A 54838-nucleotide genomic window follows, 5' to 3' on the forward strand; every position below is an offset into this window, starting at 1 on the left:
ATCATATTTATTGTCCGAGGCGATTTTCAACTCAATATCCGCGCCCGGCTTCCAGACCGCCTGCTGCATCCAGATCTTGCCCTGCTTGCGCAAGTCGCCGATCTCCGTCGTTGTAGTCGCCGCATCGCTGTTGATGTAGCCCTTCTCGTAATAACTGCGGTTCAGCTCATACTCCGCTTGGGCAATGGATGAAATCTCCGGATCAACGACTGACTTAATCTGGATGTTATCTGTATTTGTGTAGTCATAGAGGAATAAAGGAATCTTGTTCGGCGTCGGCCCGATGGCGCGGAAGTTCGAACGGGTCTCATACATCATCCCTTCGCCCGACTCCTTAATGAAGTCCAGGATCAGCCCCGGCTCCTTCTCCTTCAGCAGCTTGAACCAGGGTTCAAAGTCTGACATTGTCTTAATATCCTCAATCGGAATATTATATTTGTCGATGATATCCTTGCGGTACGTGTAGGCCTTGCCTTGGGTAATCTCTTTGTTGGTTGGAATGCCGTACAGCTTGCCTTTGTAGCGCGGAGCCTCCAGATAGATCGGATTCAGGTTCTCCGTAATCCCCTGCCCGTATTTGGCCAGCAGGTCATCGAGATCCAGGAACGCACCCTTGGCCACGTTGCCGAAGAAATTAAGCCAGGACGCGGTGAATACCAGGTCCATCGGTTCTCCGGCATTGAGCATCAGCTCGGTCTTCTGCTTGTATTCGCTGGAGGCAATCGGCTGCAGATCCACGGTGGCATTGAATTTCTCTTTGAAATATTCACTCAGCTTAGCTTCGACCAGTGCGTCATCCCGCTGCGGCGCACCGAAGTAGATGATCGAGACCTCGTAAGGCTTCAGTGCTTCCGCACCACCCGCAGGCTCCGCACTGCTCGTGCTGTTCGTAGCGGCCGCGCCGCTTGAAGCTGAAGGTTCGGCAGAACCCCCGTTGTTACCGCCTGAGCACGCTTGCAAGGATAACGCCAGAACCAGAAGAATCGCCGTGAATAGCGGTCTGCGCCCTTTTAACTTTGTCATATTAACCCTCCCCTAGATGATTATGCTTCTATATAGAACGGCAGGCAGCCTGTGCTGATGCCGGTTCCACCACGCTTTAGCCTTTTACTGCCCCGACCGTCAGGCCTTTGACAAAATACTTCTGAAAGAACGGATACGCAATCAGAATGGGTCCCATCCCGATCACCGCCATCGCCATCTGCAGGGATTCGTTCGGAAGATTCTTCATCATATTGGGATTCTGGGCAGCCAGCTCCACATTATTGCGCAGGTACTGCACATCGTTGAGGACACGCATCATCAGATACTGCAGCGGATACTTATCCTCGCTGGTTATATACAGCAGTGCATTGAACCAGTCGTTCCAATAGCCGATGGTGCTGAACAAGGCCATGGTCGCCAGGACCGGCAACGAGAGCGGCAGCACGATCCGCAGGAAGATTCTCAGCTCCCCCGCACCGTCAATTCTGGCCGATTCGATCACCGCCGGATGAATGGTCGTCTGGAAGAAGGTCCGCATAATAATGACGTTGAACGGCACAATCAGCATGGGCAGAATCAGCGCCATATACGAATCCTTGATATGCAGCGCTTGTGTATAGATCAGATATCTGCTGACCATTCCTCCATTGAACAGCATCGTGAAGAACAGGAAGAAGGTAAACACATTACGGAACGGATAATCCGCACGCGAGATGGGATAAGCATACATTGCCATGAGCAGCACGCTAAGCGCTGTACCTGTAATAGTGATGGTGAAACTCACGCGATATCCCGACACAATCGTCATCCAGTCCTTGAAGATCGACTCATAGGCAATGAAAGACCACTTATTCGGAATGAAGCTGTACCCCTGAGTCAGAATGGACTGCCCGTCTGTGAAGGAGACAATGATCACAAGCAGAACAGGCAAAAAGCAAAGGAGTGAGAGGATCACAAAGGCCAGATTTAAAAGTACATTTGACAATGCGGAGTTTCCGCCGATCGGGCTGCTGGTGTCATTCGCCATGATGATTCTCCTTTGATTAGAATAGTGCCTGTTCCCGGTCAATCCGTCTGACCATACTGTTGGTGGCAATGACCATAATGAAGCCCACCACCGATTGGACCAGCGCCGTTGCCGAGGACATCCCGATATCATTCAATTGCATCAGGGCGCGGTAGACATACGTATCCACGGTATCCGTTACAGGATACAAAGCCCCTGAATTCATGGGCACCTGGAAGAACAGTCCGAAGTCGGAGCTGAAGATGCTGCCCATGGACAGAATCGTCATAATAATGATGACCGGCCGGATAAAAGGGAGCGTGATATGCGTAATCTGCTTCCACTTGGAAGCCCCGTCAATCAGCGCCGCCTCGTAATATTCCGGATCGATTCCGGCAATCGCCGCGATATAGATCACTGCGCCGAAGCCCGCATGCTTCCAGGCGTTGACAAACACCAGAATGTAAGGCCAATATTCCTTCTCCGAGTACCAGAAGACAGGGTCTTGCCCGAAGGCCTTAAGCACTGTGGCATTGATGAAGCCGTGATCCGGCTGCAGGAAAGCGTATACGAGATAACTCACCACCACCATGGACAGGAAGTGCGGCAGGATGATGAAGCTCTGATACACCTTCGCCAGCAGCCGCCGCCGGATCTCATTGATGGCTACCGCAATCGATACCGACAGCACCAGGTTCATAATCATGAAGGTCAAGCTGTACAGAAGTGTGTTTCTTACAATTCTCCACATATCCCCCGAGGAGAACAGGAACTGGAAATTATCGAAGCCTACCCAGGGACTGCCCCAAATCCCGTCCAGATAATTCACATTCTTGAAGGCAATAAAGATGCCGAACATCGGCAGATAGCTGTGCGCCAGCAGGACAAGCACCGCTGGCAGCAGCATCAGCGTCAGCGCCTTGTACTTCCACATGGCATGGATAAAGCTTGAGAATCCGGTGGTTCTACTCATGTCCATTACTCCTTTCATGGACTCATTATAGAACCATCCTGCCACCGCTTCGATGATGGATTCCTGTAAAAACGTGATCTTTTATCACTCAGTTGCCGGCAGGTTCGGTCTTCGTCCGGCGCAGCGGCAAGGTAATGATCGCCCGTGTCCACCCCACCCCGGTTCGCTCATAGGTTAATCCGTAGGCCTCGCCGTAATGGAGCTGGATCCGCTGGTGCACGTTGCGGATGCCGTAGCCTCTTGCACTATGCTCTTCCCTCAGGATGGCGGCAAGCTCCTCCAGATCTACCGGCAGATGCCCGTTGTCCTCGACGATGAAGCGGAGTGTTCCTTCCGCTTGAACAGCAGATACCCGGATTTCTCCTTCTCCGTCCATCCCGCGTACGCCGTGAAGAATGGCATTCTCGATCAGCGGCTGGATAATGACCTTGGGCGTCTCATAGTCCCTCAAGGTATCATCAATCTGCCAACAGACCTCAAAGGTACCCGGATAACGTTTGGTTTGCAGCCGGGTGTACGCCTGGGCATGCTCCAGTTCTTCCCCGGCCGTAATCATGGTCCGGCCCCGGCTAAGTCCGATGCGCAGCAGCATGGACAAGTCCCTGACCATCTCTCCCACCTCGCCGTTTCCGCTATCCAGCGCATACCAGTAAATCGAGTCCAGGGTATTGTACAGATAATGGGGGGTAATCTGGGATTGGAGCATCAGCAGCTCATATTCCTTCTGCTTCAGCTTCATCCCGTAATTTTCTTCAATCGAATGATCCAGCCTGCGGGTCATTTTCACGAATGATCCCTGCAGAATGCCGAATTCATCATGCCGGAGCGGCTCCTCGGATAATGGCAGCTTGATGCCGGGCTCATAAATTTTCATCACAGAGACGAGCTTCACGACCGGCTTGACGACAAGTCTTACCAGATAGAGAACAAACATCAGGACAAAAGCCAGAAAAACAAAGGAGATGAGCACCAGCAGCTTTTGAAACCAGACTTGCTTGCCGGTAATGGATGCCAGCGGGATTTTGTACAGTAACCGGGTGTGGAATCTGGAGCTGTCCGAATACGCATAGAGCCACTCCTCCCCGCCTTCCTGGGCGAAGGTATAGCCGTAAGCGGCGTCCGGTTCGGTGCTCTTGCCGATCTCGGCCGCAGAAATGCTGCCTGACCCGGTGGACATCAGCAGCTCCCCGTTATCATTGAATAAGAAGGCGCCGGCCGCAGCAGGCAGCTCCACCGAGACCATATCCCGGGTCAGCATCACCTCAACCTTATGGACGACCAGCAGCCCGATCACCTCGTTATAATTCCGGGGGTTCAGAATACTGCGCATGAAGGAGACCGTCCGCTCGCCCGTCGCTGAAGGAATGACGCGCAGCGCCCCTGCCCCGCTGACATCCATCTGCTTGACCATCACGTCCGGCAATCCGCTGTTCACCTGGTCCAGATATTTGAACCCTTTGGTCTTGTGAGACAGATCGAACGGCGTATCCCTGCGCTCAATGTTCTTCATATATATCGCATATTCCGTGCCGCCGGTAGACCAGCTCTCCAGAATGTTGTCGGCCTGCTGGATTTCATTCAGGGTATCAATTCCCGTCCAGAAGCTGTACCCTGCCGGATTGCTGAAAAAATGATTATCCAGCAGCGTGATCGTCCGGTCATTGATCGCCGATATCGTTTTGTCCAGCGTGACATGATTCTGCTTCACCAGTTGCAGGGTTGTACTGCCGACCTCTTCCTTGATCGTGTGAAGCGCCACATACGCTGAAATCCAGCCCACCACCAGGAACGGGAGCACAATGCAGAGCAGGAAGGCAAGGATGACTTTATGTTTGAGCTTGAGTTTAAGTTTCAGCTTCAGCCCGGTCCCCTCCTCTGGCCTGTTTGCGGAATTCTGCCGGAGTGAGGCCCAGCACCCGCTTGAACATCCGGCTGAAGTGCTCCGGCGATTCATACCCTACCGCATAGGCGATTTCATACCGCTTCTTGTCCGTGGCAATCATAAGGCGCTTGGCCTCCTCCATTCGCAGTGCAGTCACATAGTCCCAGAGGTTGGTTTTCATATCACGCTTGAAAATGTAACCCAGATGGGCGGCGCTGAAATGCACCTCCTCGGAAATATCCTGGATCTTCAGCGCCGGATTCCGGTAATGGTTCTGGATGTAGCTTGTAATCCGTGAGATTACACTCGGATCCCCGGTCGGGTCCTGCGGCGGCGGCTGTTGCGCGGAATCCGGCGGCTGCTGCCCTCTGCTGAGATGCTCCTGCATGGCGATATCGCCATAATAGAACACCTTTTGCCCGGGATGAATGCTGCTCCGCCCGGCAGCCGTATCCGCTTCTTCCAGCAGTCCCGGAAGCGTAGAGACACCCCCGCCAAGTGTGCTGAGTCCGATGATCGCCTCCGCATTCAAATGCTGCTTCAGGTTCATGGCGATCATCTGCCCGATCATCTGGATCTGCGAGTGCACTCTAACCTGGGGGTCACCCATATCTTCAGCGGACAACTGGATGATACTGATGATAGAATGGCCGAAGCCGTTGAAGGTGATGCCATCCCATTCGGCTAACGTTTCGTTCATAATATTGAGAGCCGCATATTTCAGCAGCTTGCGGTCATGCAGCGTAACCTGCTGGCGGCTGAATCCGGCCTGGCTGTAATCTATACGGATGGAGATCACTCCGAAATAGGGTCCTTGCAGCAGGCCGCCCATTTCACCGGTGATCTCTTCAATATCCTGCTGCGACAGATTCCGCTCGGTGACCAGCTCCATCAGCCACTCCTCGCGCCGGGAATGCTCCTGGATGTGCTTGTGCTCCCCCTGCGCGCTTTTCCCCGGAAGCTCCTTCTGGGTTAATGCTTTGCGGACTACCCGCAGGAGTTCCGTCCGCTCCACCGGCTTCACCAGATAATCCTTGGCTCCCAGCCGGAGCGATTTTTTGGCGAAATCAAACTTCTCATGGGCCGAAATGACAATCACCGGAACATTCCACTGCTCCATATAGATATTCTCCATTAATTCAATTCCACTCATCCGGCCCATCTGGATATCGGTCAGCACCAGATCGAAATGGTCCATCCGCAAGTAGTCAATCGCTTCAAAGCCATTGATGGCCGTCTCCACCTCCGTGATGTTCAACTCCGAAGTCAGCAGGAAGTTTCGGATCCCTGCACTCACTCTCGGCTCATCATCCACAACGAGAATTTTATACATGATGTCCCCCTCTTTCGATTGCCAATTCATCGCCAGGCAGCTTCAGGTTCTTCTGTGTACCACAGTACACTTGCAATAAATAAGCGTAGATGATCTATTTCCGCTTTTCTGTGATCTATTTCCGCATGTTGTGCCGCCAGCTTCTATTCGTCCCCCGTTTCATAGATATAGCCCCTCTACACCCCTAGTATAGATCACATATTTCCTGTAATTCATCATGGATTAGTGATAGTAACTCTTTTATGCTACTTTTGCAAGCGTTTTCATATAAAGGAAAGGAGAGCCGGGTTAACGATATTCCATTATGAGGAGGTTCTACGATGTTCATCCGAAGTCCATTCTCCCAGAGATTCAACAAGTTCGTATCTGTAAGCCTCAGTCTGTTGTTAATTCTATGCAGTGTTGCTCTGTCCCCACGGCCTGCCGCCGCTGCTGTGACCCCCTTGCCGGGTCCCTCTCACCCTCTCTTGTATGATAATTTCGCCGGCGGAGGCGTCTTCAAGCAGAACTGGACCAACTGGTTCAATCAGAGCGGCGGCAGCGGAACCTTCACCAAGACCACCCAAGGCACCCGCACCATTGGAAAATTCACACAAACCCCAAGCTCCTCCTCCTCCTGGGCCAAGTTTCAGCCAATGAACGAGACCTTCGACCTCTCAGGCTACCGTTATATGAATCTGTCGCTGAACAATGCAGGGTATGCCCAGTCCCTCATTCGTGTCGTGATCAGCGATGGCATCACCAATTACAATCTGACCGGGGGTTATGTTCCCGCCACGGCTGCCTGGACCGATCTGCAGTTCGATCTGGATGCCTTATCGCCCAAGATTCAGAAGAAGAAGGTTAAGCTGGAGCTCTGGCTCAGACAGGCGGGCGGCACGTACGGGGAAATGTGGGTGGATGACATCATGTTCACCACGGCGTCCAGCGGAACTGCTCCCCAGTTAAGCCCGGCAGGGATGACAGCCAATACGGACGGCAGCTACAACCAGAATACGGATTTTACCTTTGAAGCCATCTATACCGATGCAGATAATGAAGCCCCCTTCGCTGTTCAGGTCATTATCGATGATACCGCCTATGTAATGCGTGAATCCGACCCAGCAGATGTAACCTATACGGACGGCAAAAAATACAGCTTCCTAACGAAGCTGCCGGCAGGCGCTCATACCTACTATTTTCGCACCACCGATACAACCTCCGATGAAGTCGCTACCAGTGTCCAGGCGCTGAGTGTTGTCCAGGCCTCCTCCGTAATTGATATTGCTGTGAGTCAGGCCGGATATAGCGCAGGTGATATCAAGAACGCGAAATTCATCTCGGACACCACGGTCACAGATGCCACTTATGAAATAGTCGACGGAACTAACGTAGTCTACTCAGGCACGATGACCTATGAGGGTCTGCATTGGAACAAGCATGTCTACTCGATCGGCTTCACCCCGCTCACAGATTCCGGGAACAACTATAGAGTGCGGAGTAATCAGGTGTATTCTTACGCTTTTGAGATTGCTCCGAATCTGTGGGATCAATATAAGGATGAAATGACCGCCTTCTACCGGCTGCTACGCGCCTCGGTCGCGACCAGCGATGCTTATCCTGCGGGGTACAGCAGTGTAGCGCCTTCAGCCAAGCTCTACCACGGGGCAGGCCATCTGGATGATGCGCAATCTGCGGACGGCCTGACCCATTATGATCTGACCGGCAGCTGGTATGACGCCGGAGATTACGGCAAATACGGCGGCAACCAGTGGGTCGGCGCGGAGATTGCCCTGGCCTACATCCGTTATGCTGACCATGACAGCGTAAAGTACGATAATGACAGCAACGGGATTCCCGACCTGGTGGACGAAGCCGTCTTCGGCAGCGAATACCTGATTAAGTTCGCGGATCAGCTCGGCGGGGAGATGTACAATCTCCGCAACAACGCCTCATTCGTCCATCCGGAGAAATCCACCGACAATGTCTCCGGCACCGCCGATGACCGCAAGCTGACGGATCTGAGTGTCGGCGGCTCGGCCAAGTCAGCAGGCACACTCGCCGCCACCGCACGCGCGATCCGTACAGCGATTGACGAAGGGGATGTCCCGTCCGCGCAGATCGCGGAGCTTACGGATTTCGCCAATCAATGCGAGAGTGCTGCGGTCACCTTTTATGAATATGTGGTTGCCCATCCTGACGGTCCAATCGGCTCTTATTCCACGAGGGGCGGAATTCCCAATTCCAAGCTGCTGGCGGATGTTGAGCTCTACCTGCTGACCGGCGAAGCCAAATACAAGAATGCTGCCACCGCTACAATTAGCGCACTGACCCTGGGCGACATCTCCTCCACTAACTACTGGGATATGAGTCCGATGTCCATGGCTGAGTTCTATCCAGTTGCCGATGCCGCCACACAATCTCATATTCATAGCCTGCTGAAGGGGCAAGCGGATTACTTCCTCTCCATGGCCGATGATACCCCGTACGGGGTGCTGAACCAGTTCAAGAATTTCGGGGTGAACGAGCCCCATGCCTCTTACCTGGGCGATCTGCTGCGGTACTATGAATTATTCGGTGATCCGGCAGCGCTGCAAGGGGTGCTGAAGGGGATGTACTGGGTGTTCGGAGAGAATCCGTGGAATATCAGCTGGGTCTCCGGCATCGGCACCCATCATGTGATGTTCCCGCATACCCGATACAATGAGGAATCCAATACGCCGGGGGACACCGGCATTATCCTTCCGGGAGCCATGGTCAGTGGACCCAATATGAAGGACCCCAAGAACAAGAGCAGCGTAAGTCCGTGGTATCAGGACCGTTCGCTCTATCTGGATGATACCAACCAGTGGCGGTACAACGAGTTCAGTATTAGCATTCAAGCCGGATTGCTCTATACCGTTATGGGCTTGAGCGCTACTCCGGGAACAGGTGCCGATGCCGCAGCGGTGCCGCCCGCCTTGCCGATCCTCTCGCCTGTGATTGGGGAATGGGTGCGGGGCAATGTAACGGTATTCGCGCGTGCGGGGGAGGAGCTGAGTCAGGTCGAATATGCGGCTACCGGCTTGCCCTATCAGCCGATGACGGTCTCCGGTAACGTGTATTCCACAGTGAGTGGCGCGGTCTACGCTGCGGTCATTGATGAGAGCCAATCCTTGCCTTACACGAATAAAAGAGTCGATGTCCGCGCCAAAGATCCTTCCGGCGGGTACACCTACAGCTCCACGCATTACACCGTGGCCCCGGCTCTCCCGGACCCTTCGACTCCGCTAATCTATGATGATTTCGGAGGCGGCGGCTTCTGGGGAGGTTCGGCGGCCAATACTACCTGGGTCAACTGGTATAATCAGAACGGCGGCACGGGAACATTCACCAAGCTTACCGCAGACGGGCGCACGGCCGGACAATTCGCCCAGACACCGGCAAGCGTAAATTCAGCGGCCAAGTTTCAGCCGTGGAACGATGTCGTCGATCTCAGCGGCTATCAATATCTGAATATCAGCCTGAAGAATCCGGCCTCGCCTGATCTCAGGACCCGGATTGAACTTAATGACGGCAAACGAACGTACAACCTGACTGGAGGATGGATCGAGGTTCCGTCCGACTGGACAGACCTGCAATTCAATCTCAATGCCCTAACGCCTGCCATCGATAAACGGACGCTCAAGATGTCCATCTGGCTGAAACAAAACACCGTCACTCCAGGCCAAATGCTGGTTGACGAGATTAAAGCGACCAACAAAATCAGCGGAAGCGCACCCACTCTGACCGCAGGCGGTGTAAATCACACTACCGGCACCACACAGACGGATTATACCTTCACTGTAACTTATAAGGATGCGGACAATCAGGCACCGTTCGCTATGGAGCTGATTCTGGATGGCGTCGTCCGCACCATGCAGCCTGCCAATCCGAATGACAATAATTATGTGGACGGCCGAATCTACCAATATACCACCAAGCTGCCCCCGGGCCAGCATTCCTACTATTTCCACACCACCGACACCTTCACCGATGCAGTAAGCACCGGGGTGCAGAGTGGTCCTGAGATTAGTGAAGGACAGTAGGAGTTGCGGGGTTCCGCGGAATTAGCGGAGAGCTGTAGGATTAGCGATGAGTACAGATTTAGCGAAGAGCCATAAGGATATCCCACGCTTCAGCGGGAGAAAATATGCGAGTTTGAAGGCAGAATAGAGAACGGGTATACTACTGTCATGCACAGCGGTACAGTCTGATAGCATAATTACCAGAGTGCACCGCTGTAACATCAGGGCTGTCGCAGCTATGAACCCGCAGACTGCTGGCAGGATGTCGGAGATTGGGACGACAGCGGATGAATGGAGGGAGTTCTACGATGGGCGATGAAGATATCATGTGGCTGACTGTTGATGATCCGCTGGCGAAGTCTGTTGTGCAGGCAATTCGTACAGGCGATGTGCCGGGGTTGACTCAATTACTTGCCGGAAACCCGGGGCTGGCTACAGCCCGAATTGCCGGGACTGAAGAGGGACGTGCAAGTAATGAAGGGACCGGCAGCGGGGAGACTAGCGATGCAGGAACCAGCAGCGTGGATCCTGACAATGCTAATAGCGGAGACGCTGGGGCAAACAGTGAGAACACTGGCGGCGGCACTGATCGCGGGATGTCCCGCACGCTCCTGCATATTGCTACCGACTGGCCGGGGCATTATCCCAACAATGCAGCGGTGGTTACCGCGCTGATTGAGGCAGGCGCTGAAGTGAATGCGCAGTTCAGCGGGGCGCACCGCGAGACGCCGCTGCACTGGGCGGCAAGCTGCGATGACATCGAGGTGCTCGACCTCCTGCTTGATGCCGGGGCCGACATCGAGGCCTCCGGCGCAGTCATCGCGGGCGGCACACCGCTGGACGATGCGGTGGCGTTCTCCCAGTGGAAGGCAGCGCACCGGCTGGTAGAGCGCGGGGCTATGCCAGCGCTATGGCATGCGGCTGCACTGGGGCTGCTTGGCCTGATGGAGGCCCATTTCGCCGGTGAGTTGCTCTCCCGGCGTTATCCCTGGGGAGCTAGTGCTGCTTCAGCACCGGACGAGGTAACCGTTGCTTTCTGGTGTGCCTGCCACGGCGGGCAGCGCGCCGCTGCCGAATACCTGCTCGCCCGGGGAGCCGATCTGACCTGGCGCTCAGCATGGGATGGCCTCACTCCCCTGGACGCCGCTCTGCGCAGCAACGCCGCTGAACTGTTGGAGTGGCTGCAAAGTCTGGGGGCCTAATCGGCACAACACTAGGTAACCTGGAATGAACTGATGGCCCCGGCCTTGTCTGAGAAGATAGGGCCGGGGCTATTTTGGGTGCACTTTTGCTCCTCATTTCCGCTCGCCGCCCACTTTCAGCCGATTCAAGTGCACTTCTGCGCCGACTTCCGCAGGATCAGAGGGATTCGTGGATATTACAATCTCTTTAACAACGAAACAGGACCGGCCCATTAGCCGGTCCCATTAATATGCAAGCTTCCCGCAGTTAAGCTTCATCCCAAGATTCCAGCCTACTAATGCTGTAGCCTGCTGCTATCCGCAGCGATTATTTGCCCGCTTCCGCAGGCTTCTCCTTCAGTCCGGCGACGATCTGATCGATCGGGTTCGTGAACAACGCATACAAGATCGCTGCGTTCTCCTTCTTGCTCAGCGCGGCTCTGGACTTGTAATCCATAGCGCCCTTGGCATCCGGCTTGAAGTCTGGTCCGTACAGGCCCAGGGCCACGGCCATCTTCACGGCCGGAACGGCCCATTTGTCCGTAGTGCCGGACAGCTTCACCTTCTCGAACAGCTTATCCGGGTATTGCTTATTGTATGCTCTCCATATCATAACCGCGGCCTCCTGGCGGGAGATGACCCGGTCCGGCTGGAACTCTCCGCTGGCCGTTCCTTCAATCATTCCAATCTCAACAGCCTGCTGAATGTAAGCGGCATCGGGATGGCCCTGCAGATCCGGGAAGGCCAGCTTCTCAGTAGTGCTTCCTTTGAGCCCGCTGCTCTCCATCATCAGTCGCACATACTGGGCGCGCGTAACGCCTGCCTCAGGCTGAAAGCTCAGCGTGGCATCATTCGTCAGATACCCCAGCGACTGGAGCATCTGCACCGGAGTGGCATAAGGATGGCTCGCGGGAACGTCGGCATAACCAACGCCGTCCGGCCCCTTCTGGGCATAACTGAACGGATTGAGGTAAGGCTCCTTCATATACGCGCTTTGTCCGTCTGCTTTCATGGCGAAGCCCGTTAATTTGCCGGTCAGCTCATCCTTGAACAGATTATCATCTATCTGGATCAGCTTGCGGGAACCCAGGAAAGCATCATTAATCGTTAGCGCACCATTCTGCACAGACACTGTAGACACCAGACTCTTGATACGGAGATCCGCATAGTAGCCGGTAAATGCCTTCAGTGTATCAGCGCTCATCGGCTTGTAAGCATCCAGCTTCACCGGTGCGGCATATTGCGGGAAGAATGTCTGGATAAAGGCCGGGTAGAACAGCTCACGCAGTGTACTTTGCTGATTATAACCAATGAACACCCCGGTATTCTGCTCGGGAATAAGAAACATATAAGAGCTGAATCCAATCAAATCACCGGCCTTGGTGATAATCTTGGGGCTGCTGCCGGCTCCGGGAAGCTGTATAGGCGCCTCGAAACCATAGGTAGTATTCGGCAGCAAGGGATGGATAGCAGAACGGTATTCCTCCATCGATTGTACAGTGTCCGCCTTCAGAATGCGGTTATTGTCAACCGCTCCCCCGTTCAGAAAAGCCGTCATGAACTTGGCAACATCATCGCCGGTGGACAACATGCCGCCATGCGGCATCACGGTTGGCGTCACGTTGTAGAGATCAACCTCTTTGCCCGTGGCGTCATAGGCTGTAGCAAGATTGTCCTTCAGCTTGCCTTCCAGCAGGAAGCCGCTTGAACCCATCTTCAGCGGGGCGAAGACATGCTGCTGCATATAATCCTCGTAAGGCATGCCGCTTGCCTTCTCCACTACCAGACCGAGCAGCAGTGAAGCGAAGTTGTCATACATGTAGGAAGTACCCGGCTCACGCACCACCGGCGGCATATGCTTCACCACATAATCCTCAATCGACACCTTGGTGGTGAAATCCTGGTTGATATCCTCCGGCAGCGGGTCCTGGATACGGAAGCCGGTGGTGTGGCTCAGCAGATCCCCCACAGTTACCGGAACCCCGAAGGGGTTGTCGAAGGCCATCGGACCGGTATAAGTCTGGAAATCCGCTTTCAAATCCAGCTTGCCTTGCTCAACGAGCTGCATGGCGGCAGTCGCAGTGAAGGTTTTGGATACCGAGGCCAGACGGAAGACGGTTTTGTCAGGGTCTACCTTACTTTTGGCAGCCTTATCCGCAAATCCGAAGCCTTCTTCGATAACCGTCTTGCCATCCTTCACCATTACCACAACCGCACCGGATAGCTGCGCTTTCACCGCATCCGAACTGAAGAATTGCTTGAGGAAGGCCGCAGCATTCTCTGTTGTCAGCGGCTTGGCCGCTGCAGTGGCAGCTGCCGGAGCGGTAGAAGCAGGGGGAACGGCGGCGGCCTGAACAGCCGGAGCCGTAAGTGTCAGAACCAGTGCAGCCGAAAGCATGGTCCTCGTCCAAAAGGCAGAGCGGCGGCGCAACAATGATAATTTCATTCAATTCACTCCATTTCCATAGAATAACACGCACAGTGATAATACGTCTTATCCTGGAAATAGGTTCATTTAAATCGCAGCACCTCTTCCATCTTCTTCAGCTTTCTGTAGATTACCGACCGGTCAACGTTTAGGCGCTTGGCCGCCTCCGTCCCGTTCCCGGCACAATCCTGCAGCACTTTTTTGATATAATGGCCCTCCGCGACAGCAGTGAAATCCTTCAGACTTGCGAGCTGATGCTTATTCTTCTCAATGAAGTGGTCGAGAGAGAACCAGTCGCCAATCTGCTCCTCTTCCTGTATGCTCTGGCCCACATGCTCGGTCACCACCAGCCGCTCGATGTAATTCCTTAATTCTCTAACATTCCCATGCCAGGGCTGGTTCAGCATCTTATCGAATTCTTCGGCACTCAGCACATATTTCTTGCCGTACATCTCATTGAAGCTGGTGATGAAGCTGGAGATTAACCCTACCAGGTCCAGCTTCCGGTTGCGCAGCGGCGGAATATGAATCGGAATCACATTAATCCGGTAATACAGATCTTCGCGGAACAGCCCTTTTTTGACCAGGCTCCAGAGATCCCGGTTGGTAGCTGCAATCACGCGGCAATGGACCGCAATATTGGTAATGCCGCCCACGCGTCTCACTTCATTATTCTCAAGCACCCGCAATAATTTGGCCTGCATCTCCATCGGCAGATCTGCAATCTCATCCAGGAACAGCACTCCGCCGCTCGCAATTTCGATCATACCGGCCTTGACCTCCGTCTGCCCCTCAAGCACGCCCTTCTCGTACCCGAACAATTCGTATTCAAAAAGAGCCGGAGCAATTGCAGCGCAGTTAATCGGAATGAACGGCCCCTTCCACTTCTCGCTCTTCATATGAATGTACTTGGCGATCACCTCTTTGCCCGTGCCGGATTCGCCGTAGATTAGCACCTTGCTGTCGTAAGAGGCAATCTGGTTGCAGACCTTGATAATCTGCTTCATCGCCAGACTCTCGGCCACGATGCCTTTCTTCTTCTCCGCCGCCGTACCGCCTAGCTGCTTATGGATCTGCTGGGCCACAGGCACATTCGCTTCATAATAGTTATGCTCCTGGCTGAATTCATTGGAGGTGGTGACGACCAGTTGTACCTCCCCGTCCTTGTCCAGAATGGGAATGGCCGACGAGAACACATGGAAGCCTCTGGAGGTATTGACGGTCCTGGAGACCTTCTGCTTGGTCGCAATCGCCTCCATTGTGATGGAATTGTTGTAATAACCCGCCTTCACCAGATCCTGGACGTTCGCCTTGAGCAGCTCCTCCAGATGGATGCCGATGGTTAGAGCAGTAAATTCATTGGAGATTAAGATATTCCCGTTCTGATCGGTAACAAATAACGTAGACGGATATTCTTCCACGAGTTCTTCGAAAGCGGGTTTACCTGTATTTTTATTTTTTTTGGTCACCTTCATCAGTCCTAACCCATGAGATTAACGCTTACATTCCACCTAGACAAAAAGCCAAACCGCATCATTATATAAATGATACCATTTGGCTAATGGTTAGCAAAACCTTAATTAGGCATGTGCTACAGCTTCAAAGGTTACTTTGCCCATCTTGTCCATGACTTCCTGCGCCTCAGCGAACATGGTGGTGATCATCTCTTCCACGGTGGTAATTTTGTTAACCATCCCGCAGATCTGTCCGGCCATCACGGAGCCGGTATCGGTATCCCCTTCAAATACGGCTCTGCGCAGCGAGCCCAGGCTTAAGCTCTCCAGCTCCTCACGCGATGCCTTCTCATTCTCCATTCTGAGGAATTCGGCAATCATGCTGTTCTTGATGCTTCTTACCGGACCGCCGAGGCTGCGGCCAGTTACGGTTGTGCTGGTATCATCGGCGTTGATGACTGCCAGCTTGAAGTTCTCATGTGTCGGGCATTCCACGGTCGCGAGGAACCGGGTTCCAACCTGAACACCTTGGGCTCCGAGTGCAAAAGCAGCGGCAATCCCGCGTCCATCGGCGATCCCGCCGGCGCCAATTACCGGAATCGATACCGCGCTGGCGACTTGCGGCAGTAGGGCCATCGTCGTAGTTTCACCTACATGTCCGCCTGCTTCAGTACCTTCAGCAACAATGGCGTCAACTCCGAGTGCTTCCATCTTTTTGGCGATTTTGACGGAAGGGACTACCGGAATCACGATAATACCATGTTCCTTCAGAATCGGCATATAAGGAGCTGGTGTGCCTGCGCCTGTAGTTACGATCTTCACGCCTTCTTCAATAATAACCTGGATCAGCTCAGGGATATTGTTCATCATCAGCATCAGGTTGACGGCAAAAGGCTTGTCAGTGCTTGCTTTGGCCTTGCGGATCTCGTCACGGAGCCGGTCGGCGGTGAATCCGCCGGAGCCGATAATGCCCAGCCCGCCCGCGTTGGACACAGCACCTACCAGTGGAGACACAGCAATCTGAGCCATACCGCCCTGGAAAATCGGATATTTAATTCCTAACAGTTGTGTAATCGACATTATAATGACCTCCATATATTAATTAATGTTGTTTATTTGAACTTCCGGACTTCCTTAAGCCGCCTTAGCCACTTCCGGCTCGGGCTTCTGCTTCTCCATAGCTTTGTAGACGAAGGTTAAGGCGAAGCCGACCAGGGAGATGACCAGCGCGATGTAAAAGGCATTCGTGAAGTTGCCGTCATTGGCTGCCGCTACACTGCCGGCAATTCTCGGTCCGAAGAATGCGGCTCCCGAGTAGCCGATGAAGGTGACCCCGTAGTTCACACCGTAATATTTCATTCCGAATTTCTCACCGACAATGGACGGGAAGATGCCCATTGTTCCGCCGAAGCATAAGCCGATCCCGGCAATCGCGACAGCGAATCCGGCCACGGAAGTCGTTAGAGCAATTGTGAGCATCATAGCCGAAATGACGAGATAAATCATCAGCAGGCAGTTCACCCGGCCGATTCTATCGGACACTGCGCCCCAGAACACCCGGCCCAGGCAGTTGCTCAGTGAGTACAAGCTGACGTAGAGCGCTGCGGCGGCTGCGGTTAAGCCGAACATTTTTTGACCGATTACCGATGCATTCGCGGTTACCATCATACCAGACAGGGCACCGATCAGGAACAGGCAGGCAATCACATAGAATAGCGGCTTCTTGATCATCTCGTTCCATGGTACATTCACTCCCGCCTTGGCGGCTCCGGTTACCGGAGGGGTCCATCCTTCAGGAGCATAACCGGCCGGGGCAGGTTTGACGAGCAAGCCAAGCCCTAGAATAATCACCAGGAATGCAACACCGAGTGTAATTAAGGCAGACTGTACACCATTGCTGGTGATCAGCGCATTAGCGATAGGAGCGATAGCGATGGTGCCGCCGCCATATCCGGCGGTAACGATCCCCGCTGCTAGACCTCTTTTATCCGGAAAGAGCTTCACGCTGTTGCCAATGGTCGAGGAATACACAATTCCCTGGCCAATCCCGGTAATGACACCATAGGTGATATACAGCATCCAAGGTGCAGTAGCCAGGCCCGAGAGAATGAACCCAATCCCGAACATCGCACCGCCGATAAAGACTGCCTTCTTGGCTCCCCCTTTATCCACCAGCTTACCGCCTAGGATCATCGGAATCGGGGAAATCGCTGCATTAATGGTAAAAGCAATCATAATATCCGGCATGCTCACGCTGAAAACCTTCGTTAATGGCAGTGCGAAAATACTGAAAGCATAAATGGCGCCTACACAGATATTAATGATCGTTGATGCAATCAAGATCCTCCAGCGGTTCAACTGTACGTTCATGGTATCATCCCTCTTTTAGTTGGTTTATAAGTTCAGCTTACGGTATTTACATTAACTACACTTCCTGCAGCACCCGGTTCTTATCGGCGATAATCGACTTCAGCATGCCCCAGTTCTCTTGGAACATAGCCGCGTCCATTTCCTTCAGGTCCGGTGAAATGACGGGCTTGAAGTCCATCTGATCCAGAATCTCTGTCTGCAGGTCGATGCCTGGCGCGATTTCGGTTAAGGTCATTTTACCGTTCAGCAGTTCAAAGACGGCGCGTTCCGTAACATACACAACCGGCTGCTTTACCTTGGCGGCATAGGATCCGCTGAAGGTGATCTGCTGTACCTTTGAGATGAATTTCTTGGCTTTGCCCTCTTGAATGATGTGCAGCTTGCCGTTCTCTACCTTAATCTGCAGCCCGCCCGCTGTAAAAGTACCCGCGAACACCAGCTTTTTCGCCGCCTGAGAGATATTGATGAATCCGCCGCAGCCCGCTACGCGTGTACCGAATTTGCTGACATTTACGTTCCCGTATTCGTCGGTCTGCGCCAGGCCAAGCACAGAGAGGTCAATACCACCGCCGTCATAGAAGTCAAACTGGGCATCATGATCTACAATCGCCTCGGAGTTGTACGCATGACCGAAGTCCTTCAGCCCTGCGGGAACCCCGCCGATCGAGCCTGCCTCTGTGGTCAGAATCAGCTGGTCGTCCACGCCCTCTTCAGCAGCAATGTTCGCTACATTCACCGGGATGCCGACTCCGAGATTCAGGATGGTATTCGGCTGAAGCTCTACGGCTGTGCGGCGGGAGATGATTTTGCGTTCATCCAGCGGCAAGACTTCAATCGAATCCACAGGCACTTTGACATGACCGGAGAACGCCGGATTATACTGCGTATTCTCGGTCTGATAATGATTCTCTGGGGTGGACACGACGAGGTAATCTACCAGAATGCCCGGAACCTTCACATCCTTGGGATTCAAGGTGCCGTTCTTAGCCACCGTCTCTACCTGGGCGATCACTATACCGCCGGAATTGCGGACGGCCTGGGCGATCGGCAGAACCTCCATGTGCAGGCCTTCTTTTTCCAGCGTCAGGTTGCCGTTCTCGTCCGCTACGGTTCCACGGATCAGGGCGATCTGAATCGGGAAGGTCTTGTAGAACAGCCACTCTTCACCTTCAAGTTCAATCACCTTCACAATGTCCTCCTTGGTAGACGGGGACATCTTGCCGCCCTCCACGCGGGGATCGACGAAGGTCTCCATACCCACCTTGGTAATCACACCCGGGCGCTTGGCGGCAATCTCGCGGTAGAGCTGGGTAATCACACCCTGAGGCAAGTTGTAGGCTTCGCATTTATCCTCTTCAATCAGCTTGGCCAATCCCGGGGAAGCGATCGCGATACCGCCAATCCAGCGTTTGATGAGGCCTTCATGGCCCAGGTGGCTCATGCCCTTGTCGCGGCGGTTGCCGACGGCACTGGCGTGCATCACCGTCAGATTCTTTGGGTGTCCGTTCTGTACGAAGCGCTCTTCAATGGCGATCCCCATCTCTTCTGCCCAGCAGGATAATCCAAATCCGCTTGCCGCTACCGTGTCTCCGTCCTTGATGAGTTCCGCTGCTTTGGCGGCTGAAATTACTTTTGTCATTTCATCTGCTCCTCTTTATGTGAATTATTTCACTACAGTTGTTAAAAAAAATAATGGCCCTTTTGTGTGTCTCCTAATTGCTGCTCTATGCGTCTCGTTTTACTTGTGAAAGTTTTCTCAAGGTCATCGTAATACAGAAAAAAGGACCGGTCAATAGCTCCAAAAAGCCTTGAATTCAAGGTATTTTTCTGTTGTTTTTTTGCGACTAGCTTGTTTGAACTCAAAGCTTGGTCGTCGCTGCGGTGAACATTTGGACTTCCGGCCGCTGTTGTCACCAGATTTCTTGATTTTTACCGCTAATAGCGGTTGAAATCCGGTGACAAAGGCGGACGCTACCGCTCCTCCAGTTCCAAATTTCCCCTCCGCTTCTTTTTGCTTTTCGTTAATTTCTTTAGTGCTTCATCTGTATTCCCGCGGGGCCTGCGAGTCGCAAAAAAACCACACTTTTTTTCTCCAGCCGGGTTGGCTGGGTATGAAATCAAGCGTTCCATGACATATCCTGCCCGGCGGATCAGACAAAGTGTTGGAGATGAGACTTCAAGACATTTTAGCGCGGCCAAAAAAAATAAAATATTTTTGTTACGGGGGGTGCATTGCAGATTTGCAACAGCGGATTAGGGCAAAACCGGTTCAAAAAAGAGTGGAGAGGTTGTACTCTATCGCTTATATATGTTATATTCTGGACAATTTTAGTTAGAGGGGGAACGCTGTCATGACGCATTCCGTCAAACAGGCGATTGTTCAGGGAGAAACGTCGCTCGGGATTGAGTTCGGGTCCACGCGAATCAAGGCTGTGCTGATCGATCACCATTTTGAAACGATCGCCTCCGGCACCTATGAATGGGAGAATCAATTCACTAAGGGTTATTGGACTTACGATCTCAGGGAAGTAGTTCAAGGTCTGCAAGCAGCCTACCAGCAATTACAGCAAGCGGTTCAGCAGACCTATGGCGTCACTCTGCAAACCGTCGGCTCCATCGGCTGCTCGGCCATGATGCAGGGTTATATTGCGCTGGATCGGGCGGGAGAGCTGCTCGTTCCATTCCGTACCTGGCGCAATGCTACCACAAGCGCTGCTGCTGCGGAGCTAAGCGGGACATTCCAGTTCAAAATTCCAGAGCGCTGGAGTATCGCCCACTTGTATCAGGCTATTTTGAACGGTGAAGAGCATGTGGCCAGAATAGATTATCTTACGACGCTATCGGGTTACGTTCACTTGCTGCTGACGGGCCGCAGGGCTATCGGGATCGGGGATGCCTCCGGGATGTTCCCCATCGATGAAGCAACGAAGCAGTACAATGAAGATATGGTGAAGCAGTTCACCACTCTAACTGCCGGCAGGGGTTATCCTTGGAAGCTGCAAGATATCCTGCCTACAGTATATACGGCCGGTATGAACGCAGGAAATCTCAGTGAAGCAGGTGCCCGGCTGATCGACCCGTCAGGCCGTTTGCAGGCCGGTATTCCGCTATGCCCGCCGGAGGGCGATGCCGGAACAGGTATGGTGGCTACAGGTAGTGTTAGGAAACGAACTGGCAATATTTCCGTAGGGACGTCGGTCTTTGCTATGTTTGTGCTGGAGCAGAATCTAAGTGCGGTCCACCCTGAGATTGATATCGTGAATACACCGGAAGGCAGCCCGGTTGCTATGGTTCTTGCCAACAACTGCTCCAGCGATCTGAATGCCTGGATCGGCTTGTTCCGTGAATTTCATGAAGCCATGGGGCTGAAGCCCGACATGAACCAGTTGTTCAGCGTCCTGCTGAGCCAGGCGCTGGAAGCGGATGCGGATGGCGGCGGCTTGTTGAGCTACGGCTACTATTCAGGCGAGAATATCACCGGCTTTGCCCAAGGGCGTCCGCTGTTCGTCCGTTCGCCGCAGAGCCGCTTCACGCTGGCTAACTTCATGAGAGTTCATCTGTATAGCGCTTTCGCTGCGTTAAGACTCGGAATGGAGATTCTGACCGGGCAGGAACGGGTAACGATTGACCGTATTTCAGCGCACGGCGGATTGTTCCGCACCCCGCAGGTCGGCCAGCGGATCTGTGCCGCTGCACTGAATGTTCCGGTCTCAGTCTTGTCTACGGCTGGTGAAGGCGGAGCATGGGGAATAGCCATTCTGGCCTCTTATATGATACATAAGGAGCCGAACGAGAGCCTGGCGGATTACTTGAGCTCTAAGGTGTTCTGTAACATGGAAGGACAGGAGGTAGCACCTGACCCTACTGATGTGGACGGCTTTGCTCTCTATATGGAGCGTTACACCAAGGGGCTGCCCATCGAGCAGGCGGCGATAGATCATTTACTGGAGAACCGGAAGAGAGGAGAACTCGGATGAAAATAGATATGGGCAGGCTTACGGTATTGCTTACCTCCCTGCTGCTGATAGCTTCCGCCCCTTCCGCCTATGCTGAAGCGCCAGATGCCAAGCTACTCCTGAAGCAGAAGTTCCCGGGAGAAACGGTACGTATGCTGAAGACCGCAGACCTGAATAACGATCAGAAGCCGGAGAGCTTCCTGCTCACGGAGTCGGGCAATTTGTATCTGGTGAACTCCAAAGGTGTAGTAGTCCTAATTGATAAGAAGCTTGTGGAGTATGAAGAAGATGAAGCGGATATGCAGATTTTCGCCGTCTCTCCCACGGAGAAGCAGCTGGCGGTTACCGTAGATTATCTGCCCTCGAATACCCAGGTCTCCGTCTACCGTCTGAACTATGGAACCCTCACCAAGAAGCTTCAATTCATGGGGGATCAGGGGGCCGAGATTGATAAGAAAGGACGCCTGCATCAATATTGGAAGGACTTCAAGGATGAGGGTGGCGGCTGGGACCTGGCCGAGGGGATCTTCACCTGGGATGCCCAGGCAGGTAAGTACAGAGCTACGGGCAATTACGTCTTGCAGTAGTATAAAAGACAGCCATCCTCCCATAGCGGGGGATGGCTGCCTTGATTTATGCCAGGCTTGCGGCATAACAGGCCCAGGCCGAGCATCATTTGCATTTGACTCTGCGGGATCTGCCCAGCGGACTGAGAGGCGCTTATTCTGCCCAAAAGCCGCTTTTTACGCAGGTTACGGACTCCATGGCCCTTATTGGTGGTAATACCACCGATTAATATCAATTAGTGGGCCGATAAGTGCATCTCAGTCCGGCAGTCGGCGCAAAGTGGGCTTTTATCGAGAAATAAGGGCCCTACAGTCCATCAACAAGCAGCAGACCAGAGGAACGGAACGCTCGTGGAACAACGGCCCGTTCACTCAGCTCCGCCAATGTCTCACAAATACACAAACGGCTCCCTCGCATCCACGAATGTAACCGGAACCCCGTCCACCAGCGGCGCCAGCCACTCAGCCATATACTTCATGCCCCATTCCTCGGAGCGCTCGTGACCGATCACGATCATCGCCTTGTTCATGCCCAGCATGGCGGCGTCATTGATGTAAGCACATAAGGTCCACTCGGTAATGTCGCCGCAGACCATCACATCCAGACCCTTCTCCTGCATCAGCTCCATCGGCATCTGCTCCCGGCCGAGGCCCAGACTGCCGCCGCCGACAAGGATGCCGATACGGGAGCAGGGCGCTTCCGCGTTGCCGACGATCTGAATCACCTTCATCCCCAGCCGCTGCTTCAGGAAGCCGGCCAGCTCACCCACGGTAGTCTCCTCGATCAGATATCCCCAGGCGTCCTTGTCGTCCAGCTTCTTATCTGCCCAATCCAGCTCCTTCAGCAGTCCGTCATAGATCCGGTCCGTATCCGCCAGATGCATATGGTCATGGAAGCGCCAGATCGTAAGGCCGTGCTCCTCGATCAGCTTTTTTTTCGCCAGATATACCGGGTCCTGCTGCAGCCAGTCCAGCGTATCATTGCCGGTATAGTAGGTCGGCTCATGGGTAATGATCAGGTTGGCCCCAATCGCAATGGCTTCCTTGATGACATCTACTGTAGCCATGAACGTAGTGACGATCCCTGTGACCTCCATCTCTTCACTGCCGCTCGCCAGCACATCACAGGTCTGCTCCAGCCTCCGTCCCCCGCAGCAATCGAGCAGAATCCGGTCAATGACCTCTTGCACTTTCATACGCTCATCTCCTATCATATTTAGCCTTTGACAGCTCCGATAACCACGCCGCGGGTCAAGTACTTCTGCATGAACGGCAGGACGAACAGCACCGGCACAATGCCCAGCACCGCCATCGCCATCCGCACCGCTGTACTTGGCAGCGATACCGTGTCGGCTCCGAGTACATTCCCGGCTTGGCCGGAATTGAGGAACTGGATGTTGCTCATGAGCTGCATCAGCAGATTCTGAATACCGTACAATTGCGGCTTAGATACAAAATATAACGCATTGATCCAGTCATTCCAATAGGCCAGGCCCATAAACATCCCGACGGTTGCCATGACCGGCATGGACAGCGGAAGCATGATGCGGAAGAAGGTCCGCAGCTCCGAGGCACCGTCGATCTGAGCGGCTTCGATAATCTCCAGCGGCACATTATTCTTGAAGTAGTTACGGACCAGCAGGACGTTGAACCCGTTCGCCAGCAGATTGGGCAGGATCAGCGCCCACAGCGTGTTTTTGATATGGAAGTACTGGGTCCACATGATGTATGAAGGCACAATCCCCCCGCTGAACAGGATGGTGAAGAAGACGACAAACGCCAGCGTATTATGATACTTGAAATCAGACCGGGACATCGGATAAGCAAGCATGCTTGTTATCAGCAGTCCAATCGCGGTTCCAAGAATCGTCACTAGAAAGGAAACGCCATAGGCTCTAATGAAAATGTACGCCGAGGACTTAATATACCGGTACGCGTCTAGACTTAGATGCTCCGGGAAAAAGCTGTACCCGTTGCGGATCAGCGTCGTCTCGTTGGTGAACGAAGCAATCACAATCAGCAGGAAGGGCAAAAAAGCAAAAACCGTCAGCAGGATCATCACGACCGCAGAAAACACCGTAAACGTTCGTTCTCCTCTTGTTTGGATCATCCGAATTTCCTCCTAGAACAAAGCGTTTTCTGGATTGACCTTCTTGACGATGGCATTGACCGTAAGCACAAGGGCAAAGCCGACCAGCGACTGATACAGACCGGCGGCTGCCGACATTCCAATATCATTGAGCTGCATCAAGGCGCGGTAGACATACGTATCAATCGTCTGGGTAGTGCTGTATAGCGCACCAGAGTTCATTGGAACCTGATAGAACAGGCCGAAGTCAGAGTTGAAAATCCGGCCCATCGACATCAGCACCAGCACAATAATGGTCGGCTTCAGCAGCGGCAGAGTAATCATGCGGATCTGCTTGAGCTTCCCGGCACCGTCGATTTTGGCCGACTCATAGATGCTCTTGTCAATGCCGGCAATCGAGGCAAAATAGACAATTGAGCCGTAGCCTGCCGTCTTCCAGATCTGAATGAGGACCAGCAGGTACGGCCAATATTTCGCCTCCGAATACCAGTTGATCTCCGGTATCCCCAGCGGCCGCAGAATCGAATGATTGACGAACCCGCTGTCGGCGTTCAGAAAGGCGAAGACGAGCAGCGAAAGCACGATCATCGAGATCAGGTTCGGCAGAATCAGCCCGGTCATGAACAGCTTCGAGTACAGCTTGTTCAGCAGCTCCGACATCAGAATGGCAATGATGATTGAAACTACGGTTCCCAGCGCGATAAACGTCAGATTGTACAGCAGGGTGTTGCGGGTCATAATCCAGGCATCACTGGTCTGGAACAGAAAGGTGAAGTTCTTGAAGCCGATCCAGTCGCTGCCGAAGATGCCTTTGGCATAATTGACATCCTTGAACGCGATGAACACCCCGAACATGGGGAAGTAGCTGTTAATGAGAAAATACAGCAGTCCCGGACCCGCGAGAATTAATAAAGGAAGTGTTTTTTTGAGTGGCTTGGATTTAGGTTTGGCAGTCATGCCGGATTCACCTCCATTGCCGGGGGCAGAGCCTCCATTAGCAGCTCTACCCTCAGCAGGCTTATTCAAATTATTGTTTTTGCGCGGCAAGCCATTGATCCAGTTGTTGCTGCTTGCTGTCTATAATGTCCTGTGCACCCGCATCCTTCAGCGCACTGTTGAATTTCGCAATAATGCTCTCAGGATCTACCGATCCGCTGACCAGTGCCGGCAGGAATTGATTCACTACGTTGTTCACAGCACTCATCTGCGTCTTCACTTGACCCTGGTCGAAGATAAAGCCGAAATACGGCGATCTTTCGGTATCCTTATTCTCCTTCAGCTTCAGTTCAACATCCGACCAGTTGATTCCCTCCATCTGATACTGGAGTGACTCGGAGCCAACAATCCCTGAGCTAAGCATGGCTGTATAAGGCACCGTATTGGCGTCCATGCCTTCCGGGAATTTCACATGATGCTCATCTACCTTGATGTAATCCTCCCCTTCTATTCCGAACAGAATGGTGTTGATCAGCTCTTTGTCGGTGTAGAGCAGGTTCAGGAACTTCACAGCGGCTTCCGTCTCCTTCGAGGTACTGGAGACCATCCAGGTCACCGAGTTCACGGCGCTTGTATCGAAGTAGAACGGGGCGATGCGCTTGGTCTCAATGTTTTTGCCGACCTGTGCACTCAGCTGCTTGCCAACCTCCATGCCGCTGTAGCCGCCCAGGAAGGAGAAGCCACGCCCCGAGGAGACCATCTCCATCGCTGTAATCGTAGTGGTTGCGGTATCCTTCTGCAGATACCCGGCCTCGAACCAGTCTCTCATCATCTGAATTCCGTTCTTGAAGACATCCGATTCGTAGAAGTTAACGACCTTCCCGTTATCACCGATCACGACACCGACTCCGGTGGTATCGGTCAGGTAATCCACCTTGCTCGCACCCTTCATCCAGTTCACAAGTCCGGTATCCGTCGGATTCACATTAATCGGGCCAAACGGAACTACATCCGGCAGCTTCTGCTTCACTGCGCCGAACACCGCAGGCAGATCCTCTATCGATTGGATGGAGTCTGCTGCTACGCCCGCCTCTGCGAGCATATCCGCGTTGTAGATGATATTGGTCGGCAGCGCCATCCCTTTATTCACAGGAATGCCGTAGATATGTCCGTCCATCGTGGTGGTTTTGAGAATATCCGGCCCGAAATCCTTGTCCAGAATGGCTGTCAGCTCTTTGCCGTGTTCGGTAAGCTGCTCTTCGAGCGGAGCCACCTGGCTCTTGGATACATAGTTGGAGAATTGTCCGAGGGTGGTGAAGACATCCATTTTCTCCCCGCTCTGGAGCGCGAGATTGACCTTCTGGGCATAATCTGCCGGGCCGAAGAGTCGGAAGTCCACCTTCACCCCGATTTTCGCGGTAGTAATGGCATTGATGGCCTCGGTCACCTTGCTGAGATCATCGGGAATCCGGTTGAAGGAGGGCAGTGCGAATACAATCTCAGCCACCTTGGCCTTCGCTTCCGTATCCACGGAATTCTTGGACGATGTATTGGAATTGCCGCCGCAGGCGGAGAGCAGTGAACCGCAGATTACCATGGACAGCAGCAGTGAACCTAACCCCTTTTTCTTCATTATCATCATGCCTCCTGTTCTGTATTTACACTCTCATTGTACCGGTCCTGGAGGGCGGCAGGCTTTCAATAATACGGGCTGTTTTTTTGAAAAAACGGGCTGCTGTTCGTCCTGTGGAATTATTCAACAAAATCACTCACAATAAACGTAATACAAGTCGCCCTGCTGTATTCCGCAAAAAATATCATAACCGGGCGTTTCAGCTGTCGTACAGTGATAATATCTCTATGGAGGCATTCATGTGAACTATAAGGATTCAGTAATCAAGGCTATTTCCTATATTGAGAATCATCTGACCGATGAAAGTTTAAACGCCAAGGTTTCGGAGGCTGCCGGCTATTCGCCTTACCATTTTCACAGGATCTTCCTGTCAGTGACCCGATGCTCCGTCTCAGAGTACATCCGTAAGCGGAGATTGACACATGCGGCATACGACTTATTTCATACCCGCCAAAAGATTATAGATATTGCCATCCAGTACCGATTCGAGTCCCAGGAATCCTTCGCCCGGGCCTTTCGGAAAATGTTCTCCATCTCGCCGGGACAATTTCGCAAGCAAAGGGACATGAAAGACACATTGTTCCGGGCTATGGAGAAGCTTCCTTTGGATGAAGTGGGACTGCAACATTTGCATACCGGTATTTCCCTCGTGCCAGCTTTTGTCTGCCTGGACAACCTGCATTTGGTCGGCATGTCGATACCGGGTGTCAATTCGGACGAGGTCGGAATGCTATGGCGGAGCTTTAGGCAGCGTGTGTTTGAGATTACGCGCAAGCCGGATACGGAAGACCTGTTTTATGCGGTCATTGGACTTACGGGCGAGCAGTGGGAGGTTACTTATACCGCTTGTGTCGAGGCGGCCAGCGAGGAGAGTACAGTTCCCTTGGGAATGGCCGCTAAGCTGCTGCCCGCGGCAACTTATGCGGTTTTTACTCATAAGGGAACATTAGCGAGGCTCAACGATACGTTCCAATACATTTACGAGACGTGGTTACCCCAGTCTGGCAGCGTTCGTACGAATGCCCCGGAGTTCGCACGTTACGACCAGCGGTATCTGGGACCGACGAGCGAGGATTCGGTATTGGACATATATATTCCCGTTAGCCCGCCAGCTTAGGAGCGTACCGCTCAAGGAGAGGAAGAATTTAAGATGAACACAGAAGCATATATGAATGAAGGATACGCAGGATGCTGCGAGGTACAAATTACAGATAACTCTTTGAGGGAGACCTATCCTATGATCGTGATGTATCCGACAGACGTACCGGAACAGGCGGACCGTCTCGGGCAATACCCGTTGGAAGTGGCCAGAGACGCGGCGCCGAGGGAGGGGAAGTTTCGGCTGGTCCTCATGTCACACGGTACAGGCGGTTCGCCGTTTGTGTACGGGTCGCTTGCCCGGCATTTGGCACGCAGCGGCTTTATCGTTGGCCTGCCCGAACATCCGCATAATAACCGGAACGATAATAGTTGGGAAGGTACGGTCCCTAACCTCACCTATCGCCCCCGGCATCTTCGCATGGCCGCCGACTGGTTTTTTGAAGATGAGAGGTTCAAGGGGCTTATCCGGCCGGGAAGCTTCTCGGTCATCGGGCATTCCATGGGCGGCTACACCGCGCTGGCAGCAGCTGGCGGCATCCCAACCTCCTTTCCTAATGAGAGCCCAAACGGAAAGCTGCAGCAAATCAATGTTCCTCTGGATTCGCGAATCCAGTCCCTAATTTTACTGGCCCCGGCGTCCGTCTGGTTCCGGAATGAGGGGGCATTAAGCGGCGTTCGTCTCCCCATTCTCATGCTGGACGCGGAGCGGGACCCGTACACCCCTCCATTTCACGCACAGATCATCTTGAATGGTGTTGCCGAACCACGGATGATTCACTATCGGACGGTGGAGAATGCCGGACACTTTTCCTTCCTGAGTCCTTTTCCGGCTGCGATGATTTCACCTGCCTTTCCCCCCTCACAGGACCCGCCTGGCTTTGATCGTGTGCAATTTCACGAAGCGCTGAAGACCGAGGTAGTACAGTTTCTATTGACTTATGGTTAGGAAACGAAATGTATCGCAAGAGGCTCTGCTTCTCTCGGGGACACGCGGAGTCTCTTCCGATCCTAGTGCTTATGCTTGGAACGGTATGCTGCCGGGGTTTCGCCTGTCCATTTTTTGAACACAGTGGAGAAATAGGAGAGGGTATCGAAGCCGGTATCCATGGCAATCTCCCCGATGCTCGCCGTGCTCTCCACCAGCCTCTGCTTCGCCGCTCTGATCCGGCAGTCGTTCAGGTACTCCTTCACGCTCTGGCCGGTCCCGTGCTTGAACACCTTGGCCAGATAATCCGCGGTCAGATATACGCTTGCGGCAACATCCTCCCGGCTGAGGTCCTGGGTATAGTGCTCCTGAATGAACCGTTTGGCCCGCTCGACCACCCCTTCGGACTGCAGCACCTCCTTAATGGAATCCAGCGTCTTATCCGTCAGCGCCTGCGCCCATTTCATGAAGTCGAACACGCTGCTCTCGGCATCCTGGGCTAATTGCTGGCTAAGCTCGCCCTCGAAGAGGCGGTGGGCTTGAATGTGGTGCCGCGCGAGCAGCGTATAGACCACCTGAAGCAGGTCCTCTCGTATCGAATGGAGCGTTGCCGCATCCAGCTTGTTCAGACTCGTCAGCAGCTCCAGTTCTTTCTTGAGCCGGTTCACAATCTGCGCCTTCTCCTTCTGGACAAACAGCAGGGTGAACAGCTCCGTATCCAGGGTGAAGCGCTCGGTCAGATCTACCTGGAAGGGCTTATTCGGCAAATGCAGCTTCCCCCGGAAAATAATGTTCGCCTCGTCCGCCTGCTCCAGCTCCGTCTTAAGCTGCGCCAGGCGGGAGATCGCCGCAGGCTCACTGAAGTAACAGGTAGCCGTACATTTCAGATACTGTCTGGACAGCCGGATGATCTCTCCGGCGCTCACCTCCAGCTCCTGCATATCCGCCGGACTCTCCACAATAATCGCATTGTAGAATACTTTATCGACCTGATAGGCAATCATCCGGCCGCTGCCCACCCGGCTGCTGAGAATTTCAGAGACCAGGTTCGAGAGGGCATAATGGAAGATGCTCTCATCCCATTCCCGTTCAATCTGGGAGCGGGGAACACTTACCAGCAGCAGCCTGTATTCTGCATGCACCGGGATGGACAGCTCCCGCTTCTGCACCTCACTCTGGATCAGCTGTGGCCGGGGAGAGATTGTCGCCGTCAGCACATCGCTCCAGAAGCTGCGTTCTATCAGATCCTGGTTCTTCAGCCACGCATGGCCCAGCTTGCTGTATTCGCCTAACATGATTTTGTTCTTCAGCGTATCCATAGACTTGCGCAGTGCTGCTTCCAGCTCCTGCTTGTCCAGCGGCTTGACCAGATACGAGTCTGCGTCATATGAGATCGCCTGGGAGGCGAAGGTGAAGCTCTCATGACAGGTCAGGAAGATGAATCCGCCCTCATATTGACGCTCTCTGGCCCACTTGATCAACTCAATGCCCGAGCCGCGCGGCATTTCAATATCGCAAATCATCAGATCCGGCTCGCCGTGCTCGAAGAGTTGCTTCGCATCCTGTATATTATGAGCGGTTAGCACTTCCGTAATTCCGAATTCCTCCCAATTCACAATACCGCGCAACGCTTCAATTGTAGGAATATCATCGTCAATCAGCATACAACGCATATTATCCTCCCTCTAAGCCGGGCTGGCCCCATTCGAGTGGCTTCACAGGAATCCATAGCTCAACTCTCGCACCTGTAGTCTCGATATTCGACAGCTTGAGCAGATCTTCCCGTTTGTAGAGCAGTCTGAGAGTCTTGCGGATATTGGCAATGCCCACTCTGCCTCCGTCCTCCCCTGCCTCTTCGCGCTCCGGCTGATCCAGCCATTCAGAAGCGAAGCCCGCCCCGTTATCTTCAATGACAATACTGACAAATGGACTATCGTCCCGCAGCTCCATCCGCACCCTGATGAAAATAGACAGCAGCTCCTGAACGAACATAGCATGCTTGAACGTATTCTCCACAAAGGTCTGAATCATGAATTGGGGAACCGGCACCTGCCGCGCTTCCTCCTGCATCTCGATCATGAAAAAAATCTGCTCAGGATAACGGATCTCCTGCATCCGGATATAATTCTCAGTGTGCCGGATCTCCTCCTCCATCGTCACTTCCATCAGCCCTCCTCTGAACATATACCGGAGATGCTCGGAGAGGCAGTGGATCAGGCGGCGGATCTCCTCGTTTTTATTCTGATAGGTTAGGCTGGTGATCGTTGAGATCGCATTCAGGAAAAAATGGGGCCGGATCTGCATCTGCAGATACTTGATCTCGGCACGGCTGATTTCGATCTGTTCTTCATAGGACTGAATCTTCAGATCCTTGATCTCACTGACCATGGACTCCAGCGCATGGAACAGCTTCAGGAATTCCAGGGAATACGGGGTATTCTGCGGAATCTGGTATTCCAGCTGCCCCTGCTCGACCGCCTTCGCCGCCTTCACCAGCTCCAGAATCGGCCTCAGCACATCTCTCGTCAGGAATCTCAGCACCAGCGGCACCACGATGACCGAGAGAACCGCCAGCAGGGCGATCCCCCACTGAATCAGCTTCAGGCCCGAGAACAGACTGCCCTTGGCAACCATTTGAGTCATCTGCCCGAACTCGCCGATCGGTTCAGATACAATCAGGTAATCCCGCTGATACTGCCTGCTTAAGCTCTCAAGCGTCGTATCCCCTTCATTAAGAGAGATATTATTCGCTGCCAGAATCATTCCCTCCGAGTCACTCAGCACATAACGGTTCTTATCATTGCCTCCCCTATCAACCATAGCCAGCAGCGTGTCCGCTTTCACCAGCGTTCCGAAGCTGACTCCTGAATAAGTAATATATTTGAACAAGTAGGACTCGCCGCGGATCTGGAAGACCTTCCATTCCCCGCTATGTTCTGCCGGAGCCGTACTGAATTTATGCATATTGATAAAATCCACCAGAGCCAGCTTATCCTCCGATTGAATCCGGCGGTTGAACTGCTCCAGCACCAGCTCCTCCGAGAGCCTGATGAACATGCCGTCGCTCGAATTATCGCCTGCTATTTTTGCCTGCAGGCTATTCTTGAGCTGCTGGACCTTGAAATACCGGCTGTTCTCATCCATCCCCGCCGAATTCACCGCAGTATCCACGTTATGGTCGAACACCTCAATGAGGTCCTTGGAGAAATTGTTGAAGTTATTATGAATATTGGCCTGATAGAGGGCCAGTGTATTACGCGAGCTGGTCAGTGCATTGCTCCGCACCACCTCCAGGGAGTAGATGTTACTCAGAACAAGGATGGACAGCAGGATCGCAAGAATCACTGTCATCTGCAACGCAAATTTGAACACGATACTGTTGGTTCGGATCATCCCCGCCTCTTCCTTTCCCCGGAATTCAGCACGCCCCTGAGCCGATACCTTCTCGGTCGGACCCAGGGGCGTGTAAGTATGCAATTTGCTGTTATATAAGCTGAAAAAATGAACTTAAAGCTCTGTCGTCACTACGGTGAATGTTTGGCCCTCCGGCCGCTGTTGTATTTGAATTTCCTGAATTAAACCGCATTACGCGGTAGAAATTCAAACACAAAGGCGGACGCTACCGCTCCTACAGTTCCAAAATTCCCCTCCGCTTCTTTTTACTTTTCGTTATTTTCTTAAGTGCTTATTATAAAGTCAATTAGCCGCCCAATCCAGCGCAGCTTCAATATGCTTATCCCAGTATGCCCAGTTATGGTCGCCAGGGCCTTCTTCATAGTAATGGGCGGCCTGCTCGCCTTCCAGGAACTGATGGAACCGGCGGTTCACATCCAGCAGCATATCCTCGGTTCCGCATGCCATATACAGCTCCGGCAGGGCAAGTCCCTGCGCCTTCACATTACGCACCAGCTGCTCAGGGTCTTTGTCGCTGCCAAGCAGCCTACTCAGATCGCCGAAGACGCTGGCATAGTAGGAATAACTGGCAATTCCGTCTTTATAGTCTGGGGAAATATTGGCAACTCTATACGGAATTAAGGCCGAGGATAAGGCGATGATCCGGCCGAAGCGCTCCGCGTATTTCAGGCCGTTGCGGATTGCCCCGTAGCCGCCCATGGATAAGCCGCCGATCCAGGTATCCTCTCTGGCTGCTGATAGCGGGAACAGCTTGCGGGTGAAGTCTACTAGCTCTCTGCCGATATACTCACCGTAGTATTCTTCTCTTAGCTCATCATTGACATAGAAGCGGTTCTCCCCGGCCGGCATGAATACTGCCACCTGATGCCTGTCTGCCAGCTCCCTGATCCTGGAGAAGTTCAGCCAGTCGTTCTGGCTGCCGGAGAAGCCGTGCAGCAGATAGAGCGATCTCAAGGGCTGGCCCGACCAGGCCGGCAATCCCCAGCCCTCCGGCAGATCCACCGGCAATATGGCCTGGATCGTGACCTCCCGCTTCAGACTTGCCGAGAACAGGCTGATTTGCATTGTAGCCATCATCATTCCCCCTTAACGAATTAGAATCAGACCCAGTATACCGCTTCTTGTCCCTGCTGATCTATATATTCGATAACAGTCTTATAATTCTGCAGGTTAATATGCAGCCGGCAATATGCTGCTCCTTGCTCCCACATCAGCCTGATTTCATCCGCCTCTGCCTCAAGCACCCGGAAGGTTCCATGGAAGGCGCTATATTCATTCCGGAAGCGGATCAGCTTCATCAGCCGCTGCACGACCTCCCGCTCACTCTCCGCTGCAATCTCCTCCAGCGTATAGTTATGGCGGTTAATCTCCCGGCCTTCCCCCGTCAGGGCGACCTGCTCCAGATCATTGCGGCCAGCCAGCAAGCCTACATAATAGACCTGCGGAATACCCGGTACGAAGAATTGAATCGCCCTTGCTGCCAGGTACGCGTCGTCATCTTCATTCAGTGCACTGTAATACGTGCAGCGGATCTGATGGACATCGAAGCCATCCGGCGCTTTATGCTCCTCGGACAGAATCAGGCTCAGGTTCGCCCCGCGCTCCACGCAGAGATCCACCAGCTCCCGCGCTTCCTTGGTATCAATCAGCTCATCCAGATCCGGCTTCACCGGAACACCGTCATGACAGTCCAGCATCGTGAACTGCTTAGGCGAACGGGTCCGCAGATAGTCGTACAGCGCCGTATTGGATCTGCCGGTAAGCGCCTCAAGCACGCGGTAAGGCAGAATGAAATCATAGATCCAGCAGCCGTATTCCGATAGCTTGGTCTGGATACTGTGATGCGCATGTACCTCCGGCAGCAGCTCTATATCCAGCGAGTCGGCCATCTCTTTGATCCAGTCCAGGAATTCATAGATCTCCGGCTCCACATAGAAACAACTGGTGCCCAGCTTCTTGATCACGTACCCGACCGCATCCAGCCTGACAATCTTGACATTCTGCTCTTTGAAATTCTCGAAGAACTGCCGCAGCAGGTCGCGGGTGAGCGGAGAATGGACATCCAGATCAATCTGCTCGGAAGGATCGGTTTTGCCAAAAGTGGTCCAGACCTTCTCTTCCACCCCTCCGGAGGTAGTGAACGTAGAATAAGGCAGCGGCCGCCGCAGGAACATCTTCTCGATATCCGTACGCACAGGCTCGCCATTCTCCCAGATCTTGTCCAGGGTGATGAACAGATCCGCATATTCCGAAGCCCGGCCATGCTCCAGGAAGTCCTGGAAATACGGCGATTGCCTGGAGATATGATTGACCATCAGATCCACCAGCACATCGAATTCTTCCCCGATGCTGCGGATGTCCTCCCAGCTGCCGAATTCCGGCTCAATCTCCAGATAAGTCAGCGGCGCAAAGCCGCGGTCCCCCGAAGAAGGAAAGGGCGGAAGGATGTGAATCCCCCCGGCAAACAGCCCGGCGAAGGGACCGCGCAGCACCTGATGGAGCTGCTTCAGGTCTCCGCCCAGGGAATCGGGATAGGTAATTAACTGTACTTGATTCTTCAGTGTCATCTTAAGAAGCCTCCTACAGGTTGAATTGTTGCTTAATGACCGCAAGCGCAGGCAGATCGACTACCGCACCGGTGAATTTCAGTTTGTACGCGCTGACAGCAGATCCAAGCTCCAGCGCTTCTGTGAGCGTATACCCTTTGATAATAGCTGTATAGAATCCGGACCAGAAGGCATCTCCTGCTCCCGTCGTATCTTCAATCTGCGTCGCCTTGGTCTCAAACGACATCGTTTCGCTGCCGGTGGAGACGAGTGCCCCGTCCTTGCCCAGCGTCAGAATGACCAGCTTCGCGCCAAGCGCAAGGAATCTGGCGATCTGCTCCTCCGGCGTGCCGGGACCGAACAGACGCTCAGCGTCATCCTCGGAAGGCTTGATGATATCCACCTTCGGGATGATGCTTTTGACATAGGCTACCCCGTCCTCCCCCTTCTGCCAGATCGAGGGATGATAGTTGGGATCGAAGCCGATCAGCACCTTATGCTTCCGCGCCGTCTGGATCACCCGCTCCACCGCCCTACGGGACGGGGTCCTGGAGATCGGCCAGCAGGAGAAGTGGACAATTCTGGAATGAATCAAGGCTTGCTCCAACGCCTCATTGTACTCCAGCCGGTAATCCGCCGCACGGTAAAAGATTGGAACCGGCGTAGCCTGACTCTTGGTAATCACCACCATACTGGTAGAATCATCGACCTGCTGGATGCCGCTTGTCGCCATTCCGGCGCTCTGCAGCCGGTTGATCAGATAGTTGCCCAGGCTATCCCTGCCCACCGCCGAAGCCACATGCGACCGGATGCCCAGCTTCCCCGCATTAATGGCAATATTTGAAGGCGATCCGCCAAAATAACGGGTATATCCATCACCTACCGTGTCCTCGCCGTACTCATTGGAGATCATATCCACGAGCAGCTCGCCCACTGTTAACACATCGTTCGCCTTATCTTCAAATGGTATTGTCTCTCCGAGTTTAAACACCCGCACTCCCCCTTGGTACTCCAGTATCCTTGTGTCATATCCATTCTATGGTCTCTGTGTACACAATACTTTCAAAAACCCGTCCTCTTTTTACAATTTAAGAGTTCAAGGCTCTTGCCAGGGCATGGATGTATCCCTCTCTGGCTCTGCGGCTGACTTCGGCTGCAGGGACAACATGCTCGAAGCCATGATAGCCCCCCGGGTAGAGATGAAATTCCACTTCTACACCGGCCTGTGCCAGCCGGGCCACATAGTCAATCGTCTCATCACGGAACGGGTCGAGCTGTCCGACGCAGATATAGGCGGGCGGAAGTCCCGCCAGTTGATCCGCACGGCCGGGTGCCGCATACGGGGAGGTGTCTGCGCCCCCGGCAGGGCCGCCCAGGTACATCTCCCACGCCACCAGGTTGTTCGCCCGATTCCACACCGCCGGGTGCGTGACCTCATAACTCGAAGGTGTAATGTTGCGGTCATCCAGCATCGGATACAGCGGAAGCTGGAAGCAGAGGGCAGGGCCTCCCTTGTCCCTCGCCATCAGGGCCAAAGCCGCTGCCAGACCGCCGCCTGCACTCGCTCCGCCCACGGCAATCCGGGCCAAATCGATGCTCAGCCCATTGTTGATATCGGCCAGCCACACAAGCGCTGCATAAGAGTCCTCAATGGCTGCCGGGTACGGATGCTCCGGGGCAAGGCGGTAATCGGGCGACACGACTACACAGTTGGCCGCGAGGACGAAGCTCTCGCATAACGCATCGTCACCGCTCGGCTGACCCAGAATATAGCCGCCGCCATGGGTCCAGAGCAGGGCAGGCAGCTTATGTTCACTTCGCTGAGCCGGTTCATAAATTCTGACCCGAACCGGCCCGGAACCGGCAATCAGAACCCGTTCCGTAATGCGGACGCAGTCCGACGGTTCAGTAGGCGGCGGAAACATATTCCGGGCTGCGGCCAGATCCTCCGGCAAATGCAGCGGCGGCAGGCCAGCGATCCCTTCCCGTAAATCCGGGGCTACGCGGTAAATGAAATCCATATATATTTCCTCCATATCGTTCGAATGTGAATGAATCCTGCGTGCTTCAAGTGGTCCCCTTCTCCGATAACCGGACGGGAAGAATCGTCTCCAGTGGAACCGGCTCGCCGGCAATCTGCTGAAGCAGATATTGAACAGCCAGCTCGCCCATCTTCTTGATCGGCTGGACGATAGTAGTCAGATCCTCCGCATCCAGGGCGGCAATTCCGTCATATCCAATGACTTTGACTTGACCGGGCACGGCTCTGCCCAGCCTTCTGCACTGCTTCAGCACCTGTAGCGCCAGCATATCGCTGCTCGCGAATACGCCGTCCAGCTCAGGGCGTTCCTCAAAAAGACTGCTGACCAGCTTCTCGTAATCCTTATACTTAAATCCGTTCAGATCGGTTTGCCGGACGGTATATTCCACATCTTGCCTCTTGACCTGCTCCAGGAAGGCGTCATGCCTTTGCTTGGCCAGCAGATTCAGGCGCAGATTCCCGCTGAGATAGGCGATACTCCGGCATTTTTTGCGCAGCAGCAGCCGGGTGGCCAACACTCCACCCTGATAGTTATCCGAGGCAATGAACGGAATCGACTTAGAAATCTGCCGGTCCAGCGACACCAGCGGCAAGCTGATTGACTTATAATCGTTCACGCTCATCGTATGACTGCCCATGATAATGCCGTCAACCCGGCTGGCCCGCAGCAGATCGATGTATTCTTTCTCTTTTTTCTTATGATGGAGGGAATTGCACAGCATAAGCTTATAGCCTTGTTCATAGGCATAGGCCTCAATATGCTTGGTTACCTCTCCGAAGAACGGATGGGAGATATCCGGCAGAATCAGGCCGATCATATTGGACTTCTTGCGCAGCAAGGAGCGTGCCACCTCACTCGGATGGTAATTCAGCTCCTCCATGGCATCGTTCACCTTTTGCTTCAGACTCTCACTGAGGTATCCCCGGTTATTCAGCACACGGGAGACGGTAGTGACGGAGACGCCGACCTTCTCGGCAACATCTTTGATGGTTACAGCCATCCGTACCTCCTGACCCGGGTCAGCCTTCTTCCTCTGTTCAGCAGAACAAGGCAAGGTTCTATGTTAACCGGTTGATATAATAGGGCAGCAGCAGCTATAAAACTGTAAGAATGGCTTAATTGCAATCTGTACATCTAAATCGCCGTATATACTGGCGAATCTCAGTTTAGCTGTATTTCGTGCAATTAAAATACCTCTATACCTGGATTTTCGCCCATTCCAGCATATTTAGTTGTATGAAATACAGTTAGGAGAGGAATACCTTCCTTTTCACTGTTTTTAGTTGCACCGAATACACTTATCTCTGATTATGCAAAAAACTGAACCTAATAGGTTAGGTGATTTCCTCTTAATGATCCAATCCATAAATTTAAACCTGACGCTCTATTAAGGCAGACACTGGCAGAGAAACTGCCAGTCCTGAGTATCAGGTCGTGCCGCGCTCCACAGCCGTTACCGGGAACGTGTTCACCATCGCCACCGCCTGGCCCTCGATCTGCCGGACCGCCAGCTCCATAATGGCTTCGCTCATCTCCTGAATCGGCTGCCGGACAGTGCTTAGACGCGGTGAGATCATAGAAGCCAGCTGCACATCATCATAGCCCACAATGCGCATGGCTGAAGGAATCTCCTTGCCGAGCAGGTTGCAGGCATGAATGACCTCGGCGGCAATCACATCACTGCTGGCAAATACGCCGTCGATCTCAGGATGCTCCTGGAGGTAGGCGGCAATGGCGGTGTCCCCTCCGGTGTAGCTCCCCTCATTGACCTCCAGCTGCAAGTACAGCGGCGCAAGCCCGGCGCGCTTCAGCTCTTCTTCGTACCCCTGCCTTCTCAGGCCGGCCAGCATGAAGTGATGCTGGGGACCGTCGATCCCCCGCTGGATATAGACCGTGTGCCGGCAGCCCTGGCCGGTTAATAACCGGGCAGCCAGCCGGCCGCCCTCCAGATTATCCGAGGTGACCACGGGGATATCCTCCGAAATAACACGGTCGAAGGAGACGATCGGCAGGTCCAGGTGAAGATAATGCTGCACATCTAGCACGGCACTGCCCATGATGATGGCGTCAACCTGATTTTTTTTGAGCATCTCGATATAATCCACTTCCTTGGAGACGTTGCGGTTGGAATTGCAGAGCAGCAGCTTGTAGCCCTTAAGGTCTGCGTAATATTCGAGATAGGCGGTCAGCTCGGCAAAAAAAGGATGGGAAATCGCCGGGATGATCAGCCCGATCATATTGGATTTTTTGCGGAACAGGGCCCGGGCCATTTCATTCGGCTGATAGTTCATTTCCTTCATCACCCGGTAGACCTTCTCCTTCGTCTTGTCACTGATATACCCTCTATTGTTAAGGACTCTGGACACTGTATTCACAGAAAGTCCTGCCTGCTTCGCAACATCCTTCAGATTCGCCATAGAAACCACCTTGCTTTTTAGTTCCAATTATAGATGAATTTCGCATGGATTTCAGCTATTGAAGCGTAATCGTCACTGCGGTGTACATTGGGACTTCCCCGCTCCCCCTTACTTCAGCGCCCCTTCTGTGATCCCTTTGATGATCTGTTTTTGCAGGAACAGGTAGATGATCAGCACGGGAATGATCGTCATAATCAGCCCGGCCATCAGCGGCGCATAGTCCACGGAATAGGAGGAGAAGAAGGTATACGTGGACAGCGGCAGTGTCTTCTGATCCGGCGACAGCAGCACCAGGCTGGGCAGGAGATAGTCATTCCAGATCCAGAGCACATCGAGTACCAGCAAGGTGACGAACACCGGCTTCAGCAAGGGCAGCACAATACTGAAAAACGTCCGCAGCGTACTGCTCCCTTCGATAAACGCCGATTCTTCCAGCTCATAAGGAATGCCTTTGATAAAGCCGTGGAACGTGAAGACGCCGAACGGCACTCCGAAGCCGAGATACATGAACAAAAGCGTCAGCTTGGTATTCAACAGCCCCATATTCCCGTACAGCATGACCATTGGAATCATCAGCACCTGGAAGGGCAGAGCCATGGAGGCCAGCATGAGGAAGAAGAGGATGGAATTCACCTTCCATTTGTAACGGACGAATAAGTACCCGGTCATCGCCGAGAAAATAATAATGATCGTGACGGAAATCCCCGTAATGATCAGCGAGTTCATGAACCCCTGCATAAAGTCCATATTGTCGAAGGCGCTGGCATAGTTCTTGAAATTAATCGTTGTCGGCAGTGACAGCGGGCTCTCGAAGAATTCCTGGGTGGTCTTGAAGGAGTTCATAATAATCAGCAGGAACGGTGTTAAAAAGGCCAACAGCAGCAGGTACAGGAATCCTGTCCGCAGGCCCGGGAGGATACGCCGGTTAGCATTCATTAAGATTCCACCTCCAGCTTCTTCAGCAGATAGGATTGCGTCAAGGCGATAATCGCGACGACAGCGAACAGAACGACTGCCTCTGCCTGGCCGACACCGTATTGATTGGACAGGAAGGCTTTTTGCACGATATGGTAGGTGGCCAGCTCCGTTGAATTGAACGGTCCGCCCTTGGTTAACGCCAGGTTGATGTCATACGTTAAGAAGGATCGGGACAAGGAGATGAAAATACAGATGACGATCGCAGGAACCGTCAGCGGCAGGATGATTCTACGGATCACTGAAGTCCGCCCCGCCCCGTCGATGCTCGCCGCCTCCAGCACATCATTCGGAACGCCTGTGAAGCCCGCGATATAAATGATCATCAGATACCCGACCAGCTGCCAGGCGGTCGCAATGATCAGCGCCCAGAATGCCGTCCCCGTATTCGTCAGCCATGAGGTCTGAAACAGCTCCCAGCCGTATTTAGCGCCAAGGTAAGGCAGCACCTGTGAGAAAAGCGTCTGCCACAGGTATCCGAGTACAATCCCGCCGACCAGATTGGGCGTGAAGAAGCCGGTGCGCAGCCATTGTTCGCCCCTCCCGCCTCTCGTCAAGGCGAGCGCGATGAAGAAGGCGAACACATTGGCAATCACCACAGTGAAGAAGACATACTTCAGGGTGAACCACAGCTGCTGAAGGAACACCTTATCCCTGAACACCTCCAGATAATTCGTGAAGCCGATCAGGCTGCTGTCGCCTGTCCGGACATCCCAGTTCGTGAAGGTCAAATATAAGCCGACGATGAACGGTATGATCACAACGGCGGCAAAAGCGAAGATAGAGGGACCTCCGAAGACCAGAAACGTCCCCGCATTCTTCAGTGATAGCTTTTTGTTCATAGTGCTGCCCCCTTTCCTCTTAACAGGCTGAACTGGAGAATTTTTTATGTTTTGGGATTAGCCGCGACTCCAGAGAAGTTTTGGACTTCCGGCCGCTGTTGTCTGCAGATTTCTTGATTTTATACCGTTTTTAACGGTTGAAATCCGCAGACAAAGGCGATCGCTATCGCTCCTTCAGTTCCAAAATTCCCCTCCGTCACTTTTCCCTTAACTTAAGTCTTCAAGTTCAATAAATAGAGATTCTCTATTTCCCTGCATATGATTTCCAGTAATCCTGAACCTCCTGCGCCAGCCCCTGGCGGTCGATATTGCCTACCAGATACTTCTGCATCGCAGCTCCGGTCTTGGCCCAGTAATCCTGCGGCAGGTAATTGATGACACCGATGTTGATAATCTTCCCTTGCTTCACGTATTCGCTGACGGCGTTAGACATAACGTTCGTGCTCTTCGCCTTAAGATCCTTGTACGGCATGGACAGCCCCATATCGGTAATAATGGCCTTTTGTCCGTCCTCACTGCTGACCATCCATTCGATGAACGCTTTGGCGGCTTCCTGCTGCTCCGGCGTAGACTTCGAATCATCAATGGCGAACAGCTTAGGCTCGCTGTAGGCGACTTGCGCGTTGCCGAAATCCTCCGGGTTATTGCTCACAGGCAGCGGCAGAATACCGAAGTCGGCATCGCGGCCTTCCAGTGTTCCGATAACCGCCCAGCTCCAGTCTCCCATGAAGTAGAAGGCGGCAGCTCCCTTGGCGAAATCCGCGCTGTCACGGTTATAATCGGCAACGAGCGGGTCGCTCTTACGTGCGTTGTATTTTTTCAGCAGATCGAAGGTATCCATCAGTCCGGTGAACTGCGGATTCTCCGTCAGCTGAACCTGCCCGTTCTTCAGCTCCTCCACGAACTTCCGGTTGTCCTCCACCTTCTGCGACTGCAGGGAATAGGTCAATCCCAGATAGTGGGCGCCGAGCGACCAGTCTGCCCCGTGAAGCATGACGGGTGCTTTGCCAGCCGCTTCAATCTTCTTGAAGACCGCTTCCAGATCATCACGGGTCTTCACCGATGCTGGATCAAAGGCACCGCCGATACCCTCTTCTACTGCACGCTTGTTGTACAGCAGACCGTAGCCTTGGGCAGTCCAGGGAATACCCAGGAATTGTCCGTCCAGCAACGCGCCGTCGATAGCTCCCGGATTGGTCAGCGCTTCATACTTCGCCTTCTCCGGCTCTAAATCCAGAAAATCATCCTTATATTGAAGTATGGTGCCTGCATCCAGATTCACGATTGTCGCCGGATTGCCGGAGGCCAGCAGGGATTGGAACTTCTCAAGCTGCGCGCCGCCGATCGGCGTAGGAATCAGTTCAATCGTCACCTGCGGATTCTGCTCATGATACTTCTTGAACAGCTCCTCGAATACAGTATTGACTTCTGCAGAAGTATTGAAGAAAGTTAGCTTAACGTCCTTGGAGGCTTGCTCTGTTTGTGTTCCCCCATTCCCCTTGTCTTCCTTGACAGCACTGTTCGTTGAATTCCCCTTGGAACAGCCTGCGAGTAATCCGGTGACCACCGTCAGAGCGATAGCGAAGCTTGCAGCTTTTCTCAATTTCAACTGAAATCCCCCCATACTTATGATTTTTTTGAATGCGCATACATTTCGGATGCAATTTTATGATAACCGGTTAACATATTTATGTCAATCGGTTATCATATTTAAATTTTAGCTAAAAAAAGGCCCCAGCCCAAATGAGCCGAAGCCTGTAATATTACGGGACAAGACCACGCATCCCCCTACAACTTCCCCCGGTAATCCTGCGGAGTCATGCCGAATTGCTCCTTGAACACTTTGATGAAATATTGGCTATTTGCGTAGCCTAGCTGCTCAGAGATCTCATAGATCTTCAGGTCGGAGTTGCGGAGGCTGGCTACGGCCTGCTCCATCTTCCTATTCAGGATATACTCGCTGATGCTGATCCCGCTGACCTGCTTGAACAGTCTGGAGACATATGCCGGATGAAGCGAGACCGCGTCCGCAACGAATTGCTGGCTGGCCTCTGCCAGATTAGACGCGATACAGCTCTGCATCTCCTTGACGATGCCCATCCGGTTATTCTGTGTATCCCGTTCGAGCTTGCCCTGCAGGGTATCCACCAGCGCCTCACCCCAGCTGACCAGTTGGGACACGGAACGGAAGAGGGTCTTATCCAGCAGCTCCCGCCCGACCAGATCGGAGAGCAGGCTATGATTCTTATGGGCAATATAGTGAAAGGAGCCGAGAATCATAGTACGGATCTCCTCAATATATTCTTCGTTATACGACGGCAGGTTGTTGCTGAATTCTCTCAACTGCTGCAGCCGTTCCTTATACCCCTGCCACTGGCCGGTCTCCAGCAGATGCATCAGTGTCGGGGAAGCATATAAGTCCTTGAGCGGCTGGACCGGCGAGCTCTTCTGCTTGTCCGTCAAGGAGATGAAATAGCCCTGGTCATTGCCCACTTGCTGTCTTAACGCCGACTGGGAATCCTCATACATGGCGCGGATATCCAGCGGGAATTCCCCCGGGTAGGACAGAATAACCGAGATTCCGCCATTCAGATATTCATTCACACTGCTGTGCAGCTGATGGGTATTATGGGTTAGCTGCTTGAGAATCTTGTCCGGGTCAACCGCCCCCGCTTCACTGCTCTTCACAATAAACACCAGGTTCTCGTAAGCATCCCGGCCATGCCACAGCTCGAAGCCCGGGCCCAGCAGCTCGCAGGCAATGTTCGTCACCGCGTATTCAAAGAGCAATTGGCTGTCCGGCCCGAAGTTCGTGAAATGCTCCTCCAGACGGATCAGAATCAGGAAGACCCGGTCGTTCAGCTGAAAATCAATCTGATATCCGCTAAGCTTGTCCTTCAGCCGTTCCTGCGGATAGGATTTGCCCTGAATCAGTTCGGCCAGCAGCTTATCCTTCAGCGCCGGGAGATGCTCCCGGAAGGCCAGCATCGCCTGCTCATAAGATGCCGTCCGGTCGATTTCCTTCTTAATCGTCTTAATCGTGCTCTCCAGAGCAGCACGCAGCTTCTGGTGATCCAGCGGCTTAACAAGATACTCTGCCACCCCATACTGAAGGGCTTCCCTGGCATATTCGAACTCGGCGTAGCCGGTTAGCAGAATACACTTGATTCTCCGGTGGGTCTTCCGCACCTGCTTCACCAGCTCCAGCCCGCTCATACCGGGCATGGCGATATCCGTAATGACTATATCAACCGGGTATTGCCCGATCATCTGCAACGCCTGGGCGCCGGAGTAGGCTTTATATACTTTTTCAATCCCGAAGTCCTGCCATGGAAAAGCAAGCTCCAGATCATCTACGACATATTGTTCATCATCTACCAGCAGAATTTGCAGAATGAGCTTCTCCCTCCTTTTCAATCCGAATCCGGTAACAGGTGCCTTCGGACAGCACGGAGTCTACGGATAACCCGGAGTCCTTGCCAAAATACAATCGCAGCCGCTGATTCACATTCCTTAGCCCCGTTCCGAGCTGTTCATTGCTGATAATATTATCCTCGATATGGCGGCGGACCGCGCCGAGCCGTTCTTCCGTCATGCCGATTCCGTTATCCTTCACGGTAATCAGAAGATACGAATCATCTTCCTCGGCGGCAACCGAGATGATGCCGGGCCTCAGGCCCGGTTCAATGCCATGCTTAATGCAGTTCTCCACGAGCGGCTGCAGAATCATCCTTGGCAACCGGTATCTGCCCGCCTCCGCTGTGACACCGAATTCGAAGGTGATCTCTCTTTTGCGCAGGTGGACCATGTGCAGATAATGCTCGACGAAATCCAGTTCATCCTGGAGCGTAGAATCCAGCTGTTCAATCTTATGAATGTACCGGCAGTAGGAAGCCAGATGCAGCGTCATCGCGGTGACCGCATGATAATCTTCGATGCTTGCTTTGCTCTGAATGAAATTCAGGCAGTTATAGAGAAAATGCGGATTAATCTGCGCCTGATACTGCTTCAGCTTCGCTTCCTTCACTTCAAGCTCGCCCAGCAGAACCTGCTCGATCAGTGTCTGGGTATTCTCCGCCATCCGGTTAAAGGAATTGCCCAGCACCTTGAACTCATTGACCTGCAGATCGACGGCACGGCTGGAAAAGTCGCCCCGGTCGAACCGGTCGATCGCCTTGCGCAGCATAATCACCGGCTTCTGCACCTGACGGCGAAGAAGCAGCGTGTAGAACATAATACCCACCAGCACCACCAGTACCGCATAGAGGAACAGCCGGTTATTGCGGTTAATCGGTTCGATATACTGGCGCTTGGGATAGGCGTCTATGAAATACAAATCCAGCATGTCCGACTTCATATAGTTAATCAGATACTCTGCACGATTCTCTGTAGCGGAGATGGTTCCCCTGTTCCCGTTAATCCCAGGACTGATCGACTGTAACAGCTCCTGCGGAAATGCTGCCCCCGGCTGAATAAAGGCCCGCTCAGAGGCATCGTACAGCAGCGGCATACCGGAGACATACTGATCCATCATTTTCACCAGATTATCCAGCGAAATCCTGACTTCAATTAACAGCGAGCTGATATGACTGCGCATGATATTGGAGTAATATCCCTTGCCTTCCTTATCCATGTGCAGCACCCAGCGGTTCCGCGCCTGCTCCGGGGGGCTGAAGGTGCTGAAGGAGAAGGAGGAATCAGAGGATACCGTCTCTTTCTCATCCTCATAGTACAGAATAACCGTATTCTTCCAGGAGGTAGAGGCGGTGTTCAGGGCGAGCTTATCGATGATGGTCAGCTTCATCTCATATTTGGAATATTGATCCCCGAACTTCAGAATATAAGGATATCCACGCACAGACTGGTCCTGTGACAAAGTAATGGTATTTGTCAGCACCTGTTCAAATTGCGTGGATAGCTGGGAGGTCATGAATTCAACCTCGTACATTTTATTTTTTCTCAGCTCATTCTGAATGTCCTTCACGTTCAGCCGGTAGATGAGCCAAAACGCACCTACGATAATCAGCAGCATCAGCATCAGAACAAACGACAGCCACTGAAAGATAGACAGACGATATTTCACATTGCCCTCCTCCAAATGAAAGGACGGCCTGGGGGCCGCCCTGATTCTCCGTATCTTTACTTCGATAGAGATTGATACCATTCATTGACCTCTGTGGTCACTTTATCACCGCCTGTAGTTTTCCATTTCTCTACAAAGGTATCGAATTCGTCTACCGGCGCTTTGTCATAAATAATTTTGTTCAGAATTTCCTTCTCCAGCTTCTCCAGCATATCTCCACGGGAGAGCTGAGTTTCAGTAGGCGTACCTGTGAACATCTCAGGCATTACACTGTCCTTCTGATCGACGATGATTTTGGCTGCTAAGATCTGCTCAGGAATACGCTCGGACAGATTCTTCTCATACTGGTTAGCAGGCTCAGCGCCGCCGGCCAGCTTGGCCAGTGTATTCATCATCAGGTTAGGAATAATGGCTCCATCGTAAGTCAGGGTATAACGGATCGCATCCACCCAGCCGCCTGGAATCTTATCCGTATCCTGCTCTTTCAGGACGGTTCCGTCTTCAGCGATATCATAATCGTAGCCTTTGGCGAAGCCGTTCACGAAGGTTGTACTGTCCGGGTTAGCCCAGTTATCAAACAGATAGTTCTGGTAGACGAAGAATGCGTCTTTATGCTCCATATCCTTGTTGATCAATACAGCACCTGAGGCGATCTTCGTGCCGTGTCTGCCTACCTTGCCATCCGGGCCTGCCGGAAGCGGATAAGCCTTATGCACTGCACCTGGAACGTTCTTCTGCAGATCCGGCAGCGGCCAGCCTGTCATCCAGTAAGGGCCGACAATGATACCGGCTTTGCCTGCTGTAAAAGCTTCTGTTGCTTTGTTCTCATCATACAGACCGGATTCGGAGGAGATATAGCCTTCTTTCATCCATTTCTGCATCGTTGCCAGGCCTTCCTTCATCTCCGGCTGGACAGAGCCGTAAGCGAGCTGGTTGTCCGCCGTCTTGTTCCACTGGTTAGGCATGGCGCCGAACATCCCGAAGACCCATCCGGCTTCCGACATCCATGTGTTCAGGTTGTTTTTGAAGCCCACAGCCAGTCCCGTTGTATCCTTCTTGCCGTTGCCGTCAGGGTCCTGGTTCGTGAACGCATCGAGCACGGTTTCCAGCTCAGCCAGATTCGTCGGAGCCTTAAGGTTCAGCTTCTTCAGCCAATCCTCACGGATATACATAACCGGGTCATTATTATAAGCGTTTTCCAGAATCGGGATCCCCATCCGCTTGCCGTCTCTCATGTAGGGATTCCATACGGTTGGCTCTTCGGCCATCGCTTTTTTGTAGATATCGGAAGCATATTTGTCGAACAATTCGCCTGCATCGGTGAACTGGCCGCTGTCAATCAGATCAGAGATCAGGGAAGGGCTTCCACGGAAAGAGATGATGTCCGGCATTTTTTCACCTGAGGTCAGCATCAGGCGCAGCTTGGTTTCATAGGCGTTGTTCTGGTCACTTACGGTCCAGAGATACTTGATATCAATGCCCAGCGTATCCTTGGCCCATTTGGTGTGCACGTTATTTTCAATATTTTCGCCATTCTTGAATTTCAGGCTGCTTGCGATGGGAAATACGGTTGAGATGGTTACCGGTTCTGTATATTTGCCATTCTCAAAGGGAGCCGAATACATAGCGTCTTCGCTTGCCGCCGGCTTGTTGTCCCCTTCCGCCTTCTTGTTGTCAGCATTTCCGCCGCATCCGGCCAGCAAGCTGCCCAGCATGACTGTGGATAACACTGCCGCCGCAGAGAATTTCATTTTCTTTATCATTTAATCTTGCACCCCTTTAATTAAAATTTAATCATATTAATTATATGAGTCAATCTTTTTCAGCTTTCAGCGCGTGCATCACCCCCTTTAATAGGAAGGACGGCTATTCCTTAACCGCCCCGAGGACAATTCCCTTCACGAAGAAACGCTGCAGGAATGGGTACACGATGAGGATCGGTGCCATCCCGATAAAGATCTGAGCGGCTTTGACCGTTCTTTGCGAGATATTCTCCAGATCCTCCGGCCGTACAGTCACCTTACTGAAGTCCTGCTGGACAATGACTGACTGCAGGAAGGTCGCCAGCGGATAGTTGCGGTGATCCGTCATATACAGCAGGCCGTCGAACCAGGAGTTCCAGTGACCGACAATCGTGAACAGCGACAGTGTAGCAATAGCCGGCATAGATACCGGGAGATACACGCTGAACAGTGTTCTGAAATGACCTGCGCCGTCGATGAAGGCGGCTTCTTCCATTTCTTTGGGCACGGCCCGGAAGAAGTTAAGCAGCAGAATGATATTCCATACCGAGACGGCTCCCGGCAGAATCAGCACCCATAAGGAGTTCATCAGGTGCAGCTTCTGAATCAGAATGTACATCGGTACCAGACCGCCGCTGAACAGCATGGTGAAGACCAGCAGCCAGATATACATGTTCCGGCGTCTGAACCGGGCGTTCTCTTTGGACAGCGCATAGGCAGCCAGAATGACTACCCCCATGCTGAACAGCGTTCCCAGCACCGTGCGCTGCAGCGTCACCCAGATGGACCGGGTGAAATTCTCATTGGCTACAGTCTTGGTGTAGGCGTCCACTGTGAAATCTACCGGCCACAGACCCACCAGATTGGCATTGGCTGCCGATTTCCCGCTGAATGATACAGCAAGAACGTGAATCAGAGGGACAACACACATAATTGAAACTGCGATCATCAGGATATAGTTGAACACGGTGAAAATGCGGTAAGGTTTTGTTTTATGATACATGCCCTATTAGCCTCCATTCTAGAAAATACGGTAGTTAGCAAATTTATACGAAAGGCGGTAAGCTGTTACGATCAAGACAAAGCTGACAACGGATTTGAACAATCCGACCGCTGTGGAGAAGCTGAACTTACCGTCAACAATTCCTAGTCTGTAGACAAATGTATCGATGATGTCCCCTTTATCGAAGACAAGCGCGTTATACAGGTTAAAGATCTGGTCAAAGCCTCCGTTAAGCACGTTACCCAGCGCCAGTGTTCCTACCACGATGGTAATCGGCAGCATGGCCGGCATCGTAATCGACCAGGTCTGCTGCCAGCGTCCTGCTCCGTCTACCTCAGCCGCTTCATAGAGTGCCGGGTTAATTCCCGCCAGGGAGGCCAGGAAGACGATGGTGTTGAAGCCGAACTCTTTCCAGACATCACTCACTACAACGACAAACCGGAACCAGTTCCCGTCACCCAGGAAGAAAATCGGCTGGATGCCGAATACACTGACCAGCACCTGGTTGATCAAGCCGCCGTCTCTGGCCAGCAGGTCGGAGAGAATACCGCCTAGGATCACCCATGAAAGGAAGTGGGGCATATAGACAATGGTTTGTACCATTTTTTTGAATGCCATCTTGCGGATCTCATTCAGCAGCAGTGCGAATAAGAAAGGAACGATCAGGTTGGCGATCATTTTCAGACCGGCAATAATCAGTGTGTTCCAGATGATCTGAACGTTCTCGGGAATACTGAACAGATATTCAAAATGCTCCAGCCCCACCCACTTGGAGGCGCTAAAGCCTAAGCCCGGCTTGTAATTCTTGAAGGCAATCGCAAGGCCCGTCATTGGAATATAGGCGAAGATCACGGTTAGGATCAAAGCCGGCAGAACCATCAGATCGAGACTAAGGTTCTTGGTCCATTTCGATTTTTTTCGGGGACTCCCCGCATTGACATCCAGTTTCTCGCCTTTTACGCTGGCTGGCGTAACCATGTTTTTCATGCTTCTGCTCCCCTTTGCTGGTCAACGTGTATCCGTTTACTTTGTTTATAAATTAATCATACCTAGCCGGACATGACAGATACATGATAAATACAAAGCATTGATAACAAAATGATAACCATGTTAAATTACTCCCATCACAAAAAGCAGCGGCCCCCTTACCTGGGAGAACCGCTGCTCGAATCAATGCTATAGACTTGCGGACACTACTCTACTAATTGAGACTGATTATCCGGTATACTACCAAGGCAGCCTGCTCCTTGGTCATCTGGGCCTTCGGCAGGAAGTTGCCGTTCTGTGCGCCTTGGATGACTCCGGCAGCCCGCAGCTTCTCTATTGCGCCTGAAGCTTCCGCGCTCAACTGGTTCAGATCCTTGAAGCTGTGAACAGCAGCGGAATCGTCCTTCAGTATGATTTGCTCTAGCTGGACGAGCCGGTTCAGCATGACCGCCATTTCCTGACGGCTGAGTGTAGCGTTAGGACTGTAGAGCCCATCTGCTCTACCTTTTACAATACCTAAGGCTCCTGTAATGTTAATAGCCTCGGCATATGGGGAATCCGTACTGACATCCTTGAAGCCTGGAGCGGCTGTTGCAGCCTGAAGGTCAAAAGCATCGACCAGCAGCTGGGCAAATTCCGCCCGGCTCATCAATACCCCCGTCTCATAGGAAGCCTCTGCTCCCAGAGGAAGTATTCCTTTTGCAGCCAGAGCTTCAACACTCTCGGCTGCCCATTTGCTGCTCTTGTGATCTGGCAGCTTCACCGTGGCAACCACATATTGTCCAAGCTCCTTGGTCTTGAAGGAGACATAGCCTGTAGCCGGATCATACTGACGATCCTTCACAACCACAAGCCGCCCATTCTCCAGCACCTGATATACCACAAGCTGGTGCGCCCGCTCGCCTGACTTAAGTTCATAAGGCAGCAGCAGGGTAAGCGCCGTTGCGTCAACTGCTGTAATCTTGGCTCCATGGATAGTGAGCGAGAAGTCCAGTACAGCCGCTCCATTCAAGCGGGCCTTCACCGCTGCCGGCCATCCGTCCTGGGCCACACGCTTCACTTGAAGCTGTAGAACATCTCCTGCCTGTGTATCCTGCAATTTCAGCAGCTGGGTGTTCAGGCTCAGAACCGCCCCGAAGCCGCTCTCAATCTGAATCTCCTTAATCTTCGGCTGTGCGGCCAGACTCTGAAGCGGAAGCCCGAGCTGTAGCATTTCGGCTCCTGCCGCAGGTTTAACGGCGATCTTCAGAATGCCGCTGTCCAGCGACTGAAGCACCGCCTGGCGGACGGCCTCAGGCATGAGATTCACATGCAGAATTCCTGCCTTATCCGGGGAAGCCTGAACAGTCAGCTTACCGTCTGCGAAGACCGCTGCCGGAGCAGGTGCCTGGGACGATGGAGCAGAGCCAGACGATGGGGACGGGGATGTACCTTCAGTTCCCGCTTGCGGTCCCTCTGCTGGTGCCACAAAGGTCAAGATCCCGAAATTCGAGGTATCCCGCCAGGTATCCTCTCCCCTGTCATTCCACTTACTCGTACTGCGGGTGCCGTCGCCCCGATCATCATTGATCTGCAGATCAAGCCCGATGGAGCTTCCCGCCTTTGCCTTGATCATTCCGAAATTAATCTTGGCTTCTACGCGGTACCCGGTGTCCGTATGGACTACCGCGCTGGTCAATCTGCTATCCGAGGCGCCTCCGCCAAAGGACGCCACATTATTAATATTAATCCGGTATTGACCATCATCCCCCTCGTAATAAGGGGTTCTGTTGAAATTCTCATCGATGAAGATTTCCACGGAGTCCTGGTCCCATGGATTCACGGCATCCGCCTTCAGTAAGGCGTCCTTCACATCAACGATCAGGTAGAGGCTGTCCTCCGACCACATTGATCTGGCTTCTGCGGTGGTGCTGTAAGGAGAGGAAGCCAATTTAACTTCAAAAGGCTTCGCCTGCTCCCATACCGCATCCATCTGCCCGTCAATCTGCACCTGACCCTTCACTGACTCCGCTGAATTAGGCATTGCAGAGAGCTGGAGGACTCCGTAACGGCTGGTATCCGTATCCTGGGAGCTGCTTCTGTCATTCCAGTAGGCAGGAACAGAACCCGGAACACTCGCGTCACTGACACGGATATCAAGACCCAACTCCGCGCCTGCGGAACCTTTAACGGTTATAAGCGGAATTCTCGCTTCAATGATATAACCGCCCTCACGTTCTGTGCTGGTGAAGCTGACTCCTTCGGTCCCGGAGCCCGAACGCGGTAAGCTGATCTTGCGGTCATCCGGCTGATAAGCCGTAGTCTTCCCATTGTTCTCATCCAGGAAAAGCTCAACCTTGTCTTCCGCGTTCCGACTAGCATCGGTAACGTCTGCCTTCACATACAGATTGTTCGTATCCCACAGCGTATGAACCTTGGCAGTTACTGTACTGCCCTGTTCCAGCGGAATCCCTGCTGTTTTGCTCCACAGGGCTTGCCCGGCTTCGCCTGCCTGAGGTGTACCCTCAAGAGCCACGGCTACATTGTGAATGGCCGGCAACTTGGATGGGTCAACTGCCCCCCAGTAAGCAGGCTTTGCCTTCAGCTGCTCATCGAACAACATGGCATGGTTATTGTAGCTTTTCTCATCCTGCACGCCCCAGATGGAGACTGAGGAGATTGTGTCCTTGTATTTCTTGTATAGCTCAAACAGATCATTATAGCGTTTGCCCTGCCGCGCAGCGATATCTGGAGGCAGCGGGGAGGACGGGCTAATGCCCGAATCGACATCCAGCTCGGTGATCTGAATGTCCAGCCCAAGCTGCGAGAATTGCTGAATCGTCTTTTCAATCTCCGAAATGGATGGGGAGAACAGTCCGTGATGAGACTGGAGGCCCACGCCGTCTATCAGATTCTTCGCCTTGAGCGTCTTCAGCAGCTTATAGATATGCTCACGCTTTTCCGGTACCTCTGTGTAATAATCATTGTAATAGAGCTTCGCTTCCGGGTCCGCCGCACGCGCGAATTCAAACGCCTTCTCAATGTAATCCGGCCCGATCAGGGTATACCAAGGCGTGATTCTCATGCCGTCCGGACCGCCGCCATTGTCGGCAATCGCTTCGTTCACTACATCCCAGGCATAGATTTTGCCATTATAACGGTGCATAACGGTCTCAATATAACTCTGTAGACGCGTAAGCAGCAGCTCTCTGCTGGCCGGCTGGCCGTCAGGACCCGTGAACATCCACTCCGCAGCATCGACGTGCCAGAGCAGTGCGTGTCCGCGAAGTCCCATCCCGTTTGCCTGGGCAAACTCCACATATTTATCCGCACCGTCGAAGACATAGGTGCCTTCGGAAGGCGCAAGGAACTTGGGCTTCATTTCATAGGTGGCTGTGATGCTGTTGAAATGCTTTTTCAGCAGCTCTCCGTAGACCCCTTCCATTTGCCAGGAATACGCTGCGGCTCCGATGGCGAAGTCACCAGCGTAGATGTCTTTTAACGACGGAATATCCTGTTCAATGCTCAGCTCTGTAGCAGGCTGGGCGGTTACATCATCCACATAGAAGGATAAGGTATCGACGGTATCCTCTGTAATATAAGGCGTCTCCACGAACAGGTTCAGCTCGGACGGCTGGTCGCTGTACTGGAAATTCCCCTTCAGCAGATGCCATTGATCCCACTCATCAGCCTTAATGCTAACCTTATCGATCGCATTCCAGCTCTCGGAGCCGGCCTTCTTATACACTGTCATTTGCAGGCTTTTGTCGGCCTCCGGCTTCTCCTTCAGGCGGACATACAGCGAGAACTGGTAGCTCTTGCCCGGCCGCAGATGCTCCTTCACACTCAGGCTTGGCCCGTAGAAACTGCGCTCTCTTCCCTCGACCAGCATACTGTGAGTTCCCGTATTAGCCGTATCCTGACTCACCGACAACGACTCCGGACCAATCCGGTTCTTCCAGCCCTGAAGCGTTCCGTCTTCAAAATCCGTGCGCAGCCCTTCCTCCCCGTCCGGGACTTCAACCGCAGCGGCGGTAATCTTGATATCATCCAAGTAGAATGCAGTTCCTGCTGCGGCTTCCGCATAAATCTCCGTGAAGCCTACCTTATCGCCTGTAATATAAGTACCTTCCAGATAAGTCCATTCCTCAGACCATTGCCCGCCGTTCAATTCCGCTACAGCCTTCCAATCCTCGGCTTCGCCGATTTTGGTATGTACCGTGAATTTGACCGGCGCCGGAGATTTCACCCATGCTCCCACGGTGTAGGCTGTATTCGGAGTCATCTGGTCCGATAGCAACTGATTGGGCCCTTCCCAATCCTTGGTCCGTCCATCCACATACAGACTGTAGGAGCCTCCATGATAGACTTCCTTCGTTACCGTAAGCTGTTCGTCGCCTTTCTTGGTCCAGCCCTGCGCGGTGCCGTCTTCATAGTCCGAAGCGAGAACAACGGCCGGACCTCCCTCGGCCGCCGCATGAGCCGGTGTGCGCATAGGCAGCACCGAGGCTGCGAGGACGACCAGCGCCAGCGTGAGGCTCATTATTCGTTTAGGCTTGAGCATCTGTACCCTCCTAAGAATCATCTTTATAAAGCGCTTACACAAAGAATTATAGCCGATTGGAAATCGTTTACAAATAACAATTTGATAGGATTGATAACAAAATGATAAGCGGGGCTGGGGAAATTAGCGGTTTTCCGCATACACCCGGCTCCCCCTCGCGCCAGCACATGTTTCGGACCACGCGCCTCCCCTCTGCACAATGTAATCGGTTTTTCGATTACACTTAGTCCGTATGGCACCCTCCGGCGCAATGTGGTCGGTTTTTCGATTACATTTAGTCCGTATGGCACCGTCCGGCGCAATGTAATCGGTTTTTCGATTACATTTAGTCCGTATGGCACCGTCCGGCGCAATGTAATCGGTTTTTTGATTACATTTAGTCCGTATGGCACCATCCGGCGC

The 54838-nt window shown here is 53.0% G+C and carries 37 protein-coding genes (1 of these 37 running past the window's edge); 6 read left to right on the forward strand and 31 right to left on the reverse strand.

Annotation, left to right across the window (positions count from 1 at the left end; translation table 11 throughout):
• The 5 genes from C173_RS08570 to C173_RS08590 all read right to left on the reverse strand — a co-directional run.
• On the reverse strand, nt 1–1023 hold the 5' portion of the coding sequence (locus tag C173_RS08570) for an ABC transporter substrate-binding protein (protein WP_036724036.1). It extends 558 nt beyond the left edge of the window; 1023 of the gene's 1581 nt are visible here — the first part of the coding sequence; the start codon lies at nt 1021–1023; its stop codon lies beyond the left edge, outside the window.
• Nucleotides 1024–1099: 76 nt separating this feature from the next.
• The gene (locus C173_RS08575; protein ID WP_036724037.1) at nt 1100–2011 is read right to left on the reverse strand and encodes a carbohydrate ABC transporter permease; all 912 of its coding nucleotides are present in this window, start codon (nt 2009–2011) and stop codon (nt 1100–1102) included.
• A gap of 16 nt (nt 2012–2027) precedes the next feature.
• A complete protein-coding gene (locus C173_RS08580) occupies nt 2028–2963 on the reverse strand; it encodes an ABC transporter permease (protein ID WP_200869525.1) in 936 nt (311 codons plus the stop codon).
• A gap of 88 nt (nt 2964–3051) precedes the next feature.
• A complete protein-coding gene (locus C173_RS08585; RefSeq protein ID WP_081751089.1) occupies nt 3052–4917 on the reverse strand; it encodes a sensor histidine kinase in 1866 nt (621 codons plus the stop codon).
• Nucleotides 4808–6178 (reverse strand): response regulator transcription factor, encoded by a 1371-nt coding sequence (locus tag C173_RS08590; protein ID WP_036724039.1) that lies wholly within the window; start codon nt 6176–6178, stop codon nt 4808–4810. The genes C173_RS08585 and C173_RS08590 overlap by 110 nt, the downstream gene beginning before the upstream one ends.
• 320 nt (nt 6179–6498) lie before the next feature.
• Here C173_RS08590 and C173_RS08595 point away from each other — a divergent pair, with 320 nt between their 5' ends.
• Together C173_RS08595 and C173_RS08600 are read left to right on the forward strand one after the other, a co-directional pair.
• On the forward strand, nt 6499–10224 hold the full coding sequence (locus C173_RS08595) for a glycoside hydrolase family 9 protein (RefSeq protein ID WP_036724041.1): 3726 nt from the start codon (nt 6499–6501) through the stop codon (nt 10222–10224).
• A gap of 287 nt (nt 10225–10511) precedes the next feature.
• Nucleotides 10512–11405 (forward strand): ankyrin repeat domain-containing protein, encoded by an 894-nt coding sequence (locus tag C173_RS08600; RefSeq protein WP_081751091.1) that lies wholly within the window; start codon nt 10512–10514, stop codon nt 11403–11405.
• A 307-nt stretch (nt 11406–11712) separates the two neighbouring features.
• Here C173_RS08600 and C173_RS08605 read toward each other — a convergent pair whose 3' ends face one another.
• The 5 genes from C173_RS08605 to C173_RS08625 form a co-directional block, all read right to left on the reverse strand.
• Nucleotides 11713–13830: a serine hydrolase gene (locus tag C173_RS08605; RefSeq protein WP_036724042.1), complete on the reverse strand. Its 2118-nt coding sequence runs from the start codon at nt 13828–13830 to the stop codon at nt 11713–11715.
• 65 nt (nt 13831–13895) lie between these two features.
• Nucleotides 13896–15287 (reverse strand): sigma-54 interaction domain-containing protein, encoded by a 1392-nt coding sequence (locus tag C173_RS08610; RefSeq protein WP_051477924.1) that lies wholly within the window; start codon nt 15285–15287, stop codon nt 13896–13898.
• Nucleotides 15288–15392: 105 nt separating this feature from the next.
• Nucleotides 15393–16346, reverse strand: a complete 954-nt coding sequence (locus C173_RS08615) for a DUF561 domain-containing protein (protein ID WP_036724044.1) — start codon at nt 16344–16346, stop codon at nt 15393–15395.
• 54 nt (nt 16347–16400) lie between these two features.
• A complete protein-coding gene (locus C173_RS08620; protein WP_036724045.1) occupies nt 16401–17636 on the reverse strand; it encodes an L-lactate MFS transporter in 1236 nt (411 codons plus the stop codon).
• A 55-nt stretch (nt 17637–17691) separates the two neighbouring features.
• On the reverse strand, nt 17692–19275 hold the full coding sequence (locus C173_RS08625) for an acyl CoA:acetate/3-ketoacid CoA transferase (protein ID WP_036724046.1): 1584 nt from the start codon (nt 19273–19275) through the stop codon (nt 17692–17694).
• Nucleotides 19276–19987: 712 nt separating this feature from the next.
• On the opposite strand from C173_RS08625, the gene C173_RS08630 reads away from it, so the two are divergent.
• The gene (locus tag C173_RS08630) at nt 19988–21613 is read left to right on the forward strand and encodes a xylulokinase (protein WP_036724048.1); all 1626 of its coding nucleotides are present in this window, start codon (nt 19988–19990) and stop codon (nt 21611–21613) included.
• On the forward strand, nt 21610–22179 hold the full coding sequence (locus C173_RS08635) for a hypothetical protein (protein WP_036724049.1): 570 nt from the start codon (nt 21610–21612) through the stop codon (nt 22177–22179). The genes C173_RS08630 and C173_RS08635 overlap by 4 nt, the downstream gene beginning before the upstream one ends.
• Nucleotides 22180–22547: 368 nt before the next feature.
• On the opposite strand, the gene C173_RS08640 is transcribed toward C173_RS08635, so the two are convergent.
• The 4 genes from C173_RS08640 to C173_RS08655 form a co-directional block, all read right to left on the reverse strand.
• A complete protein-coding gene (locus tag C173_RS08640) occupies nt 22548–23354 on the reverse strand; it encodes a Nif3-like dinuclear metal center hexameric protein (protein ID WP_036724050.1) in 807 nt (268 codons plus the stop codon).
• Between the two features lie 20 nt (nt 23355–23374).
• Nucleotides 23375–24268 carry a carbohydrate ABC transporter permease gene (locus tag C173_RS08645; protein ID WP_036724051.1) on the reverse strand — a complete coding sequence of 298 codons (894 nt, stop codon included), beginning with the start codon at nt 24266–24268 and terminating at the stop codon, nt 23375–23377.
• Between the two features lie 12 nt (nt 24269–24280).
• Nucleotides 24281–25204, reverse strand: coding sequence for an ABC transporter permease (locus C173_RS08650; protein WP_036724053.1), 924 nt, complete (start codon nt 25202–25204; stop codon nt 24281–24283).
• Nucleotides 25205–25274: 70 nt separating this feature from the next.
• Nucleotides 25275–26816, reverse strand: a complete 1542-nt coding sequence (locus C173_RS08655; protein ID WP_235191825.1) for an ABC transporter substrate-binding protein — start codon at nt 26814–26816, stop codon at nt 25275–25277.
• Nucleotides 26817–27057: 241 nt separating this feature from the next.
• Here C173_RS08655 and C173_RS08660 point away from each other — a divergent pair, with 241 nt between their 5' ends.
• Entirely contained in the window at nt 27058–27933 is an 876-nt protein-coding gene (locus C173_RS08660) for an AraC family transcriptional regulator (RefSeq protein ID WP_036724056.1), read from the forward strand.
• 33 nt (nt 27934–27966) lie between these two features.
• Entirely contained in the window at nt 27967–28863 is an 897-nt protein-coding gene (locus C173_RS08665; protein WP_036724057.1) for an alpha/beta hydrolase family protein, read from the forward strand.
• Between the two features lie 62 nt (nt 28864–28925).
• Here the strand turns inward: C173_RS08665 and C173_RS08670 are convergent, their stop codons facing one another.
• The 17 genes from C173_RS08670 to C173_RS32780 all read right to left on the reverse strand — a co-directional run bounded on the left by C173_RS08670 (nt 28926) and on the right by C173_RS32780 (nt 54436).
• Complete coding sequence (locus C173_RS08670) at nt 28926–30515, reverse strand: response regulator transcription factor (protein ID WP_036724058.1); 1590 nt, start codon at nt 30513–30515, stop codon at nt 28926–28928.
• A gap of 1 nt (nt 30516) precedes the next feature.
• The gene (locus tag C173_RS08675; RefSeq protein WP_235191826.1) at nt 30517–32214 is read right to left on the reverse strand and encodes a sensor histidine kinase; all 1698 of its coding nucleotides are present in this window, start codon (nt 32212–32214) and stop codon (nt 30517–30519) included.
• Between the two features lie 324 nt (nt 32215–32538).
• On the reverse strand, nt 32539–33330 hold the full coding sequence (locus C173_RS08680) for an alpha/beta hydrolase (RefSeq protein ID WP_036724060.1): 792 nt from the start codon (nt 33328–33330) through the stop codon (nt 32539–32541).
• Nucleotides 33331–33356: 26 nt separating this feature from the next.
• On the reverse strand, nt 33357–34823 hold the full coding sequence (gene gtfA, locus C173_RS08685; protein WP_036724061.1) for a sucrose phosphorylase: 1467 nt from the start codon (nt 34821–34823) through the stop codon (nt 33357–33359).
• A 13-nt stretch (nt 34824–34836) separates the two neighbouring features.
• Nucleotides 34837–35793, reverse strand: a complete 957-nt coding sequence (locus C173_RS08690; protein ID WP_036724063.1) for a carbohydrate kinase family protein — start codon at nt 35791–35793, stop codon at nt 34837–34839.
• Between the two features lie 97 nt (nt 35794–35890).
• Nucleotides 35891–36823 carry an alpha/beta hydrolase gene (locus tag C173_RS08695; RefSeq protein ID WP_036724064.1) on the reverse strand — a complete coding sequence of 311 codons (933 nt, stop codon included), beginning with the start codon at nt 36821–36823 and terminating at the stop codon, nt 35891–35893.
• A gap of 46 nt (nt 36824–36869) precedes the next feature.
• On the reverse strand, nt 36870–37844 hold the full coding sequence (locus C173_RS08700; protein ID WP_036724065.1) for a LacI family DNA-binding transcriptional regulator: 975 nt from the start codon (nt 37842–37844) through the stop codon (nt 36870–36872).
• 427 nt (nt 37845–38271) lie between these two features.
• On the reverse strand, nt 38272–39261 hold the full coding sequence (locus C173_RS08705; RefSeq protein ID WP_036724067.1) for a LacI family DNA-binding transcriptional regulator: 990 nt from the start codon (nt 39259–39261) through the stop codon (nt 38272–38274).
• Between the two features lie 108 nt (nt 39262–39369).
• Nucleotides 39370–40197 (reverse strand): carbohydrate ABC transporter permease, encoded by an 828-nt coding sequence (locus tag C173_RS08710; RefSeq protein WP_036724069.1) that lies wholly within the window; start codon nt 40195–40197, stop codon nt 39370–39372.
• A complete protein-coding gene (locus tag C173_RS08715) occupies nt 40197–41078 on the reverse strand; it encodes a carbohydrate ABC transporter permease (protein ID WP_036699404.1) in 882 nt (293 codons plus the stop codon). Before C173_RS08715 ends, C173_RS08710 begins: the two co-directional genes overlap by 1 nt.
• A gap of 244 nt (nt 41079–41322) precedes the next feature.
• Nucleotides 41323–42687 carry an ABC transporter substrate-binding protein gene (locus tag C173_RS08720; protein ID WP_235191827.1) on the reverse strand — a complete coding sequence of 455 codons (1365 nt, stop codon included), beginning with the start codon at nt 42685–42687 and terminating at the stop codon, nt 41323–41325.
• 179 nt (nt 42688–42866) lie between these two features.
• On the reverse strand, nt 42867–44495 hold the full coding sequence (locus C173_RS08725) for a response regulator (RefSeq protein ID WP_051477925.1): 1629 nt from the start codon (nt 44493–44495) through the stop codon (nt 42867–42869).
• Nucleotides 44449–46161 carry a sensor histidine kinase gene (locus tag C173_RS08730; protein ID WP_036724072.1) on the reverse strand — a complete coding sequence of 571 codons (1713 nt, stop codon included), beginning with the start codon at nt 46159–46161 and terminating at the stop codon, nt 44449–44451. The genes C173_RS08725 and C173_RS08730 overlap by 47 nt, the downstream gene beginning before the upstream one ends.
• Nucleotides 46162–46217: 56 nt before the next feature.
• Nucleotides 46218–47924, reverse strand: a complete 1707-nt coding sequence (locus C173_RS08735) for an extracellular solute-binding protein (protein ID WP_036724073.1) — start codon at nt 47922–47924, stop codon at nt 46218–46220.
• 103 nt (nt 47925–48027) lie between these two features.
• On the reverse strand, nt 48028–48906 hold the full coding sequence (locus C173_RS08740) for a carbohydrate ABC transporter permease (RefSeq protein ID WP_036724075.1): 879 nt from the start codon (nt 48904–48906) through the stop codon (nt 48028–48030).
• Nucleotides 48907–48924: 18 nt separating this feature from the next.
• Nucleotides 48925–49884 (reverse strand): ABC transporter permease, encoded by a 960-nt coding sequence (locus C173_RS08745; protein WP_051477928.1) that lies wholly within the window; start codon nt 49882–49884, stop codon nt 48925–48927.
• Between the two features lie 223 nt (nt 49885–50107).
• Nucleotides 50108–54436: an endo-1,4-beta-xylanase gene (locus tag C173_RS32780; protein WP_162174680.1), complete on the reverse strand. Its 4329-nt coding sequence runs from the start codon at nt 54434–54436 to the stop codon at nt 50108–50110.
• Nucleotides 54437–54838 lie beyond the last annotated feature (402 nt).

Source organism: Paenibacillus sp. FSL R7-277, assembly GCF_000517965.1.
Classification (GTDB): domain Bacteria; phylum Bacillota; class Bacilli; order Paenibacillales; family Paenibacillaceae; genus Paenibacillus_AQ; species Paenibacillus_AQ silagei.

Excerpts from the sequence above, each read along its gene's own strand:
- C173_RS08630 (WP_036724048.1), top strand. The coding sequence starts at position 19,988 with ATGACGCATTCCGTCAAACAGGCGATTGTTCAGGGAGAAACGTCGCTC.
- C173_RS08700 (WP_036724065.1), bottom strand. The coding sequence starts at position 37,844 with ATGGCTGTAACCATCAAAGATGTTGCCGAGAAGGTCGGCGTCTCCGTC.
- C173_RS08655 (WP_235191825.1), bottom strand. The coding sequence starts at position 26,816 with ATGAAGAAAAAGGGGTTAGGTTCACTGCTGCTGTCCATGGTAATCTGC.
- C173_RS08695 (WP_036724064.1), bottom strand. The coding sequence starts at position 36,823 with ATGGATTTCATTTACCGCGTAGCCCCGGATTTACGGGAAGGGATCGCT.
- C173_RS08680 (WP_036724060.1), bottom strand. The coding sequence starts at position 33,330 with ATGGCTACAATGCAAATCAGCCTGTTCTCGGCAAGTCTGAAGCGGGAG.
- C173_RS08650 (WP_036724053.1), bottom strand. The coding sequence starts at position 25,204 with ATGACTGCCAAACCTAAATCCAAGCCACTCAAAAAAACACTTCCTTTA.
- C173_RS08635 (WP_036724049.1), top strand. The coding sequence starts at position 21,610 with ATGAAAATAGATATGGGCAGGCTTACGGTATTGCTTACCTCCCTGCTG.
- C173_RS08615 (WP_036724044.1), bottom strand. The coding sequence starts at position 16,346 with ATGTCGATTACACAACTGTTAGGAATTAAATATCCGATTTTCCAGGGC.
- C173_RS08605 (WP_036724042.1), bottom strand. The coding sequence starts at position 13,830 with ATGAAATTATCATTGTTGCGCCGCCGCTCTGCCTTTTGGACGAGGACC.
- C173_RS08735 (WP_036724073.1), bottom strand. The coding sequence starts at position 47,924 with ATGATAAAGAAAATGAAATTCTCTGCGGCGGCAGTGTTATCCACAGTC.
- C173_RS08590 (WP_036724039.1), bottom strand. The coding sequence starts at position 6,178 with ATGTATAAAATTCTCGTTGTGGATGATGAGCCGAGAGTGAGTGCAGGG.
- C173_RS08745 (WP_051477928.1), bottom strand. The coding sequence starts at position 49,884 with ATGGTTACGCCAGCCAGCGTAAAAGGCGAGAAACTGGATGTCAATGCG.
- C173_RS08600 (WP_081751091.1), top strand. The coding sequence starts at position 10,512 with ATGGGCGATGAAGATATCATGTGGCTGACTGTTGATGATCCGCTGGCG.
- C173_RS08740 (WP_036724075.1), bottom strand. The coding sequence starts at position 48,906 with ATGTATCATAAAACAAAACCTTACCGCATTTTCACCGTGTTCAACTAT.
- C173_RS08640 (WP_036724050.1), bottom strand. The coding sequence starts at position 23,354 with ATGAAAGTGCAAGAGGTCATTGACCGGATTCTGCTCGATTGCTGCGGG.
- C173_RS08610 (WP_051477924.1), bottom strand. The coding sequence starts at position 15,287 with ATGAAGGTGACCAAAAAAAATAAAAATACAGGTAAACCCGCTTTCGAA.
- C173_RS08715 (WP_036699404.1), bottom strand. The coding sequence starts at position 41,078 with ATGAACAAAAAGCTATCACTGAAGAATGCGGGGACGTTTCTGGTCTTC.
- C173_RS08585 (WP_081751089.1), bottom strand. The coding sequence starts at position 4,917 with ATGAATCGCCGGAGCACTTCAGCCGGATGTTCAAGCGGGTGCTGGGCC.
- C173_RS08575 (WP_036724037.1), bottom strand. The coding sequence starts at position 2,011 with ATGGCGAATGACACCAGCAGCCCGATCGGCGGAAACTCCGCATTGTCA.
- gtfA (WP_036724061.1), bottom strand. The coding sequence starts at position 34,823 with ATGACACTGAAGAATCAAGTACAGTTAATTACCTATCCCGATTCCCTG.
- C173_RS08670 (WP_036724058.1), bottom strand. The coding sequence starts at position 30,515 with ATGCGTTGTATGCTGATTGACGATGATATTCCTACAATTGAAGCGTTG.
- C173_RS32780 (WP_162174680.1), bottom strand. The coding sequence starts at position 54,436 with ATGCTCAAGCCTAAACGAATAATGAGCCTCACGCTGGCGCTGGTCGTC.
- C173_RS08645 (WP_036724051.1), bottom strand. The coding sequence starts at position 24,268 with ATGATCCAAACAAGAGGAGAACGAACGTTTACGGTGTTTTCTGCGGTC.
- C173_RS08705 (WP_036724067.1), bottom strand. The coding sequence starts at position 39,261 with ATGGCGAATCTGAAGGATGTTGCGAAGCAGGCAGGACTTTCTGTGAAT.
- C173_RS08580 (WP_200869525.1), bottom strand. The coding sequence starts at position 2,963 with ATGAGTAGAACCACCGGATTCTCAAGCTTTATCCATGCCATGTGGAAG.
- C173_RS08595 (WP_036724041.1), top strand. The coding sequence starts at position 6,499 with ATGTTCATCCGAAGTCCATTCTCCCAGAGATTCAACAAGTTCGTATCT.
- C173_RS08710 (WP_036724069.1), bottom strand. The coding sequence starts at position 40,197 with ATGAATGCTAACCGGCGTATCCTCCCGGGCCTGCGGACAGGATTCCTG.
- C173_RS08620 (WP_036724045.1), bottom strand. The coding sequence starts at position 17,636 with ATGAACGTACAGTTGAACCGCTGGAGGATCTTGATTGCATCAACGATC.
- C173_RS08665 (WP_036724057.1), top strand. The coding sequence starts at position 27,967 with ATGAACACAGAAGCATATATGAATGAAGGATACGCAGGATGCTGCGAG.
- C173_RS08625 (WP_036724046.1), bottom strand. The coding sequence starts at position 19,275 with ATGACAAAAGTAATTTCAGCCGCCAAAGCAGCGGAACTCATCAAGGAC.